The sequence below is a fragment of the Micromonospora sp. NBRC 110037 genome (assembly GCF_001652995.1).
In the GTDB taxonomy this organism is placed as follows: Bacteria; Actinomycetota; Actinomycetes; order Mycobacteriales; family Micromonosporaceae; genus Micromonospora; species Micromonospora chalcea.
Genome location: NZ_BBVA01000010.1, coordinates 179,259 through 236,410 on the forward strand (window position 1 = coordinate 179,259; position 57,152 = coordinate 236,410).

A 57,152-nucleotide genomic window follows, 5' to 3' on the forward strand; every position below is an offset into this window, starting at 1 on the left:
GGGGTGGGCGGGGGCGATACGACTGACACGCCGAGAGCGTAGACGGGCGACGCCAGCGCTCCGCTTCCCGCGGTGGCGCTTCGGGTCGACCACCATCCGTGACGGGTAGAACGTTACGTTCTACACTTGCCTGATGGAGCAGATCGCCGTCCGGGAGCTGAACCAGCACACCAGCCGGGTGCTGGCGCGGGTGCGCGCCGGTGAGACGGTCGAGGTGACCGATCGGGGTGAGCCGATCGCCCGCCTGGTCCCGGTGCTGGCCGGCGACGCGCTTCTCGGCCGGTTGGTGGCCGAGGGCCGGGCCACGGCCCCGACCACGACCGGCCCGGTCCCGATGCCGCCGGTGCTCGGGGATCCCACGGTGGACGCCGCGGCCGCGCTGGTCGAGGCACGCGACGAGGAGCGTTGGTGATCTACCTCGACTCGGCGGCGGTCATCAAGATGCTGCGGCGGGAGGCGGAGACGCCGGATCTGCTCGGCTGGCTGAACGAGCGCGCCGGCACCGCGCTGGTGTCGTCGGCTCTCGTCGAGGTGGAGGTGCCGCGGGCGTTGCGTCGTGCCGCTCCACAGGCGCTGGTGGGTGTCCCCTCGGTGCTGGGACGTCTTTACCGGGTCGAGATCGACGCCACGGTCCGTGCGACGGCGGGCGCGTATCCGGAGCCGATGCTGCGCAGCCTGGACGCCGTCCACCTCGCCACCGCCGAGGTCCTGGCCCGGCAGGCGGCGGCCGAGTTCGTCGCGTTCGTCACGTACGACAAGCGGCTGCTGGAGGCGGCCAGGGCGATCGGGCTGCCGGTGGCCAGTCCGGGGATGCCCTGACCGGGTGGGTCTCTCGTCACCGGGTGAGGAGTGGCGTTTCCCGCCGTCGGGCCCGCGACGTACGCTCGGGAGTGTGACGGCGAACCGGGAGATCGACGACATCCTGCAACGCGGCGCGGACGGCGGGCGCATCACGCCCGAGGAGGCGCTGCTGCTCTACACCGACGCGCCCTTCCACGCGCTGGGCGAGGCGGCCGACGCGGTACGGCGGCGCCGCTACCCGGACAACATCGTCACGTACCTGATCGACCGCAACATCAACTACACGAACGTCTGCGTGACGGCGTGCAAGTTCTGCGCGTTCTACCGGGCCCCCAAGCACAAGGAGGGCTGGACCCACCCGACCGAGGAGATCCTGCGCCGCTGCGGCGAGGCGGTCGAGTTGGGCGCCACCCAGGTCATGCTCCAGGGCGGCCACCACCCGGACTACGGCGTGGAGTACTACGAGGAGCTGTTCTCCTCGGTCAAGAAGGCGTACCCGCAGCTCGCGATCCACTCGATCGGCCCGAGCGAGATCCTGCACATGGCGAAGGTCTCCGGCGTGAGCCTGGACGAGGCCATCGCCCGGATCAAGGCCGCCGGCCTGGACTCGATCGCCGGCGCCGGCGCCGAGATGCTGCCGGACCGGCCGCGCAAGGCGATCGCGCCGCTGAAGGAGTCCGGCGCCCGCTGGCTGGAGGTCATGGAGCTGGCCCACCGGCAGGGCCTGGAGTCGACCGCCACCATGATGATGGGCACCGGCGAGACCAACGCCGAGCGCATCGAGCACCTGCGGATGATCCGCGACGTGCAGGACCGCACCGGCGGCTTCCGGGCCTTCATCCCGTGGACGTACCAGCCGGAGAACAACCACCTGAAGGGCCGCACCCAGGCGACCACGCTGGAATACCTGCGGCTGGTCGCGGTGGCCCGGCTGTTCTTCGAGACGGTGCCGCACCTGCAGGCGTCCTGGCTGACCACCGGTAAGGACGTCGGGCAGCTCGCGTTGCACATGGGCGTGGACGACCTCGGCTCGATCATGCTGGAGGAGAACGTCATCTCCTCCGCCGGGGCCCGGCACCGCTCCAACCTGCACGAGCTGATCGGCATGATCCGGTCGGCCGACCGGATCCCCGCCCAGCGGGACACGCTCTACAACCGGCTCGCGGTGCACCACACGCCCGCCGACGACCCGAGCGACGACCGCGTGGTCTCGCACTTCTCGTCGATCGCTCTGCCCGGCGGCGGGGCCGGGAAGTCGCTGCCGCTGGTCGAGGTCAACTGACCTCGTTCCCCCGTTCGGCCGGTCGGCTCCCGTCGTGCGGCCGGAGCTCCGCCCGTTTCCGGTGAAGCTTCCGCCAGGGGTCTTCACCTGCGTGATCACCGGCGGCTAGCCTGCCCGCGCGACACCACCGATCCGGGCCGCGAGCAGGCAGGTAACAGGTCGGCGGCGACCCGGGTGAGCACCGCCCGGCAAGCCGGCGACGCCATTACGCTGGCGGCGTCCGTCGGGGACCGTCGTCCTCCATCGGCCCATGAGGGCCGTTCACATAACGCACCGCGGCAGGGGCGGGATGGGTGACCATCCCGCCCCTGCCGTCTGTCGAATCGATGGGAATTCCCACCGTACGACGCTGGCGCGGCGATGCGTCGCTCCGGTACCGTCCCTTCGTTCCGTGCGTTGATCGGCACGTCCCTACCCCCGGGGGAACCATGACCTTCCGCTACCGGTCCACGCTGGCGCGCGCCGGCGTGGTGGCCCTGCTCTCCACCGCCGGCCTCGGCGCGGTCGCCGGCCCGGCGTACGCCGCCGACAAGGCCGACCTCCAGCTCATCCCGCTCAGCTACCAGCTCGCCAAGGGCGTCAGCGAAGCCAAGGCCAAGCCGTTCAAGTTCCAGGTGAACAACGCCGCCGGGACCGTCGACGCGAAGGGCGTCCGGGTCACCGTCGAGACGAAGGACCTCAAGCCCGGCAAGGTCGGCGTGCTGGCGCCGAAGGGCTGCGACATCCGCGGCACCGCCTTCTCCTGCCTGCTGGGCGACGTGCCCGCCGGGACCACCGAGGACTTCGGCATCCCGCTGTTCTCCACCGGCGGCAAGGGCGGGGCGGGCACGCTGACGGTGTCGATCAGCGCGGCCAACGGCGCCGGCGTGCTGGACACGGTCGAGCACGACATCACCGTCACCGACCCCGGCTACGACCTCACCACCTGGGTCCAGGACGTGTACGCCGACGTGGTCGTCGACGGCGACGACGCCGGTGAGGCGAACCTGCGCCCGGTCCGGCCGGGCCAGACCGCGCCGCTGGACTGGGCCGTGTTCAACGACGGAAGCGAGAACGCCACGGGCGTCGCGTACGGCATCACGCTGCCGGCCGGTGTCACCTTCGCCGAGCTGCCCGAGGGCTGCGTCGAGCAGGACCTGGGCGGCTTCGCCAACGCGTACTGCGAGGACCTGGGCGCGGTGCTCAAGCCCGGCCAGTACTACACCGCCGACGTGCGGGTGAAGGTCGGCGCGGACGTGACCGAGAAGCTGCTCCGGCCGGGCTTCGTCTGGGCCGCCGGGCTGGAGGCGGCCTCCGGCACGCCGGAGGAGCAGCCGAAGGCCGCCACCTCGGCGCAGCGTCGCGCGTTCTCCGAGGCCGACGACGGCGACAACACCGCCCAGTTCGACGTCTTCGTCGACCAGAGCCCGCAGTCGACCCCGAGCCCGACGCCGAGCGCTGAGCCGACCTCGACGCCGACCGCCCAGCCGACCCCGACCGGCAGCGTGACCGCGGTGCCGACGCCGACCTCCGGTGGTGGCGCGGGTGGCGGCACCGGCGGCGGTGGCCTGCCGGTGACCGGTATGCAGGTCGGCCTGATCGGCGGGATCGGCGCTGCGGTGGTCGCCGCCGGTGTGGCGCTGATGATGCTGTCCCGGCGCCGCAAGGTGGTGCTCGTCACGCCGGGCGAGGAGCGCACCGAGGACTGACACCGTCACCGTGGACACGGAGAGGGCGGGGTGGGCGACCACCCCGCCCTCTCGCGTACCCGGGGCGGGGCGGAAGGGGCGCGGCTGGCAGAGTGGAGGGGTGAGCCGTACCCCGCAGGGCCAGCGCGCCAGCCTGGACAAGCAGCCGCACGAGGTAGCCGCGATGTTCGACGGTGTCGCGGCCCGCTACGACCTGACCAACACCGTGCTCTCCTTCGGGCAGGACCGGTCCTGGCGGCGGGCCACCCGGGCGGCGCTCGGGTTGGCACCGGGCGAGCGGGTGCTCGACGTGGGCGCCGGCACCGGTGTCTCGACCGAGGAGCTGGCCCATTCCGGGGCGTACGCGGTCGGCGCCGACCTGTCGCTGGGCATGCTGTACGCGGGCAAGCGCACCCGCCCGTCGGTGCCGCTGCTGGCCGGGGACGCGCTCCGGCTGCCGTTCGCCGACGCCAGCTTCGACGCGGTGACCATCTCCTTCGCGTTGCGCAACGTCAACGACACCGACGCGGCGCTGCGCGAGCTGGCCCGGGTGACCCGGCCGGGCGGGCGGCTGGTGGTCTGCGAGTTCAGCACCCCGGTCAACCCGGCGTTCCGCACCGTCTACCTGTCGTACCTGATGCGGTCGTTGCCGGCCGTGGCGCGTGCGGTGTCCAGCAACCCCGACGCCTACGTCTATCTGGCGGAGTCGATCCGGGCCTGGCCGGACCAGCCGGCGCTGGCCGCGCGGATCGGCGCGGCCGGCTGGGGCCGGGTGGCGTGGCGCAACCTGACCGGGGGCGTGGTGGCCCTGCATCGGGCCGTCCGAAACTGACCGGCCGACCAGGCGCTAGCCGGTCATTTCGTGAATATCCGGTTCTGGTCTACTTTGTCCCCGTAGGCTCGCCTGCATGACGGGACCAGACCAGGCCGCCACCGACGACGACGCCGCCGAGCTGATCGCCCAGCTCCGCGAGTTGGCCGGCGCGGATCCCGCTGATGTCCGGCAGGTCGTCGCCGAGGTGCTGGCGGCGCTCGACCGTGCGGCAGGTGGCGCGTTGCGTGACCACCTGCCCGAGGCGATCCGGCTCGACGCCGGGCTCGGACCGGCCGCGCCGGCTCGCCCCTGACCGGTTTCGGCCCGCCTACCGGCCCGTTTCCGCGAAGTTAGGCCCCCCTCAACGCGTCCTGGTGTAACAGCGGTCATAGACTCCATCCGGATGGGCTTGTGAAGCATTTCACGAGCATGCGGGAGGAGGCGCGGATGACCGCGGTGGAGAACGACGCCGACGTCATCGTCGTGGGCGCCGGTCCCGGAGGATCGGCCACGGCGTACCACCTGGCGCGGCACGGCGTACGCGTGCTGCTGCTGGAGAAGACGGAGTTTCCCCGGGAGAAGGTCTGCGGCGACGGGCTCACGCCCCGGGCCGTGCGCCAGCTCATCCGGATGGGCGTGGACACCTCGCCCGAGGCCGGCTGGCTGCACAACAAGGGCCTGCGGGTGATCGGCGGCGGGGTGCGCCTGGAGCTGGACTGGCCCGACCTGGCGAGCTTCCCCAACTACGGCCTCGTGCGGACCCGGCTCGACTTCGACGACCTGCTCGCGCAGCGGGCCGTCGCCGCCGGGGCGAAGCTGCGCACCAGCGTCAACGTCCTCGGCCCGGTGCTCGGTGCCGACGACCGGGTGATCGGCGTGCAGGCCGAGGTCGGCCCGGACAAGGAGCCCGCCACCTTCCACGCGCCGCTCGTGGTCGCCGCCGACGGCGTCTCCGGCCGCTTCCCGCTCGCCCTCGGGCTGGCCAAGCGGGAGGACCGCCCGATCGGCGTGGCGGTCCGCCGCTACTACCGCTCGCCCGCCAAGCACGACGACGACTACCTGGAGTCGTGGCTGGAGCTGCGGGCCAAGGGCAGCGACGCGCTGCTGCCCGGCTACGGCTGGATCTTCGGCCTCGGCGACGGCCGGGTGAACGTCGGCCTCGGCGTGCTGAACTCGTCCTCCGCGTTCGGCAAGACGAACTACCGCAAGCTGCTCACCGACTGGCTCGCGAACACCCCCGAGGAGTGGGGGATGACCGACGAGTCCAACGCGGAGGGTCCCACCCTCGGGGCCGCGCTGCCGATGGGCTTCAACCGGGTCCCGCACTACACCCGCGGGGTCCTGCTGGTCGGCGACTCCGGCGGCATGGTCAACCCGTTCAACGGCGAGGGCATCGCGTACGCGATGGAGTCCGGCGAGATGGCCGCGGAGGTCATGGTGCAGGCGCTGGCCCGCCCGGCCGGCGCGGAACGGGAGCGGGCGCTGATGGCGTACCCGCAGGAGCTGAAGGCCCGCTTCGGCGGCTACTACCGGCTCGGCGGCGTGTTCGTGAAGCTCATCGGCCGCCCCGAGATCATGCGGATGGCGACCAAGCACGGCATGCCGCACCCGATGCTCATGCGCTTCGTGCTCAAGCTGCTGGCCAACCTGACCGACCCGCGCGGCGGGGACGCGATGGACCGGGTCATCAACGCGATGACGAAGGTGGCCCCGGCCGTGTAGAAGACGACCGACCACGAGCCGGACAGAGATCGACCCCCCGACGACCGAGGTCTCAGGGACGTGAATAGTGTGATTTTGGCCAACCACCGAGGTCAGGGAAGGACGAGCAGGGGACAACGATGACGCTCTCTCCTTACGCACCCATCATCGGGCTGTTCGCCCTCGCTGCGGCGTTCGCGCTGTTCTCCGTGGCCGCTGCCCGACTCGCCGGCCCGCGGCGTCTGAACAAGGCCAAGCTCGAGGCGTACGAGTGTGGCATCGAGCCGAGCCCGCAGCCGGTCGGCGGCGGCCGGTTCCCGATCAAGTTCTACCTGACGGCGATGCTCTTCATCGTCTTCGACATCGAGATCATCTTCCTCTACCCCTGGGCGGTCTCCTTCGACGCTCTGCCGATCTTCGGCTTCGTGGAGATGGTCCTGTTCATCGTCGCGGTCTTCGTCGCCTACGCCTATGTCTGGCGTCGCGGCGGCCTGGACTGGGACTGAGGAGGTAGCAGATGGGCATCGAGGAGAAACTCCCCTCCGGCGTCCTGCTCACCAGCGTCGAGAAGCTGGTCAACTGGACGCGGAAGACCTCGGTCTGGGGCGCGACGTTCGGTCTGGCCTGCTGCGCCATCGAGATGATGGCGGCGGGCGGCCCGCACTACGACATGGGCCGCTGGGGCATGGAGGTCTTCCGGGCCTCGCCCCGCCAGGCGGACCTGATGATCGTGGCCGGCCGGGTGAGCCAGAAGATGGCCCCGGTGCTGCGCCAGATCTACGACCAGATGGCCGAGCCCCGCTGGGTCATCTCGATGGGCGTCTGCGCCAGCAGCGGCGGCATGTTCAACAACTACGCCATCGTGCAGGGCGTCGACCACGTCGTCCCGGTCGACATGTACCTGCCCGGCTGCCCGCCCCGGCCGGAGATGCTCATCGACGCCGTGCTCAAGCTGCGCGAGAAGATCATGCACGAGCCGCTGGGCCCGAACGGCCGCAAGATGCTGGAGGCCCGCCAGGCGCGCGGTGACGTGCCGGTCGTGCCGTACGGCTCGATGCCCTCGTCGTACCGCAGTGACAAGGCCCGCCGTGCCGAGTGGACGAAGGCCGTCCGCGAGGGGCGCGAGGAGCAGCTGCGGATCGAGAACTGGATGAAGGCGCAGAACCACCTTCAGGCGTCGCATAGGGGCCCGAAATGAGCAACGACAAGACCAACGACGGCGGGGTGCCGGTGCCGACCACGCCGGTCGGGGCCAGCTCCACCGCTCCGGCCGAGTACCCGCCGGCCAGCCCGGCCGGCCGGGGGATGTTCGGCAACCAGGGCACCGGTGACGTCTCCGGCTACGGCGGGCTGGTCCGCCAGCGCAAGCCGATCGAGGAGGCGACCCGCCCGTACGGGAGCTACTTCGACGAGGTGCGGGACGCGCTGGAGGAGGCGTACCCGGACTTCAACGACGCGATCGAGAAGGTCGTGGTCGACCGGGGCGAACTGACGCTGCACGTACGCCCGGAGCGCATCGCCGAGGTCTGCCAGGTGATGCGCGACGACCTGTCGCTGCGCTTCGAGCTGCTCTCGTCGCTGTCCGGCGTGGACTACCTGGGCGCGGAACGGCGCCTGCACGTGGTCTACCAGCTGACCTCGATGACCTACCGCCGCATCGTCCGGCTGGAGGTGGCGGTCTCCGCCGAGCAGCCGCACGTACCGAGCGTCACCGCCGTCTACCCGACCGCCGACTGGCAGGAGCGGGAGACGTACGACATGTTCGGCGTCGTCTTCGACGGCCACCCCGCCCTGACCCGGATCCTCATGCCGGACGACTGGGAGGGTCACCCGCAGCGCAAGGACTACCCGCTCGGCGGCGTACCGGTCGAGTACAAGGGTGCGGAAATCCCGCCGCCGGACCGTAGGAGGTCGTACCAGTGACCACGTCTAACTACGCGACCGAGCGCGAGACCACCGAGGGCAAGGTCTTCACCGTCACCGGCGGGGACTGGGACGAGGTCGTCTCCGGCACGGACCCGATCAACGACGAGCGGATCGTCGTCAACATGGGCCCGCAGCACCCGTCCACCCACGGCGTGCTCCGGCTGGTCCTTGAGCTGGAGGGCGAGACGGTCCGCGAGGCCCGCTCGGTCGTCGGCTACCTGCACACCGGCATCGAGAAGAACCTGGAGTACCGCAACTGGGTCCAGGGCTCGACGTTTGTGACCCGGATGGACTACCTCTCCCCGCTGTTCAACGAGACGGCGTACGCGCTCGCGGTGGAGAAGCTGCTCGGGATCACCGACGACATCACCGAGCGCGCGAACACCATCCGCGTGCTGATGATGGAGCTGAACCGGATCTCGTCGCACCTGGTCTGGCTGGCGACCACCGCCATGGAGCTGGGCGCGATCAACATGATGCTGTACGGCTTCCGCGAGCGGGAGTACGTCCTCGACATCTTCGAGACCATCACCGGCCTGCGGATGAACCACGCGTACGTGCGGCCGGGCGGCGTGGCGCAGGACGTGCCGGACGACGCGATCCGCAAGATCCGCGACTTCCTCCAGCTGATGCCGAAGCGGCTCAAGGAGTACGAGAACCTGCTCTCCGGTCAGCCGATCTGGCTGGAGCGGACGCAGAACGTGGCGGTCCTCGACGTGACCGGCTGCATGGCGCTCGGCGTCACCGGCCCGGTGCTGCGCTCCGCCGGCCTCGCCTGGGACCTGCGCAAGACCATGCCGTACTGCGGCTACGAGACGTACGAGTTCGACGTGCCGACCCACACCGACGGTGACGTGTGGGGCCGCTACCTGGTCCGGGTCGCGGAGATCCGGGAGTCGCTGAAGCTCGTCGAGCAGGCGCTGGACCGCTTGAAGCCGGGCCCGGTGATGGTCTCCGACAAGAAGATCGCCTGGCCGGCGCAGCTCGCCATCGGCGTCGACGGCATGGGCAACTCCCTGGAGCACGTCGCGAAGATCATGGGTCAGTCGATGGAGTCGCTGATCCACCACTTCAAGCTCGTCACCGAGGGCTTCCGGGTCCCGCCGGGCCAGGTGTACGTCGCCGTCGAGTCGCCCCGTGGCGAACTCGGCGTGCACGCGGTGTCCGACGGCGGCACCCGGCCCTACCGGGTGCACTACCGGGAGCCGAGCTTCGTCAACCTCCAGGCCCTCCCGGCGATGGCCGAGGGCGGCCTGATCGCCGACGTGATCGCCGGCGGCGCCTCGCTGGACCCCGTGATGGGTGGTTGTGACCGATGAGCACGTTCACTGAAGAGACCCGGCTCCGGGCGCGGGAGATCATCGCCCGGTACCCGGCCGACCGGTCCCGCTCGGCGCTGCTGCCGCTGCTGCACCTGGTCCAGTCCGAGGAGGGGTACGTCTCCCCGGCCGGTGTCGAGTTCTGCGCCGAGGTGCTCGGGCTGAACAAGGCCCAGGTCGGCGCCGTCGCCACCTTCTACACCATGTACAAGCGCAAGCCCACCGGTGAATACCTGGTCAGCGTCTGCACCAACACCATGTGCGACGTGCTCGGCGGGCAGAAGGTCTACGACGCCCTGGCCGAGCACCTCGGCGTCGGGCACGAGGAGACCACCGCCGACGGGAAGATCACCCTGGAGCACGCCGAGTGCCTGGCGGCGTGCGACTACGGCCCGGTCATGACCGTGAACTACGACTTCTTCGACAACGTGGAGCCGCAGGGCGCGCTCGACGTGGTCGAAGAGCTGCGGGCCGGCGGCCGGCCGATGCCGACCCGGGGCGCGCGCCTGTGCACGCTCAAGGAGATGGCGGTCCAGCTCGCCGGTTTCGCCGACGAGCGCGACGGCGCGGTGGCCGACGGCGGGCCGGGCGAGCCCAGCCTGCGCGGCCTGCGCCTGGCCGAGCAGCACGGCGTCTCGGTGCCGGGCTTCGACCCGAAGACCCCGATCCGCAGCAAGGCCGAGGCCGACCGGGCCGCCGCCGAGGCGAAGGCGAAGGCCGAGGCCGCGAAGCCGGCCCCCGCGCCCGAGCCGGCCAAGGCCGCCGAGCAGGCCTTGCCGGAGGCGGCCACCGGCAGCACCGCGCCGGACGTGAAGGCGCCGGACGCCAAGTCGCCGCAGGTGCGTACCGCCGAGACCCGGCAGCCGGACGCGGCCACCGCCGTACCGGACGCGCCGGGCACCAAGATCCCGGTGGACGGCCCGCCGCCGGTGCCGCGCGACGCGCAGGCGGCGGAGGCGGCCGGCACGGCGGCGAACCCGCCGGCCGGCGACGGCAAGCCCGCCGGCGACGCGGCCGGCGCGCAGGAGCGCAACCTCAAGGAAGCGGAGGCCGGTACGGGCGCGGACGGCGCCGACCCGGCGGACGCCAACGGATCGGGGGTCCGCAAGTGACCACGCCTCGGCCGGAGACGCTGGCCAAGCTCACGCCGGTGCTCACCAAGCGCTGGCTGTCGCCGGACGCCTGGCGGATCGGCACCTACGAGAACCTGGACGGCTACGCCGCCCTGCGCAAGGCGCTCAAGGCGCACCCGGACGACCTGATCCAGCTGGTCAAGGACTCCGGGCTGCGCGGCCGTGGCGGCGCGGGCTTCCCGACCGGCCTGAAGTGGGGCTTCATCCCGCAGGGCGACGGCAAGCCGCACTACCTGGTGGTGAACGCCGACGAGGGCGAGCCGGGCACCTGCAAGGACCTGCCGCTGATGACCTACGACCCGCACTCGCTGGTCGAGGGCGTCATCATCGCCTCGTACGCGATCCGGGCCAACCGGGCGTACATCTACATCCGCGGTGAGGCCGTGCACGCCGCGCGGCGGCTGCGCAGCGCGGTCGCCGAGGCGTACGCCAAGGGCTACCTCGGCCGGAACATCCTCGGCTCCGGGTTCGACCTGGACCTGGTGGTGCACTCCGGCGCCGGGGCGTACATCTGCGGTGAGGAGACCGCGCTGCTGGACTCGCTGGAGGGCTTCCGCGGCCAGCCCCGGCTGCGCCCGCCGTTCCCGGCGACCCACGGCCTGTACGCCAGCCCGACCGTTGTCAACAACGTCGGCACCATCGCCAGCGTGCCGTACATCGTGCTCGGTGGCGCGGACTGGTGGAAGACGATGGGCACGGAGAAGTCGTCCGGCCCGATGATCTACTCGCTGTCCGGCCGGATCGCGAACCCGGGCCAGTACGAGTGCTCGATGGGCATCACGCTGCGCGAGCTGATCGAGCTGGCCGGCGGGATGAAGCCGGGGCACAACCTGAAGTTCTGGACCCCGGGTGGCTCGTCGACGCCGCTGCTGACCGCCGAGCACCTGGACGTGCCGCTGGACTTCGAGGGGGTGGCGGGGGCCGGCTCGATCCTGGGCACCACCGCCACGCAGATCTTCTCCGACCAGGACTGCCCGGTGTACGCGACCTACCGGTGGCTGGAGTTCTACCACCACGAGTCGTGCGGCAAGTGCACCCCGTGCCGGGAGGGCAACTACTGGATGGTCCGGGTCTACCGGCGCATCCTGTCCGGCCAGGGCACCCACGAGGACCTGGACACCCTGCTCGACACCTGCGACAACATCCTCGGCCGCTCGTTCTGCGGTCTGGGTGACGGCGCGACCAGCTCGGTCACCTCGTCGCTGAAGTACTTCAAGCAGGACTACCTCGACTACATCGAGGGACGTACCGCTCCGAAGCTGTCGGAGAAGACCCTGGTAGGGGCGCACTGATGACCGACGTAGCCAAGCAGACCGAGACCGTCACGCTGACCATCGACGGCGTCGAGGTCACCGCCCCCAAGGGGGCGCTGCTGATCCGGGTCGCCGAGCAGCTGGGCACCGAGATCCCCCGCTTCTGCGACCACCCGCTGCTGGCCCCGGCCGGCGCCTGCCGGCAGTGCCTGGTGGAGGTGGAGGGCCAGCGCAAGCCGGTCGCCTCCTGCACCCAGACCGTCGCCGACGGCATGGTGGTGCGGACCCAGCTCACCTCCCCGGTCGCCAAGAAGGCCCAGGAGGGGGTGATGGAGCTGCTGCTCCTCAACCACCCCCTGGACTGCCCGATGTGTGACAAGGGCGGCGAGTGCCCGCTGCAGAACCAGGCGATGTCCACCGGCCGGACGGACTCGCGGTTCCACGAGCACAAGCGGGAGTACCCGAAGCCGCTGCCGATCAGCACCCAGGTGCTGCTCGACCGCGAGCGCTGTGTGCTCTGCCAGCGGTGCACCCGGTTCTCCGAGGAGATCGCCGGGGACAAGTTCATCGACCTGATGGGCCGCTCCTCGCACGAGGAGATCAACATCTACCGGGACGAGGAGTACGGCGAGGAGGGCGACGAGGGGGACGTCCCGTTCAACTCGTACTTCTCCGGCAACACCGTGCAGATCTGCCCGGTGGGCGCGCTGACCGGCGCGCAGTACCGGTTCCGGGCCCGCCCGTTCGACCTGGTCTCCACGCCGAGCGTCTGCGAGCACTGCTCGGCCGGTTGCGCCCAGCGCACCGACTGGCGGCGCGGCAAGGTGCTGCGCCGGCTGGCCGGCGACGACCCGGCGGTGAACGAGGAGTGGAACTGCGACAAGGGCCGCTGGGGCTTCCAGTACACCCGCGCGTTCGACCGGATCAGCACCCCGATGGTGCGCGACGAGAAGACCGGTGAGCTGCGCGAGGCGTCCTGGAGCGAGGCGCTGACCCGGGCCGCCGAGGGGCTGCGCGAGGCCCGTGACGGCGCGACCGGCACGGCGGTGCTGACCGGCGGTCGGCTCACCGTCGAGGACGCCTACGCGTACGCGAAGTTCGCCCGGATCGCACTGCACACGAACGACATCGACTTCCGGGCCCGCCCGGTCTCCCGCGAGGAGGCCGACTTCCTGGCCAGCAGCGTCGCCGGGGTCACCGACGTGACCTACACGGACGTGGAGAACGCGCCCGCCGTGGTGCTGGTCGGCTTGGAGCCGGAGGAGGAGTGCCCGATCCTCTTCCTGCGGCTGCGCAAGGCGTACCTGAAGAAGAAGCTCACGGTGTACGCGATCGCGCCGTTCGCGACGCGCGGCCTGGAGAAGCTCGGGGCGAAGCTCGCCCGGGTGGTGCCGGGCGAGGAGGCCGGCGTGCTGGCCGAGCACGCCACCGTGGCGGAGGCGCTGGGTAAGCCCGGCGCGATCCTGATCGTCGGCGAGCGGCTGGCCGAGGTGCCGGGCGGGCTGTCGGCGGCGGCGGACGTCGCCCGGCGTACCGGTGCCCGGCTGGTCTGGGTGCCGCGGCGCGCGGGTGACCGCGGCGCTGTCGACGCGGGCTGCCTGCCCAACCTGCTCCCCGGCGGCCGTGTGGTCACCGAGCCGGCCGCCCGCGCGGAGCTCGGCGAGGCGTGGGACATCCCGGCCGGGGTGATCCCGAGCCAGGCCGGCCGCGACACCGACGGCATCCTCACCGCCGCCGCGAACGGTCAGCTCGGTGCCCTGGTGGTGGCCGGTGTCGACCCGGCCGACCTGGCCGACCCGCGCCTGGCCGAGAAGGCCCTGGACGCGGTGCCGTTCCTGGTCAGCCTGGAACTGCGGATGAGCGCTGTGTCGCGCCGGGCCGACGTGGTCCTGCCGGTCGCGCCGGTGGTCGAGAAGGCCGGCAGCTTCCTGGACTGGGAGGGCCGGCTGCGCACGTTCGAGAAGGTGCTGGACACCGGCGCGATGACCGACGCCCGGATCCTGGACGCGATCGCCGCGCAGCTCGACGTGCGGCTGGGCACCGGCGACGTGCCGAGCATCCGCCGCGAGCTGGGCACGCTGCCGCGTACCCGGGTCGAGCGGCCGTCGGCGCCCTCGGTCGAGCCGGCCGCCGTCCGGCAGCCGGGCGCGGGCGAGGCCGTGCTGTCCACCTGGCACCAGCTCATCGACCTGGGCAGCCTCACCGACGGCGACGAGCACCTCGCCGGCACCGCCCGCCCGCCGGTGGTCCGGCTGGGCAAGGGCACCGCCGAGTCCCTCGGCGTGGCCGACGGCGACGCGGTCACCGTCGGCACCGACCGTGGCGCGGTCACGCTGCCGGCGGCGATCACCGAGATGCCGGACGGCGTCGTCTGGCTGCCGACCAACTCGCCCGGCTCCACCGTGCGGCGCAGCCTCGGCGCGACGTCCGGTTCGCTGGTGAAGGTCTCCGTCGGCGCCGCCGGCGGTTCGGCCGTCCCGGCGGGGCGGGTCGCGGCGGACGCCGCGGACCGGCCGGGCCCGCTGCTGAACACCGGGAGTGCACAGTGAGCGCGCGCAGGCAACGAGCGGAGCGAGTACGCCTCGCGGTCGCGAACGAAAGGTCGGTGCAGTGAATCTCTACCTCGCGGCGCAGGACCCGACGCTTGCCGACTTCGGCAAGGACCCGTGGTGGCTGGTCCTCGGCAAGATCCTCTTCGCGTTCGTCGTCGCCGTGGCGGCCACGCTGCTGGGCGTCTGGTTCGAGCGCCGGGTCGTGGGCCGGATGGCGGTGCGGCCCGGCCCCAACCAGGCCGGACCGTTCGGTCTGCTCCAGACGCTCGCCGACGGCGTGAAGCTGGCCTTCAAGGAGGACATCCTCCCGCGCAAGGCCGACAAGGTGGTCTACTTCTTCGCCCCGGTGATCTCCGTGGTCTGCGCGGTCACCGCGCTGTCGGTGATCCCGTTCGGGCCGATGGTGAGCATCTTCGGGCACCGCACGCCGCTGCAGGTCACCGACGTGTCGGTGGCGGTGCTGGTGGTGCTGGCCTTCTCCTCGCTGGCCGTGTACGGCATCGTGCTCGGCGGCTGGGCCAGCGGCTCCACCTACCCGCTGCTCGGTGGTCTGCGCTCCGCCGCCCAGTTGGTGTCCTACGAGGTCACCATGGGCCTGAGCGTGGTCGCGGTCTTCATGACCGCCGGCACCATGTCGACCAGCGGGATCGTCGCCGCGCAGGGCGACGGCACCCGGCTGAGCATCGGCGGCTTCGACCTCGCCGCGCCCGGCTGGTACGCGATCCTGCTGCTGCCCAGCTTCATCATGTTCTTCATCGCCATCGTCGGTGAGACCAACCGGGCGCCGTTCGACCTGCCCGAGGCGGAGTCGGAGCTGGTGGCTGGCTTCCAGACCGAGTACAGCTCGCTGAAGTTCGCGCTGTTCATGCTCAGCGAGTACGTCGCGATGGTGACCATGTCGGCGTTCACCGTGACGCTGTTCCTCGGCGGCTGGCACGCGCCGTGGCCGATCACGATCTGGTCGGGCGCCAACGAGGGCTGGTGGCCGATGCTGTGGTTCTTCGGCAAGGTCATCCTGCTGGTGTTCGTCTTCGTCTGGCTGCGCGGCACGCTGCCCCGGCTCCGCTACGACCAGTTCATGCGCTTCGGCTGGAAGGTGCTGCTGCCGCTGAACCTGGTCTGGATCATGGTGCTCGCCGGGCTGCGCTCGATCGAGGACTGGCAGGCCCGGGACCGGCTGCTCGTCACCGCCGTCGGCGCGGGCGTGCTGCTGCTGGTCACGCTCTTCTGGCCGAGCCGGAAGAAGGAGCTGAAGCCGTCGCCCCAGGAGCAGGCGGACAGCCGGCCGTACGGCAGCTTCCCGCTGCCGCCGATGGATCTTCAGGTTCCGCCGAGCCCGCGTACCAAGCGCGTGCTCGCCGAGCGGGAGCCGGCCAACGTGGTCGCCGGCCCGGACTCCAGGGAGGTGTGACGTGGGCGCGATCACCGGAACGTTCAAGGGCTTCGGTGTCACCTTCTCGCACATGTTCAAGAAGGTCGTCACCACCGACTACCCGTTCAAGCCGCCGGTCTCGGCGCCGCGCTACCACGGGCGGCACATCCTCAACCGGCACCCGGACGGGCTGGAGAAGTGCATCGGCTGCGAGCTGTGCGCCTGGGCCTGCCCGGCCGACGCGATCTACGTGGAGGGTGGCGACAACACCGAGGAGCAGCGCTTCTCCCCGGGTGAGCGGTACGCCAGCATCTACCAGATCAACTACGCCCGGTGCATCTTCTGCGGGCTCTGCATCGAGGCCTGCCCGACCCGTTCGCTCACCATGAGCAACGAGTACGAGCTGGCCCGGGACAACCGGCAGGACCTGATCTTCACCAAGGAGCAGCTGCTCGCGCCGCTGCTCGAAGGCATGGAGCAGCCGCCGCACCCGATGCGGCTGGGCGACAGCGAGAAGGACTACTACGTCGGCGCGCTGACCAACCCGGGCACCTCGGCCGGTGCCGAGCGCTCGCCGATGGGCCCCGGCCGGTACCAGGTGGAGGAGCACCCCGGCGTGACCTTCCCCGGCGCCGAGCAGGCCGAGCAGCGGTCCGCCGCCGCGGCGGGCAAGGGAGGCAAGGCATGACCTCGGCAACGGTGCTCGCCGCTGCGGGCCAGGTGTCCGGGGGTGAGGAGGTCACCTTCTGGATCCTCGCCCCGCTGGCCCTGCTCGGGGCGGTCGGCATGGTGTGGGCCCGCAACGCGGTGCACTCCGCGCTCTGGCTCGTGCTGACCATGCTCTGCCTGGGCGTGTTCTACGTGCTCCAGGCGGGGCCGTTCATCGGCATGGTGCAGATCATCGTCTACACCGGCGCGATCATGATGCTGTTCCTGTTCGTGCTGATGCTCGTCGGCCGGGACGCCTCCGACTCGCTCATCGAGACGCTGCGCGGCCAGCGGGTCGCCGCCGTCGTCCTCGGGCTCGGCTTCGCCGGCCTGGTGGGCAGCGGCCTGTACCGCGCGCTCGACGGCGTGCCGGCGGCCGGGCTCGACGAGGCGAACGCCGAGGGCAACGTGCAGGGCATCGCCCGGCTGCTGTTCACCAAGTACGTCTTCGCCTTCGAGCTGACCTCGGCGCTGCTGATCACCGCCGCGGTGGGCGCGATGGTGCTGGCGCACGTCGAGCGGCGCAAGGCGGACCGGATGGACCAGATCGCCACCATGAAGGCGCGGTTCCGCCCCGGCAACTACCCCGGCCCGAAGCCCGGCCCGGGTGTCTACGCCACCTCCTCCTCGGTGGCCACCCCGGCCCGCCTGCCCGACGGCCGGCTGACCGACCGCAGCATCCCGGAGATCCTGCCGGTGCGCGAGCTGACGGCCGAGGAGACCGCACCGAAGGGGACGGACAAATGACCCCGGACTACTACCTGATCCTCGCGGCGGTGCTGTTCACCATCGGCGCCGTCGGCGTGCTGGTCCGGCGCAACGCGATCGTGCTGTTCATGTGCATCGAGCTGATGCTCAACGCGGCCAACCTGACCCTGGTCACGTTCAGCCGGATCAACGGCGACCTGAACGGCCAGATCATGGCGTTCTTCGTGATGGTGGTCGCGGCGGCCGAGGTCGTGGTCGGTCTCGCGATCATCATGGCGATCTTCCGTACCCGGCGCTCGGCGAGCGTCGACGACGCCAACCTGCTGAAGTACTGAGGGGCTCGTGGTGGAACAGATTCTGACGATCGCCCAGTCTGAGCCAGCCGAGGCCGTCACCTTCGCCACGGCGGACGGGATGCTGGGCTCGGTCTGGCTGCTGGTGGCGATCCCGCTGGTCAGCGCGGCGATCCTGCTGCTGCTCGGCAAGCGGGCCGACCGCTGGGGCCACTGGCTCGGCGTGGGCGCCATCGGCGCCGCCTTCCTGCTCGGTCTCACCTACTTCTTCCAGCTTCGCGGCCTGGAGAACAAGCAGGTCGAGCTGAGCCTCTGGGACTTCATGGCGGTCGGCAACCTGAGGGTGGACTTCGGTCTGCTCTTCGACCCGCTGGCCGCGGTCTTCGTCCTGCTGATCACCGGGGTGGGTTTCCTGATCCACCTCTACGCCGTGGAGTACATGGCGCACGACGCGGGCCGGCGACTGTTCTTCGCGTACTTCAACCTGTTCGTCGCCGCGATGTTGCTGCTGGTGCTCGGCAACAACTACGTGATGCTCTACTTCGGCTGGGAGGGCGTCGGTCTGGCGTCGTACCTGCTGATCTCCTTCTGGTACGGCCGGCCGAGCGCGGCCACCGCCGGCAAGAAGGCGTTCCTGATGAACCGGGTCGGGGACGCCGGCCTGGCCATCGGCATCTTCATCATGTTCGCCATGCTCGGCACCACCCAGTACGACGAGGTGTTCAACGGGGTCGGCTCGATGACCTCGACCACGGTGCTGGTGCTCGGCCTGCTCCTGCTGCTCGGCGCGGCCGGCAAGTCCGGCCAGTTCCCGCTGCAGGCGTGGTTGCCGGACGCGATGGAGGGCCCGACCCCGGTGTCCGCGCTCATCCACGCGGCCACCATGGTCACCGCGGGCGTCTACCTGATCGCCCGCTCCAACGCGATCTTCTCGGCCAACGAGACGCTCCAGCTCGTGGTGGTCAGCGTCGGCGCGCTCACGCTGCTGATGGGCTGCATCATCGGCGCGGCCAAGGACGACATCAAGCGGGTGCTGGCCTGGTCGACGGTCAGCCAGATCGGCTACATGTTCCTCGGCGTCGGGCTCGGCGGCGGCGCGTACGCGCTGGCCATCGTGCACCTGCTGGCGCACGGCTTCTTCAAGGCCAACATGTTCCTCGGCGCCGGCTCGGTCATGCACGGCATGAACGACCAGGTGGACATCCGCCGCTTCGGCGGGCTGTCGAAGTACATGAAGGTCACCTGGCTGACGTTCATGATGGGCTGGCTCGCCATCATCGGCATGTTCCCGTTCTCCGGCTACTTCTCCAAGGAGCCGATCATCGTGGCCGCGTTCGAGCGGGAGGGCTGGACGGCCTGGCTGTTCGGCATGGCCGCGCTGCTCGGCGCCGGGCTCACCGCGTTCTACATGACGCGGCTGTTCGTGCTCACGTTCCACGGCCCGAAGCGCTGGACCGAGGACATCGAGCACCCGCACGAGTCGCCGAAGCTGATGACGATCCCGCTGATCCTGCTGGCGATCGGCTCGGTCGGCGCGGGCTTCCTGCTCGCCACCTCCGTGCCGGACTGGCTCACCGCCACCAACGGGCTCGGCGGCGAGAGCGGGGAGCACGCGCCGGTGCTGGCGCACTGGCTGCTCACCGCGCTGTCGCTGCTGGTCACCGTGCTGGGCGCCGGGCTGGCCTGGTTCCTGTTCCGGGGCGGTACGGCCACCGAGCCGCAGCCGGCCGGCGTGGTGGTCACCGCCGCGCGCCGGAACCTCTACACGGACGCCTTCAACGAGGCGGTCTTCGAGAAGCCGGGCATCTTCCTCACCCGGGCGCTGGTGTTCCTCGACAACCGGGGCGTGGACGGGCTGGTCAACGGCCTGGCCGCCGCCGTGGGCGGGGGCTCGGGCCGGCTCCGGCGGCTGCAGACCGGCTTCGTGCGGTCGTACGCGACCTCGATCCTGACCGGCGCGCTCCTCGTGGTCGCGGCGTTCCTGGCGGTGCAGGCGGGGTGGCTGGCGTGATCGACCTCAACGCGGCCGCCCCCGCCGGCGGGCCACGCAGTCACGACGGAGGTAAGGCCGAATAATGTCCAACTTCCCGTTCCTCTCGGTGCTGACCGTGGCGCCGCTGGTCGGCGCCCTGGTGGTGGCGCTGCTGCCACGCAGCCGTCCGGACCTGGCCAAGCTGGTGGCGTTCGGCTGGTCGCTGCTGGTGCTGGTGCTCTCGGTGGTGATGTGGTTCGCCTTCTCCGCCGGCGGTGACCGGTTCCAGTTCCGCGAGTCGTACCCGTGGATCCCGAACTGGGGCGTGAGCTTCACCTTCGAGGTGGACGGCATCGCGCTGGTCATGCTGATGCTGATCGCGATCCTGGTGCCGCTGGTGATCCTGGCGTCCTGGCACGACGCCGAGGCGTCGAAGCGCTCGGTGCCCGCCTACTTCGCGCTGCTGCTCGTCCTCGAGTGCACGATGATCGGCGTCTTCGCCGCCGCCGACGTCTTCCTGTTCTACGTGTTCTTCGAGGTCATGCTGGTGCCGATGTACTTCCTGATCGGCAGCTACGGCGGCCACCAGCGGCAGTACGCGGCGGTGAAGTTCTTCCTCTACTCGCTGGTCGGCGGTCTGTTCATGCTGGCCGCGGTGATCGGCCTCTGGGTGGTCGGCGGGAAGACCTTCGACTGGCAGGCGCTGAGCCAGGCGGAGTTCGCCACCGACACGGCCCGCTGGCTGTTCCTCGGCTTCTTCGTCGCCTTCGCGATCAAGGCGCCGTTCTTCCCGTTCCACACCTGGCTGCCGGACGCCGGTGGCGCGGCCCCGGCCGGTGCCGCCGCGCTGCTGGTCGGCGTGCTGGACAAGGTCGGAACGTTCGGCATCCTGCGCTACTGCCTCCCGCTGTTCCCGGAGGCGTCGCGGTGGTTCGCGCCGTGGGCGCTGGCGCTGGGTGTCATCGGCATCATCTACGCCGCGCTGCTGGCGGTCGGCCAGAACGACCTGAAGCGGCTGGTGTCGTACACCTCGATCGCGCACTTCGGGTTCATCGGCATCGGCATCTTCGCCTTCACCACCCAGGCCGGCACCGGCGCGGTGCTCTACATGCTCAACCACGGCCTGGCCACCGGCCTGCTGTTCCTGGTGGTCGGCATGCTGATCGCCCGGCGCGGCTCGGCCCTGATCAGCGACTTCGGCGGCGCAGGCAAGCTCGTGCCGGTGCTGGCCGGCGTGCTGTTCTTCGCCGGTCTGGCCTCGCTGGCGCTGCCCGGCACGGCGCCGTTCGTCTCCGAGTTCCTGGTGCTGATCGGCACGTTCACCGTCAACAAGCCGGTCGCGGTGATCGCCACGCTCGGCATCATCCTGGCGGCGGCGTACGTGCTGTGGATGGTGCAGCGCACCACGCAGGGCACGCTGAACCCGGCGCTGACCGAGGTCGAGGGCATGCGCCGGGACCTCACGCTGCGCGAGAAGGTCGTCGTCGCGCCGCTGATCGCGCTGATCGTGCTGCTCGGCTTCTACCCGAAGCCGGTCACCGATGTCATCAACCCCGCCGTCCAGGCGACCATGCAGGACGTCGGCAAGTCCGATCCCGCCCCTGAGGTCGGCAGCGTCCAGGAGGCCGCGAAGTGAGTGAACTGAAGCTGCCGTCGATCGACTACGCGGCGCTCGCTCCGATCCTGATCATGCTGGGCGCGGCCCTGGTCGGGATCCTGGTCGAGGCGTTCGTGCCGCGTCGGCTGCGCAACGCGGTGCAGCTCGGGCTCGCCCTGGTGGCGATGCTCGCGGCGATCGTGATGGTGATCCTGAACGCGGACGCCCGGCTGATCACCATCGGCGGGGCCATCGCGGTCGACGGGCCCACGCTGTTCCTCCAGGGCGCGATCCTGGTCCTGGCCGTCATGGCGCTGCTGCTCGTCGGCGAGCGCACGGTGGAGCGGGGCGGCGCGTTCGTGGCGCACGCCGCGGTCACCGCCGAGTCGGCCGAGGACCGCCGGCAGGCCGAGGGCGTCGGTGGCGCCACCGAGGTCTACCCGCTGATGTCGTTCGCGATCGCCGGCATGCTGATCTTCGTGGCGGCGAACGACCTGCTGACCATGTTCATCGCGCTCGAGGTCTTCTCGCTGCCGCTCTACCTGCTCTGCGCGCTGGCCCGCCGCCGGCGTCTGCTGAGCCAGGAGGCGGCGCTGAAGTACTTCATGCTCGGCGCGTACGCCTCGGCGTTCTTCCTGTTCGGTGTCGCCCTGATCTACGGCTTCACCTCCGGCATCCCGGGCCGTGGGGCCGGCGTCGACTTTGCCACCGTGCACGCGGCGGTCACCGACTCCTCGTCCAGCCCGGTGCTGCTCTTCGCCGGCATGGCGCTGCTCGCCATCGGCCTGCTGTTCAAGGCCGCCGCCGCGCCGTTCCACGTCTGGACGCCGGACGTCTACCAGGGCGCGCCGACCCCGGTCACCGGCTTCATGGCCGCCTGCACCAAGGTCGCCGCGTTCGGCGCGCTGCTGCGCGTCTTCCACGTGGCGTTCGCCGGGGCGTCCTGGGACTTCACCCCGGTGCTCGGCGCGATCGCGGTGCTGACCATGCTGGTCGGCGCGGTGCTCGCGGTCACCCAGACCGACATCAAGCGCCTGCTGGCGTACTCGTCCATCGCGAACGCCGGCTACCTGCTGGTCGGTGTGCTGGCGCCGAGCCGCGAAGGGCTCTCCGGCACGATGTTCTACCTGGCCGCGTACGGCTTCTCGGTGCTCGCCGCGTTCGCCGTGGTGACGCTGGTGCGCGACGCCGACGGGGAGGCCACCCACCTGTCCCGCTGGGCCGGGCTGGGCCGCCGCTCGCCGTTCTTCGCGGCGATCTTCACGTTCATCCTGCTGGCCTTCGCCGGCATCCCGCTGACCAGCGGCTTCACCAGCAAGTTCGCGGTCTTCGGCCCGGCCCTGGAGGCGAACCAGGCGTGGCTGGTGATCGCCGGTGTGCTGACCAGCATGGTGCTGGCCTTCCCGTACCTGCGGGTCGTGGTGATGATGTGGCTGTCCGAGCCGGGCGAGTCCACCCCGACGGTGACCGTGCCGGGCGCGCTCACCTCGGCGGCGCTGGTCATCGGCGTGGTGGCCACGCTGGCGCTGGGTGTGGTCCCCGGTCCGCTGCTCGACCTGACCACCGGTGCTGCCGAATTCGTCAGATGACCGACGTGATCCCACCGGGGGCCGGTACGCCGTGGCGTGCCGGCCCTCGGCCCGTATCCCCCTCGACGAGCAGGTCGAACGGGTGTGGCATGGTTGAGGACGTGGCGAATCCGGCTGGCGAGCGTTCAGGTCAGTTCGGCGCGCTCGGCCTGCACCTCGCGGACCCGCGCGTCGAAGCCTCGGTGCTGGGCGTGCTCGACCGGGTCGAGACGAGCCTGCGGGCGAGCGTGGCGAGCGCTGACCCGCTGGTGACCGAGGCGTCCCGGCACCTGGTCGAGGCCGGCGGCAAGCGGTTCCGCCCGCTGCTGGTGGCGCTGAGCGCCCAGTTCGGCGACCCGGAGGCCGCGCAGGTCGTCCCGGCCGCCGTGGTGATGGAACTCACCCACCTGGCGACGCTCTACCACGACGACGTGATGGACGAGGCCGCCGTGCGGCGGGGCGCGCCGAGCGCCAACTCCCGCTGGACCAACTCGGTGGCCATCCTGGTCGGCGACTACCTCTTCGCCCGGGCCGCGGACATCGCCGCCGAACTGGGCACGGAGGCGGTACGCCTGCAGGCGCGCACGTTCGCTCGGCTGGTGCACGGCCAGATCGCCGAGACGGTCGGCCCACGCGACGACGACCCGGTCGCGCACTACCTGCACGTGATCGCCGAGAAGACCGGTTCGCTGATCGCCACGTCGGCCCGCTTCGGCGGCATGTTCGGCGGCGCATCGCCCGAGCACATCGAGGCGCTCGCCGGGTACGGCGAGATCATCGGCGTCGCGTTCCAGCTCTCCGACGACCTGCTGGACATCTCCAGCGAGTCGATCCAGTCCGGCAAGACGCCCGGCACCGACCTGCGCGAGGGCGTGCCCACCCTGCCGGTGCTCTACGCGCTGGCCTCGGACGACGCGGACGCGGCGAGCGTACGGCTGCGGGAGATCCTGGCCACCGGCCCGCTGGTGGACGACGCGCTGCACGCCGAGGCGCTCGGCCTGCTGCGGGAGTCCCCGGCGCTCAAGCGGGCGCGGGAGACGGTGCGCAGCTACGCCGAGGACGCGCGGGCCCGGCTGGCCCCGCTGCCCGAGAGCCCGGCGCGCCGCGCGCTGGAGTCCCTCTGCGACTACATCGCCGACCGCACCAGCTGACCCCCGCACCCAGGGCGAGGGCGGTCAGCCGAGCGCGGGGGCGCGGCGGAGCAGGCGGGCGCCGAGCAGCATCAGCACGGCGGCCACGAGCATGGCTGCCGCCGCCGTCAGCCACATCGCCGGGTAGCCGGCCGCGCCGGCCAGCGCGCCCAGGCCGAGCGGGCCCAGGCAGCCGCCCGCGTACACGCCGGTCTGGGTGATCGAGGTGGCGGCGGCCGGGGCCTGCGGGTGCAGCCGGACCACCGCGAAGTTCATCAGCCCGGGCCAGGCCCAGCCGAGCCCGAAGCCGAGCACCACGCCCGCGACCAGCGGCGCGGAGCCGGCCACCGCGAGCAGGATCAGGCCGACCGACCCGGTCAGCAGCATCCCGGCGATCAGCCCGACGTGCCCGTCGGCCCGCCGGTCGGCGAGCCAGCCGACGCCCACCCGGGCCAGCACGCACACCGCGCTGCCGAGCGTGAGCGTCAGGCCGGCCAGGCCGGGGGAGAGACCCCGCGTCGCCGCCGAGTCGACCAGGAACGTGCCCAGCGCGTTCGCCGCGGCCGCCGCCAGCGTCGCGGCCAGCCCGATCACCACGAGCGGGGCGGTGCCGCCGTAGCGGCCCCCGGAGGCGGCCCGGGCGTGCCGGTCCCGTCCGGTCCGGGGTACGGCCGGCAGCGCGGCCAGCGCCGCCCCGGCGGCGACCACGAAGGCCCAGCGCCAGCCGGCGGTGAGCGCGACGGTGGGGACCGCCACGCCGGCCAGCAGCGTCGCGACCGGGATGGCGGCCTGCTTCACGCCGAACGAGAGCCCCTGCCGGTGGGCGGGCACGTGCTCGGCGAGCGCGGCGTTGCTGGCGAGCTGTCCGAGGGCGTTGGCGGCGGCGCTGAGCGCCAGCAGCGTCACCAGCATCGGGTACGACCGGGCCAGCCCGGCCACGGCCAGCAGGGAGGCGGCGGAGAGCAGGATGCCGGCGCGGGCGACGGTGGCCGGGCCGTACCGCTCGACCAGGGCCCCGGAGGGCACCGAGGCGAGCGCGCTCACGCCGAAGTAGATCGAGACGGCCAGGCCCAGGCCGGCCGGGCTGAACCGGAGTTCGTCGCCGAGCTGCACGGCGAGCCCGCCGACGAGGAAGACGGGCAGGACGCACACGATCGTGGTGACGGTGGCGCCGGCGCCCGCCCGGACCGCCCGCCGGGCCGACGCGGGCGCGTCTTGCGAAACTGTTTCAGTCATTGCGAGCACACCCTACGCCCGCACGTTTTGGCTGCTCATCGTGTCCGTCGACCTACCGTCTGTGTCCGGTGATCTGGCATCCTCCATCCGAACAGGCATTTCGCACTCGGCCGGTTTTTCATATGGTGTAAGTCCCCGGCGGCGGAGGTGGTTGTGCGCGACCCCTTGGCGGAACCCTCGGACCTGATCCGCAGCGTGTCCCGCGCGCTTCGAGTGCTCGAGTCGGTCGGCCGTGCGCCGAGAGGGCTCACCGTGAAGCAGATCGCCCGGCGTTGCGAGTTGACAGTCGCCACGACCTACCACCTGGTGCGCACGCTCGCGTACGAGGGCTATGTGATCCGGCGCGAGGACGGGACGTACATCGTGGGGTTGGAGGTGGCCGACCGCTACCGCGAGCTGGTCACCGCGTTCCGCGGGCCGCCCGCGGTCGGCGAGGCGCTGCGCCGCGCGGCGTCGGACACCGGCTGGAGCCACTACCTCGGCCGTTTCATCGGCGGGCAGGTGGCGGTGACCGCCTCCGCCGAGGGGCCGCGCTCGCCCTTCCTGGAAGACCTGGTGCCGGGCTTCGACGAGGGCGCCCACGCCACCGCGCTCGGCAAGAGCCTGCTCGCCACGCTCACCACCGAACAGCGCTTCCGCTACCTGCGCGAGTACGGCATGCGCCCGTTCACCACCGCCACCCTCACCACCGTGGAGGCGTTCGAGGCCGACCTGGCCGCCGGTGACCGGCGCGGCATGCAACTGGAACTCGGGCAGTTCCGGCAGGGCGTGGCGTGCGCGGCGGTGCTCGTCGCCCCGGACAAGGACATCGAGCGCCGGGTGGTGCTGGCGTGCGCGCTGCCGGCCGGCGAGATGATGACGTCGGCCCGGGTGGTCCGCGCGAAGCTGCTCACCGCCGCCAGGTCGATCGCCGACGGCATCGCCTCCGAGAACTGACGAAGGGCCGCCGACCTGGTGGGTCGACGGCCCCTCGCGGAGCGGACCAGCGCCGGACCGCTCCCGGGGCGGGTCAGCTGCCGACCGGGCCGCCGTCGAGGCGCCAGGTGACCACCACGCCGGGCTTGGCGAAGTCGCCGTCCGGCCAGGTGGAGGCCGGGTTCTCCACCGACGCGCCGGTCACCTCGCCCGGGTGCTGCACCGCCACGAAGACCGAGCGGTTGTCACCGGTGATGAACGGGCCGCAGGTCTCCGCGCCGAGCGGCACGGTGAGGAACTGCTTCAGGTGACCTCGCTCCGGGCCCTCCACGGCGGTGGCGAACAGGCCGTCGTTGCTGCCCAGCGCGTTGCCGTCGGTCGAGATCCACAGGTTGCCGGTGGCGTCGAAGGCGACGTTGTCCGGGCAGGAGATCGGCGAGACCCTGGTCTTGTCGTACCCGGCGAAGTACGTCGAGGCGTCGGCCGGGTCGCCGCAGACGATCGGCAGCGACCAGGCGAAGGTCTCGGCCGTGTTGTCGCCGCGGTCCTCGACCAGCTCCAGGATCTGCCCGTGCCGGTTGCTGTTGCGCGGGTTCGCCTCGTCGGCCGGGGCCTTGCCCGCCTTGCCGCGGTCGCTGTTGTTCGTCAGCGCCACGTACACCTTGCCGGTGAGCAGGCTCGGCTCGACGTCCTCGGGGCGGTCCATCTTCGTCGCGCCGACCTTGTCCCCGGCCAGCCGGGTGAACGTGAGCACGTCGGCGGCGGTCATGCCGTCGACGTACGAGCGGTTGCCGCTGACCAGCTTGATCCAGCGCCCCCGGCCGCCGAAACCGCCGTCGGCCGGGAGCTTGCCGGAACCGTCGATCTCGGCGGCCGGGCTGTCCCCCTCGATCCTGGCGACGTAGAGCGTGCCCGACTCCAGCAGCGTCAGGTTGTGCCGCCGGGCCACCGAGGACTTGCCCGGCATGAACTTCTTGTCCGACACGAACTTGTAGAGGTAGTCGAAGCGCTCGTCGTCGCCCATGTACGCGACCACGCGGCCGTCGCGCGCCACGATGACGTTCGCGCCCTCGTGCTTGAACCGGCCCAGCGCGGTGTGCTTGCGCGGCTTGGACTGCGGGTCGAACGGGTCGATCTCGACGACCCAGCCGAACCGGTTCGCCTCGTTGGGGTGCCGGGCCAGGTCGAAGCGCTCGTCCGCCCGGTCCCACTTGCGGCTGCCGCTCGGGTAGCGCACGTCGGTCGGGATGCCGTAGCGGGTCAACTTCGCCTTCTGCTCCTCGGCCACCGCGTCGCCGCCGACGAAGTACTGGTTGAAGTTCTCCTCGCCGGAGAGCACAGTGCCCCACGGGGTGACGCCGCCGGCGCAGTTGTTGAGCGTGCCGACGACGGTCCGGCCCTTCGGGTCGGCGGCGGTACGCAGCCACGCCGACCCGGCCGCCGGGCCGGTCATCTCGAACTTCGTCGCCAGCGCCGTGACCCGGCGGTTGTACTCGCGCCGACCGCGCCGGACCGGCTGCCACTGCCCGGTGTTCTCCACCCGCTCCAGCTCGACCACTGACATGCCGTGCGCGGCCATCGCCACCCGCACCTGCTCCACGGTCAGCGCGTCCTGGCTGGTGAAGCCGGGGAACATGAGGTCCTCGTTTGTGTACTCGTGGTTCACCACGAGCAGCGCGCGCCGACGGTCGATCGGCAGCACGCCGACGAAGTCGTTGTTGTAGCCGAACTGCTTGGACTGGGCGGCGGCGGTCTGCCGGCCCAGGTTGAACGCGGGCGCGCCGGGCACGACCTCGTCACCCCAGCGGATCACCACCGAGTGGTCGTACCCGTTCGGCACGACGAGCGTGTCGAGCTTGTTCGGCGGGATCGGCTTGAACGTCAGCGCGCCGCTGCCGGGACGACCCGCGCCGGTGGCGGCCACCCCGCCCTCGCCGGGCACCGGCGGAGCGGCGGGGGCGGCGGCCGCCGGGGACCCGGCCAGCGCGCCCGCCGCGGCGCCGCCGAAGCCGAGCACCAGCGCGCCGACCGCGCCGGCCCGGACCACGCCGCGCCGGGAGATCTCGGTGTCGACCACGTCCCCGAAGTACGGGTTGTCGGTCGGGTTGGGCACCGGGTGGTCGCAGGCGTTGCCGCACCGGTACAGACAGGTCATCGCGTCGCGGCTGCCGTGGCGGGTGCCACCGAGCAGCGGAAGCAGGCGAGGCCGGTCGCTCATGAGGTGGAGCCTCCAGATCGGACGAGGGGGAAGGCGCACGGGCGAGGGAGCCCGCGCTCACCCGCCGGACGCTGCCAGGGCGCCGTGAGCGGCGGTCGGCCCGCAGCTGAACCGGACGTGAACAGCTCCGTCGTGACCTGCGGCTGAACCGTTCGGCGACACGGCACGTATGGAAGGGCGTACACATCGCCGGTCTCCCCGCCGCCGGAAGCGAGGTACCGCCATCAGCGACCACGACGCCCAACTGCTGCGCGCGCTGCACGACGAGCATGCCGACGCGCTGTACGCGCACGCCCTGCGGCTGGTCAACGGCGATCGGCCCCGCGCCGAGGACCTGGTGCAGGAGACGCTGCTGCGCGCCTGGCGGCACCCCGAGTCGCTGGACCCGCGACGCGGTTCGGTACGCGCCTGGCTGTTCACCACGGCGCGGAACCTGGCCATCGACGCCTGGCGGCGGCGCTCGGCCCGGGTCGGCGAGGTGTACACGGACGAACTGCCGGAGACCGCCGAGACGGTCGACGAGACGGAGCGCGCGGTGGAGGCGTGGACCGTGGCCGAGGCGCTCAACCGGCTCAGCCCGACCCATCGGGAAGTGCTCGTCGAGTGCTTCTACCAGGGGCGTTCGGTGGCGGAGGCGGCGGCGCGGCTGGGCGTACCGCCCGGCACGGTGAAGTCGCGTACCCACTACGCGCTGCGCTCACTACGGTTGGCGCTGGCCGAGATGGGGGTGACCGGATGACACGCTGCGAGTTCGCGCACGACGACGGGGCGTACGTGCTCGGTGCCCTCGCCCCGGCGGACCGGGTCGCCTACGAGCGGCACCTGGCCGGCTGCGCCCAGTGCCGGGAGGCGGTGGCCGAGATCGCAGTGCTGCCCGGCCTGCTGGGCCGGCTCGACCCGGCCGGCCTGGAGCAGTTCCTGGAGGTCGGACCGGAGACGTCGCGGGTGCCCGCGCTGCTCGACGCCGCGCGGGAGCGCAAGCGCCGCGAGCGGTCCCGCTCCCGCCGCCGGTACGCGCTGACCGCGCTCGCCGCCGCCGCGCTCGCGGTGCTGGCCGGCGTCGGGGTGGCGCTGGTCCAGCCGTCGGCCGAGCCGTCCACGCCGCAGGTGGCGTTGACCTCCATGCGGCCGGTGGCCGGGACGGTGCCGGTGCACGCCGAGGTGGGGCTGACCGAGACGCCGTGGGGCACCGAGGTCACCATGCACTGCGGCTACGACAGGCGGGCCGGGCACCGGGAGGCGTACACGTTCCGGCTGGTGGCGCACGGCCCGGACGGCGCGACGGAGCAGATCGGCTCCTGGCTCGCCGCCCCCGGCGACGACCTGCGGTTCTCCGGGGTAACCCGGTTCACCAAGGGTGAACTGGTCCGCCTGGAACTCCTCCGAGGCGCCAATTCCCCCGTCCTGGCCTACGACTTCCGCTGACCGCCGTCCCCTCCCCGTTGATCTTGCAGTTGCGGCCCTCGGCGCGGGTGATTGGTCCCTTTCGCCGGGGCGGTAAGTGCAAGATCAGCGGGACGGGGTGGGTGCGGCGGCCGGGGTGGGGGTGCGGGTGGCCTGGCGGGTGCGGTGGGAGTGGCGCAGGGCGTCGGCGGTGAAGACCATCAGGGCCAGCCACACCAGCGCGAAGCCGGCCAGCCGGACCGCGGGCATCGGCTCGTGGAAGATCAGCACGCCGCAGCCGAGCTGGAGGATCGGGGCCAGATATTGCAGCATGCCGACAGTGGACAGCGGCAGCCGGTTCGCCGCCCCGGCGAACAGCAGCAGCGGGATCGCGGTGGCAGCGCCGGCCAGCACCAGCAGCGCGGTGTGCCCGGCCGAGACGTGCCCGAACGTCGAGTCGCCGCGCGCCGACAGCCAGCCCAGGTACGCCAGCGCGGGCAGCGCCAGCACCGCCGACTCCACGAACAGCCCTTCCGTGGCGGGCAGCGCGAGGCGCTTCTTGACCAGGCCGTACCCGGCGAAGCTGAACGCCAGGGTGAGCGCCAGCCAGGGCAGCCGGCCGTAGTCGACGGCGAGCACCGCCACCGCGAGCCCGCCGACGCCGAGCGCCGCCCACTGCGCCGGGCGCAGCCGTTCGCGCAGCAGGAAGACGCCGAACAGCACCGACACCAGCGGGTTGATGAAGTACCCGAGCGCCGTCTCCACCACCCGGCCGGAGTTCACGCCGTAGATGTACGTGCCCCAGTTGACGGCGATCAGCGCGGCGGCGAGCCCGATGCCGGCGAGCGCCCGCGGCCGCCCGGCCAGCCTGCGCAGGAAACCGGCGTGCCGCGTGGCGGCCAGCAGCAACGCCACGAACGCCACCGACCAGAGGATCCGGTGCGCGAGGATCTCCATCGGCCCGGCCGGGCGCAGCAGCTTCAGGTAGATCGGGAAGAAACCCCAGATCAGGTACGCGCCGACGCCGTACAGGTAGCCGAGCCGGAGCTGGTTCACCGCTCCACCGTAAGTGGTGGATCTGTCTGCTGATCCTTATCGGTGACCGGCGTCACCCGCTGATCCAGCTCCATCCACCGATCCGGCGCGACCGGGCGGAAGCCGAGCTTCGCGTAGACCCCGTGCGCGTCGAGCGTCGCCAGCAGGATCCGGCGTACGCCCAGCTCGGCCAAGTGGTCGCGGACCGCGCCGGCCAGCCAGGTGCCCAGCCCGCGACCGCGCTCGGCCGGGTCGACGTAGACGTCGCAGAGCCAGGCGAACGTGGCCCGGTCGGTGACCACCCGGGCGACAGCGACCTGCCGGCCGTCACCGGGGCGGTAGACGCCGAAGCCGATCGAGCCGGCGAACGAGCGCGCGACCGTCTCCCGCTCCCGCCCCCGCGCCCAGTAGGCGTCGCCGGCGAGCCAGGCGTGCACCCGGTCCAGGTCGATCCGGTCCGGGTCGGTGCTGATCTGGTAGCCGTCCGCGCGGGTCACAGTGAACACCCGCCGACGCTAGCGCCGACACCCGGGCCGCTCGCCAGCCAATTCCCTCCTGGTGGACCCGGCCGGTCGCCGTCGCGCCCGGCCGGGACCGGGGGTGTCAGTCGCGGTCGAGGACGGCGCCCAGGATCCAGGTGACGATGCCGACGAACAGCGCGCCCAGCACCGCCTCCGGCCAGAACCCGTCCACGTGGAAGGGCAACCCGGCCTCACCGGCGATCCAACTGGTGAGCAGGAAGAGCAGGCCGTTCACCACGAGCGCGATCAAACCGAGGGTGAGCAGGTAGAAGCCGCAACCCACGGTCTTGATGATCGGCTGGAGCACCGCGTTGACCACTCCGAAGATCACCGCGACGAGAACCAGCGTGATCACCGTCTCGGTGGCCGACCCGGAGTCCAGCGATATGCCGGGGATGAGCAGCGTGGCGAGCCAGAACGCCACTGCCGTCGAGCCCACACGAATCAGAAGACCCTTCAGGAAATCCATGGCCGGGATCGTGCCACGGACGTACCACCAGGGAAAGCAGCGTGACGCCCCCCGCGCGCCTCAGCGTCGCACCGGGCGACCGACCAGTTGCGACTCCACAGGCGTCGGTGAGAGCAGCGCCCACCGCAGGGCCCGCCGGTTGACCACCGCCACCATGTCGTCGCGGATGCGGGTCAACCAGTCGGCGGATCCGCCGAGCCCGAGCGCCGCTCCGGCCAGCGCCGCCTCGTCCGGGTCGAGTGGCTGCAGGATCGCCAGGTCGGCGCGGGCCAGCGTCGCCGTGTCGGCCGCGGTCAGCTCGTCGCGGACCACGAGCACGGACTGCCAGGCCGCGTCCGTCCCGGCCTCCGGCGGCACCGGGCCGACGTCGACCACCACCAGCAGCGGGCACAGCGGTGAGGCGGGCGCGCCGCCGGGCGGACGCCCCGGCGGAAGCAGCGGTACGCCGCCACCGAGCGTCCCGACGCCGCGGACGAACGGCTCCCAGGCCCGGGGACGGCCGGTCTGCACCGCCACCCGGGCGCCCAGCGCCAGCGCCCGCAGCACGAGCAGTTGAGCGGCCGGCACACCGCCGATCAGCAGCACCCGTGTCGGGGCGGGCCGGAACAGGCGCACGGTGAGCGCGGCGCCGTGGCGGTTGGCGCCCACCATCAGACCGGCGGTGGCCGGGGGCAGTTCCAGTGCGGGCGGCGGCGACCCGGACCCACCGGTCACCCCGAGCGGCAGCGTGGCGGCGAGCCCGGCCAGGTGCTCCCCGTCGAGCCGGCGCAGCTCCCCGCCGACGTCACCGGCGACGCGCCGAAGCGTCCGATCCACCGCCGACAACTCGTCCGCGCTGCCGGCGGCGACCCGCACCGCCAGCTCGGCCGGGGCCGGATTCGTCCCGGCGCGGGGTCCGACCGTCAGCGCGACGGTGGTGGCGGTGGCGGGCACCGCGAGCAGCCGGGTGACCAGCCCCGGGGAGGGCTCGCCCCGCGGATCGGGCCACCGGCGCAGTCGCCAGGTGGCCTGCGCCAGCCCGCCCACGGTGAGCAGCGGCCACGTCTCCCGGACCGGGGCGCCGGGCTCGTGATGGGCCAGCTCTGCGATCACCCGCAGCGCCGCGTCCCCGCCGAGCGGCCGGGCGGTGAGCGGCCCGAGCCGGCGGACGATCCGCCGCAGCGTGCCGGAGAGCGCCCGCAGCAACTCCTCGTCCGGCCAGCCGTCCGCCCGCAACACCTGGACGGCCAGGACCGCGCGCGTCCGCCCCGGCACCCGGCCGTCGGTGAGCTGCCGGTAGGACGTCCCGGCGGGACCGCCCGCGACGGCCGGCACGGGCGCGGGGGAGGACGAGAAGACGAGCTGCAACCGGACCGCTGGGGCGTCCGGGCCGCTCGGCGGGAGCAGGTCGGACGGTACGGGCAGCCGGCGCGCGTGGTCACCGAGCAGGTCGTCCGGGTCGCCGAGTTCCAGCAGCGCGGTCAGGCCGGCGGCGTCGTGCAGCACCGCGGCCGGACCGCCGGCCAGCTCGGTGGAGCCGGCCACCGCCCCCGGCCGGACCAGTTCCAGCAGCGCCGCCGGATCGGCGGCCGACGGCAGGGCGCGGCGCCGGGTCAGGTACGCGACGGCGGTGACGAGCCATTCGTGCAGCCAGCGGCCGCGTACCCGGATCCACGCGGCCGGCAGCATGAGCGCGGCGGTGAGCAGCGCGGCGGCGGTCGCCACGAAACCCCGCCCGGCGGCGGCCACCAGCACGGCCGCCGCGACCTGTGTCGCCACGACCTGACCGGCCCGCTGCCGCGCGCCCGGCCGCCGTGTCCACAGTGGCGCGGACGCGGCCGGCCGGGTCGTTGTCGTCGCGGCCACCGCACCTCCTCGCCCGGGTCCCGCTGTGACGTCACCGTGGCACATCGTAATGGCCGAGTTGTCCACAGGGGAGCCCGAGGGGGTAGCAGAACCGGAGTGGGGCGGCTACCGTCAGCGACGAAATCGTCGAGTCGCGTGTCCGCCGCCGCCTGGTCTTCCCCTCCACCGGCCCGGGCGCCCCCGGCGAGTCCACGGTGGTCACCGGGGTGACCAGCCACGACCGAGGAGACGAGGTGACGTCCGGGATGTCCCAGACCCAGGCAGAAGCCGCGGTGATGCAGCAGACCGCCGCGAAGTTCGAGCAGGTCGACCAGTCGCTGCAGACCATGCTCAGCGGCCTGATGGCCGAGCTGGAGGTGCTGCAGCAGGCCTGGCGGGGCGCCGGAGGGCGCTCGTTCGCGCAGGTCAAGCAGCAGTGGGCGCAGGACCAGGCGGCCCTGCAGCGGGCGCTGCGGGAGACCGCCACCGCGATCCGCACCGCCGGCCGGCAGTACGACCTGTCCGACACCGAGGCCGCCGGCCGGGTGGCGGGCACCAACCGCGGCATCCAGCTGCCGCTCTGACAACCGGAAGGATCGAACTCATGGAGCACGGTGTGCTGGTCGTCAACTTCGCCGCCCTGCAACAGGCCGGCGCCGACATCCAACGGGCGCTGTCCACCCTGGAGAGCCAGCTCGGCCAGTTGGAACGCGACGCCGCCCCGCTGGTGGCGAGCTGGAACGGCGCCGCCCGCGAGGCGTACGAGGTGCGGCAGTCCCGGTGGCGGGCCGCCTCGCAGGACCTGCAGGCGATGCTGCGCGACATCAAGCTCGCGGTGGAGGATTCCGCGGCCGACTACCTCGACACCGAGAAGCGCAACACCAACCTGTTCCAGTGAAGCGTCCCGTGCGGCCCGGGTCTGCCGATCCGGGCCGCACGGCGGTTCAGGCCGGGTCGGCCGCCCGCCAGCGGCGCCGTGCTCCGCGCGGCAGCACCAGGGCGAGCGCCGCCACGAGTGCCACGGTCCCGCCCACGACGGCGGCGGTCAGCAGCGCCCGGTCCCGGGCCGTCCCGCGGCGAGCCTCGCGGGCCAGCGCGGCCGGATCCGGCCGGTCGGCGGGCAGCGCGGCGCCCGGCCGGGGCCGGGAGTCCACCACGCCCGCCGACTCGGTCACCGCCCGGTACGGGTTGAGCACCCCCGCTCCGTAGCCGGTCTCCCGTCCCGGGGCCGGGTCGGCGGCGGCCACGATCCGGGCGGCCACCTCGTCCGCGCTCAGCCGGGGCCGGTACTGACGCAGCAGCGCCGCGGTGCCGGCCACGAACGGAGTGGCGTAGCTGGTGCCCTCCGCCCGGTGGTGTCCCTGGCGGGGCGCCGCCATCAGCACCTCGCTGCCCGGGGCGACCACGTCGACGTACGGGCCGGTCTGGGAGAACGCCGAGCGGGTGCCGTCCGGGCCGATCGCGCCCACCCCCAGCACGCCGTCGTACGCGGCCGGGTAGGGCCGGGGATCGCCGTTGTCGTGCAGGTTCCCGGCGGCGGCCACCACCACCACGTCCTGTCGCAGCGCGTACGCGACGGCGGCGCGCACGTCGGGGTCGTCCGCGTACAGCACGACCGACAGGTTGAGCACGTCGGCGTCGTGGTCCACCGCCCACCGGATCGCCCGGGCGAAACCGGCCGCGTCGACGGTACGCCCCGACTCCCGCCCCTCGACCACCTGCTGCTCGCTCACCCGTACCGGCAGGATGCGCGCGTCCGGCGCGAGGCCGCGGAACGCGACGCCGGGCTGCGGGGCGGCGGCGACGATGCTCGCGACACCGGTGCCGTGCCCGGCGCAGTCCCGGGTGCCGTCCCCGCCCGGGTCGAGGAAGTCGGCGCCGGACAGGACGCGCCCGGCGAGCTGCGGATGGGACCGGTCCACGCCCGAGTCGATCACCGCGACCACGACTCCGGCGCCGGTGGCGAGCGGGGCGAGCCGGTCCGGGGCGTACCGCTGCTGCGGCCACGGCTGTTGCGCGACCGGCCGCGCCGGGGCGGGTGGCGAGGCGCAGCCGGCCGGCGCGCGAGCCGCCGCGGGGGCGACCGGAGACCCGACGGCGAGGAGCGTCGCCAGGGCGGCCACGGCCGGGTGCGCGACAGGCCGATACATCGACGACCTCCGTAACGTGTCGGCTCCGGGACGGGATGTTATCGCCTCGTGGACATCGGGGCGGACCGTCGATGGCCAGAAGTCCTGATCTTGCTGCCACCTTGTAGGTTGTAGGCGATGCCTGTGGCCTGTTCGCGGAAGGAGAGGTGGCCGTGACCGGATGGGAGCCGGCCACCGAGGCCGAGGTGGCGATGCGGGACGCGCTGCGCGCCCAGGACCAGCAGCAGTACTTTCGGGTGCTGACGCGCGTCGATCTGTTTCTGCCGGTCGCGGGCGGCCCGGCCGGCGGATGGGGCACCTGGACCTCCGGCGGCCGCACGCACGTGCTCGCCTTCACCTCCGCCGCCGCGCTGCGGGCCAGCCTGGGGGAGAACGCCGGCACGGCCCGCCGTGTCCCCTACCCGGAACTGGCGGACGGCTGGCCCAACCCGGAGTGGTGGCTGGCGGTCAACCCCGGGCTGCCGATCGAGGGCTACCTGCCCGCCTGGTACGTCGCTCAGCTCTCCCGGGGCGACGTCCGGCTGCCGGGGCGGACCATGGGCGCTCGGGCCCGGCTGGAGCGGGTGGAGGGCGCGGCCCGGAGCGCTCGCAACGGCGTACCCGATTCCGCGCCTCGCCCGTCCGCCGTACCCGTCCCGCCGGCCGCCGTCCCGCCCCCTGTCGTTCCGGCTCCCGCGGTTCCGCCCGCAGCCGTTCCGCCTCCCGCGGTGCCGCCTCCGGCGGTGCCGGGCGACCGGGGCGGACGGCGGACTGCGGACGACGAGCCGCCGACGGTGCCGGTACGCGGCGGTTCGGTGCTGGGGCGGCGGCTGCCGACCGTGCCGCCCCGCCGCCGGGAGCCGGACCGGGACAGCCCGGGCCGCGCCGACCCGGGCGACGAACCGGGTACGGACGCCCTGGACGGCTGGCTCACCGACCTGCGCCGCCGCCCCGACGAGCCGGACCCCTTCGCCGCCGAGCCCGCGTCGACCGACGAGCCGCCGCCGACCCCCACGCCACCGCCACCGTCGCGGTCCTTCTTCGAGCCCGCCTCCGGTCGCTCGGCCCGGCGCCCGTCACCGCTGGACGCGCCACGGCGGGCCGCCGACCGGGCCACCCCGCCGACCCGGTTCGCCGGTGGCCAGCCGTTTCCGCGTCGCCGTCCGCTGAACGAGCCGGTACGGGAGGACCCCACCCAGGCGTTCGCGGCGCAGGCGGACGAGCCGCCTCCGGCGCTCCGGACCGACGAGGCGACCCAGGCGTTCCGGCCGAGCCGCCCACCCGAGGACGCCATCGGGACGCTGCCCCGGCGTCACTCCGGCCCTGCCACCCCCGCGACGGACACGTGGGCCGACCCGGTCGGCCCCGACCGGGAGGCCCCGCCCTGGAACGCTGCCGAGGACCCGACGGAGGCGCTGTCGCCCTCGATGGCCGAGCCGGTGTCGAGCCCGCCCGCGCCGCGCCGGGACTTCACCCCCATCGTCATCGAGGGCACGGTCATCGAGGCCCGCGACCTGACCGAGCCCGATCAGCCCTGGTCCGCGCAGTACGCCGACCCGGTGCGTGCCGTGCCGGCCGATCACGCGGCGGCACCCTGGGCCGGTGACCCGACCGCGCCGCTCCCGGCCGACCCGCTGCTGACGACCGGCGACGAGACGATGAACCTCACCGAGGCCGCCCACACCGTTGCGCCGGCCGAGACGGCGCCGTTCGACCGGGCCGGGCGGCTCGACGATCCGACGGTGTCGTTCACCTCGACGGCCGAACCCACGGTTTCCCTGTTCGAGGCGCACACGCCGGCTGCCGAGCCGACCACCTCGCTGTTCGCGCCGACGCCGCCCGAGCAGACGGCGGCCCTGTTCGCGCCGGCCACCGCCGGGGAACAGGCCACCGTGTCGCTCTTCGAGCCGGCCGCCGACGCCGAGCCGGCCACGCAGCCGGCCACCGAGGCCGAACCGGCGGCCTTCGACGACTCCGTCACCACGTCGCTGTTCGCGCCGGGTGAGCCGACCGTCGCGCTGTCCACCCCGCACGAGACGCCGGACACCTCGGCGCCGCCCGCGCCCGTGGCGGAGCCGGCGCCGATCGACGGCGACCCGGTGAGCGCCGCCGCTCCGGCCGACTTCGTGCCGGCGAACAACGTGGAGGAGGAGTTGCTGGCCGCCGCGGGCAGCGGGAGCACCGACGGCTTCCTCACCACCCTGCTGCTGGCCCGGGTGCTGCTGCCGGCCGCGCCCGACTCGGCCGCGGGCAGCCGGCCGGGTGAGCCGGGGTTCGTCTGGCACACCGAGCCGGTGGACGGCGAGACGTCCGTCTCGGTCTACACCTCCCCGGAACGCCTCGCCGAGCACGCCGGAGACGCGGTCGAGACGGTACGGGTCAAGTTCGTCCAGCTCATTCGCAAGTGGCCGGACGTGTCCTGGTCGTTCCGGGTGAACCCGGACAGCCCGGTCGGCGCGACGTACCCGGGGGAGCAGGTTCTCGCGCTCGCCAACTGGGCGGCCGAGGTGGGCCTCGGCGACGACCCGGAGCCGGCCGCCGCGCAGCAGCCGGCGGAACGACAGCGCCCGGAGGCGCCGACGATCGCCGCGAACCAGCCGGTGACCATGCAGAAGGCGATCGCGGCGAGCCAGCTCGCGTACTACCTGGAGCGTGGCTACGACCGGGTCTCCGGCTTCGTGCACCGGGCCGGGGAACTGGCGCACCTGAACAGCCCGGCGGAGCTGTACCGGGCGCTCGGGCTCGGCCACCCGGGTTCGCCGTTCTCCCCGGACGACGAGGAGATCTACCTGCTGCGCTGGCCGGCCTACCGGCCGAGCCTCTACCGGATCCCCTACGGCGGGCCGAACGAGGCCGCGATGCGGGCGATGGAGGGCTGGGTGATCGAGCGGCCGCCGTTCCGCGGCAACGGCTTCGCTCCCGGGGAGAGCAGCGACGTGATCGCCGAGTTCAAGGTGGACAGCGCCCGCCTGCCGCACGGCGCCGAGCTGTGGCGGCTCGGCGCGGACGGCGCCACGCGGCTGGTCGCGGTCCTGGACACCGACGCGCTGGTCTGGCGGAAGGCGGACGAGGCGTGACCCGCGACGGCTACGTGGCCCGCTGGCGGGGGCGGGAGTACCAGGCCAGCCCCGACTGCGACGACATCCGCCTCTACCAGCCCGGCCCGGAGGAGGGGTTCACCGAGGTACGCCCCGGCCGGTACGTCCGGGTGGTGCCGGCGGCCGAGGTCGACGATCTCGCGTACGTGCGGACCACCTGCACCTGGCAGGGACAGCCGTTCATCGTGCTGGCCGAGCACGAGGGCTGGCTGCGGCTGGAGTACACGGGTGGGCGCTGGCCGGTGGCCGAGGCGATGGGGCTGGAGGCGTTCGACTTCGGCGTCTACCAGGGCTGGGCGCCCGCGACCGAGGTGGCCGACCTGGGCGAGCAGCGGGTCTGAGTCAGGACTTCGCCCAGCGCAGGACCTCGCCGAGCACCAGGTCACGGGCCTCCACGTGGGGGAAGTGCCCCACGTCGTCGAGCAGCCGCCACTCGTACGGCGCGCTGACGTAGCGGCCGGAGCCCTGGGCGGTACGGGGAAGCGACGCGCGGTCCAGCGCGCCGTGCAGTTGCAGGGTCGGCGTGACGAGCGGCTTCTGCATCAGCTTCACGAAGCGGTAGCCGTGCAGCCGCAGCACCGAGCGGAACGCCCAGCGGTAGCCCTCCATCGCGCAGAACGCGGCCTGCGGGATCTGCATCGCGACCCGGCAGCAGTGGGCGTAGGCGGCGAAGTCGGGGCTGTCCGCCCAGCGCGGGCCGCCCCACCGGCGCAGGATCTCCTCCACCTCGGCGGCGTCGTCCCGGGTCAGGACGTGCTCGTAGCGGGGAAGCTGGAACTTGAGCGTCGCGGTGGCCGAGGCGAACTGGCCGCGCGGGTCGGCGAAGATGGCGGCCCGCAGCCGCAGCGGGTGCGGCGCGCCGAGCACCACGAGCCGCCGGACCAGGGTCGGGTGGAAGGAGGCGGCGGTCCAGGCGATGAGCCCGCCCGCGCCGGTGCCGACCACCGTGGCCGATCGCTCGCCGAGTGCGCGGATCAGGCCGGCGACGTCGGCGGCGAGCGTGTAGCCGTCGTACCCCCGGGGTGGTTTGTCGCTCGCGCCGTAGCCGCGCAGGTCGACGGCGACCGCCCGGAAGCCCGCGTCCGCGACCGCCGGCAGCATCTCGTGCCAGGCGTACCAGTACTCGGGGAAGCCGTGGAGGAAGAGCACCATCGGACCGGCGCCCGCCTCGACGACGTGGAACCGGCTGCCGTTGGCACCGACGAACCGGTGCGTCCACGGCCCCTCGGGCAGGACGCAGGACTCGTCGACGGGTCCGCCGCGCTGGTCGGTCATGGGGCACAGCCTAGGGCCGCCGATCGCGCATCGGGCTCGCAGGTGACCAGGATCAGGGATTTCTCCGGGAGGTGACCCATGTGGCCCGGCGACCGCTTGCGGGGTCAGGATTCGGCGACGCGCATGGGGATGCCGGGCCCGCAGTCCACCGAGCGGTCCCGCGCGGTGAGCCGCAGTGAGACGAAGTCGCCCTTGCGCAACTCCCCGGCGTCCGGGCCGTACACGGCGTACTCCGTGCCGTTCTCGTCCATCAGGCCGTAGCAGGGTCCGGCGCCGCCCCGGGTGATCCATCCGGCGACGACGCCGGCCGGGCGGTTGTCGGTCGGCTTCCTCGGCGGGCCGGCGGGACGCCGCAGCGTCGGCAGTTCGGTGGCGGACAGTGGCGTGGGCCGGTCGGCGGGCGTGCCGGCGCCGCTCGCGGCCGGCTGGTGGTCGTCGGACACGGATCCTCCGTCTCGGCCGCGCCGTCGATCAGCGCCATCGTGGGGCGGCCGGCAGCGTGGGGCGGGTGTCGAACGGATGGGACGCGGGCGGGGTACGCCGGGTTCCCGGAAAGGGCGATGCCCGGGCGGTGAGCCCGCCCGGGCATCGCGTGGCGCGTCGATCAGTGGATCAGGAGAAGCGGACCTTCAGCGAGGTGCCGTTCTGCTCCAGGACCTTGATCTTGGTGCCGGTGGCCGGGAGCTTGACGCCGTGGTTCGGCAGCTCCGGGTACCAGTACTGCTTGGTGTCGTCGAACAGCGGCTGCGCGTCCTGACCGCGGATGTACTGCGGCTGGCTGTTGATGTGCAGCGTGAACGAGTCGGCCTTCTTCAGGCTGAACGGCGCGTCGTAGACCTGGACACGGGCCCGCCAGGGCTGGCCGGTCAGGTTGTAGATCGGCCGCGGGTGCGCGTCGATGATCATGTTCCGACCCTCACCCGGGTGCGCGAACGTGTCGTTGTCCGCGAACCGCAGGTTCCAGTAGGAGATCAGCAGACCCTCCTGGTACGCGTAGTGGTCCACGTAGTCCGGGCGGGTGTTCGCGTAGCCGAAGAAGTACGGGCCGGTCTTGAGGTACTTGTCGTACGAGACGTACGACCGGTGACCGGCGATGTAGTAGTTGTCGAACTTACGGGTGTAGGTCTCCTCGACGATGCTGAAGCCGCTGAGGGTCCAGCCGTTGGCACCGGCCTCGGCGCCGTCGGTGAGGAGGGTCTGACCGTCGGCGGTCACGGTGATCGCGTCACCGTAGAAGCCGCCCTCGGACACGCCGCCGTCCGTCTGGTAGCGGAGCCGGAACTGCACGACCTTGCCGGCGACCGCGTCCATCGGGATGTTGACGTCGACCCACTGGTCGTTGCTGGAGCCGTCCAGGGCGTAGCGCCCGGGGGAGATCTCCTTCAGCGGGGTGCCGTTGGCCGTACCGGGCAGCGAGGTCCAGGTCTGGCCACCGTCGGTGGACGCCTCGAAGAACAGGTAGTCGTAGTCCGCCTCGATGCTGTAGCGACCCTTCATCGACAGCGCGGCGCTGGTCTTCCCGGTGAGGTCGACAGTGCGCGTCATCGTGTTGTTCAGGTCGTCGTCGTTGCCCGAGAAGAACTGCTTCGTACCCTCGAACGGCTTGCCGTTCTGGAACGTGTACTCCCGCTGCGGCAGCACCACCACGGCGCCCTGGGCCTTGTTGGAGTTGTACTCCTGCGGCCCGAGTTCCAGGGTGCGCTTCTGGCCGGCCACGATCACCTCGTAGTCGAGCCAGCCGAGCTGGAGCTTGTTCCAGGCGCCGAGGTCGCCACCGCGCTCGCCGATGCCGCCGTCGTTCTTGGCGCCGAGCCGGCTCTGGGCCATCAGGGTCCAGTGCTCGTTGTTGTTGTCCCCACCGCTGACCACGTTGTAGTCGTCCGGCAGACCGAGGTCGTGGCCGTACTCGTGGTAGAAGACGCTCCGGCCACCGTTCTCCGGCTGGATCGTGTAGTCACCGATCCAGACGCCGGTGTTGCCGATCTGGGTGCCGCCGGCCGGGAAGTTCTCCGGGCCGGTGTTGCCCTGGTCGCTGGCGAAGGCGTACCACCGGTGGCTCCAGATGGCGTCCTCACCCTGGTACGGGTCACCGTCGGCCTCGTCGCCGCCGGCGTGGACGATCTGGAAGTGGTCGATGTAGCCGTCCGGCTCGTTGAAGTCGCCGTCGCCGTCGAAGTCGTACCGGTCCCACTGGTCCATCGCCTTGACGTCCGCGGCGATCTCCGCGTCGGAACGGCCCTGCGCCTTCTGGTCGGCGACCCACTGGTTGGCGGCGTCGCGGACCAGGGCCCAGGTGTTGGTGCAGACGTTCGAGGCACACGGGTAGCCGCCGGAGCGGCCGTAGCGAGCCTCGTTGTACCGCACCTTCACCCAGTTGGTGACCTCGCCGTCGACGCTGTACCGACCCGAGGACTGGGCCTCGTAGTACTGCTTCAGCGACTCGTCGCCCGGGTTGGTGCCGAAGTACAGCTGCCGGTAGTAGTCGGCGCTGTAGTCCGCCTGCCAGACCGTGGAGTTGTCCACCGCGCGGTTGGGCTGGGGGATCTGGTTGCGGAGCGGACCGTCGAACCGGGTCGGGCCCGGGGTGTCCGGGTCGGTGTCCTGGTCCGGGTAGTTCGGGTGCCGCTCGTCGCCGAACTCCGCGAGGATGACGAAGATCCTGTCGGTCCGCTCGCGGGAGAGTTCGACGTACTGGTCCTTGGTCGGACCCTTGCCGGCCTTGGTGCTCTTGGCTGCCTTGCCCGCCGCGGGACCGGCGGCGGCCCGCTCGCCGACCTTGACGACCGTGCTGCCGTTGATCTTCTGGGCCTTCGCCCTGCCGGACAGGACCTCGCTGAGGCCTTCCTGGCGCAGCGCGCGCCGCTTCTCCTCGAGCGGGTTGGGCAGGTCGTGCTCAGCCTGCGCAGGCTCGGCCACCGACGGAGCGGCGGCCGGCAGCTTCGGCGTCGGCGCGGCGCTGGCGGCCGTGCCTGCCACCAGCCCCGTCGCGGTCAGCGAAAGCCCGAGCAGACCCACTGCGACTTTGCGCACGTGGTACCTCCGGTGTGAGGGAACCGGCCCAACTGGGGGTACGGGCCGGTGGAACGGTCCACTGGTGGGACCAAGGGTGAACATAGACACTGCTGCGACTGGTGGGAAGACGCGTGCGTCGATTTGTTGCAACTTTTTGTTGAGAACGCTTTTCACCGTCACACACCTGCCCGTCACCGAGCCGTTGACCAGCGACGATGCGCGGAGCGGCGATTGCAGAGACATGCATGGATTAATGGGTTACGCGGAAGGGCCGGGAGCGTGAGCGCTCCCGGCCCTTCCCCCATCGAGCTAGATCAGATCATTTTTCGGTCATTCCGGTTCCGCTTTGACCGCGCCCGTTTCAGGGACGCGGCGGGACCACGTACACCTGGGCGTACGAGTTGTCCTTGGCGGCCCGCTTGATGATGATCGAGACGCCGTACTGGACGCCCGCGTCACCCGGGTTGCCGGTGCCGAGCACGATCGCCCCGCCACCCAGCGTCGAACCGTAGTAGTCGGTCGCCGGAGTGCCGTCCGGGTTCACCACCCGGGTCGTGTACTGCTGGTTGCCCCGCGACGGGACGACCACCGAGGCGTCGTTGTCCCGCGCGTACGCGGCGCCGTCACGGATCTCGATGCCCGGGTACCAGCCCTTGGCGTCGGTGAAGCCCTTCACCGGCGCCTGCGGGCCGAACTTCGTGCAGTACTCGCTGTACGGCTCGTCCGCCGCCTCCAGGCACTCCTTGAACGGGTACGTGGGCTTGAGGCCGAACGCGGCGTTGGAGGACTGCGGCCGGCTGGGCAGGTTCTTCAGCACCGACGGGTCCTTCTCGGCCGCGGTGCCCTTGCGGCGCAGCGGGTCGTTGTGCGAGTCGACGATCAGCAGACCGCCCTTGGCGCCGTAGCTGGGCAGCGCGGTCATCTGCGCGGTGACGTGGTTGACGTCGCCGAGCTGGGTGTCCCGGTACCAGACCAGCATGCCCGGCGCGTTGTACGCGATCCGGTCGACCTTCCACGCCTCGTGCGAGTAGACGGTGTCGTAGGTGTACTTCAGGCCGTTGTCGAAGCCGTCGAAGTTACGCCACTCGGCCAGGTAGTAGTGCGACTTGACCTGGGTGCCCGAGTCGATGTACCAACCCGCGCCGCTGGTGTCGGTGAAGGTGCCGCCGGTCTGGGTCCAGCCCGCCGCGCCGCTCTCGACGTCGTCGCTCCAGGTGGTGGCGCCGCCGCCGGTCACCGAGAAGTCGTCGGCGAACCAGCCGCGCTCGACGAACGCCTCGTCGGTGGCGTACCGCAGCCGCACCTGCACGGTCTGCCCGGCGAACGACGACAGGTCGACGTAGTCGTGCCGCCAGCCGCCGGTGCTGCCGCTCAGGCCGTACTTCTTGTTGCCGAAGTCGACCATCCGGCCGTTCGGGTCGGCGTAGCCGTCGTTTGTGGAGACCAGCGCGCCGCCCTCGGCGTACACCTTCTGCTCGTTCCAGGTGGCGCCGCCGTCGGTGGAGACCTCGACGAAGCCGAAGTCCCAGTCCGCCTCGATGACGTAGTTGTTCCACATCCAGAACTTCGCGTCGGCGGCGTTCGGGACGGTCACCGTGCGGCTGAGCTTGACGTCGGCCCAGTTCTGGTCCGCGCCGGAGTACCACATGTTGCCGCCGCTGTGCGGCGTCGCCAGTGAGATCACCTTGTCCGGCAGGTCGATCTTGATGCCGTCCTCGGTGCCGACCGGCGTACGCGACGTCTGCCCGAGCTTGACCAGTTTGGACCGGTCACCCGGCCCGAACGTCTTCGGCTCGGCCCAGCCCAGCACCCACTTGTCCCACAGGCCCATGTGGGTGGGCAGCGCCTGGAAGATCTCGCCGGAGTGCGAGCCGGACGCCATCAGGTCCCAGAAGTCCACGTCCGAGTCGGCGTTGCCGGAGGTGTCGTAGAGGTCCGGCAGGCCCAGGTCGTGGCCGAACTCGTGGGCGAAGACGCCGACGCCGGCGTCCTCCGGCTGCACGATGTAGTTCGACACCTTCAGGTTGGTGCCGGGGATCGTGTAGCCGCCGGCCACCGTCGAGGAGTGCGCCCAGACCGAGTAGATGCCGATGTCGCCGCCGCCACGGGACTTGCCCTGGTTGGCGTGCACCAGCACCAGGTGGTCGATCACGCCGTCCGGCTCGTGGTAGTTGCCGTCGCCGTCGCGGTCGCTCTGGTCCTCGATGTCGTAGTCGGCCCACGGGAAGTTCGGGTCGGCCGCGGCCAGCGCGTCGATCGCGTCGGTGGCGAGGCGGCCGGCGCCCTGCGGGTTGTCCGGGTGGCCGTTCATCGACTGCTCACGCCCGGCGACCCAGTTGCCGTTCTCGTCCTGGAAACAGCGCGACGCGGCGTACCAGCCCTCCGAGTGCGGCACCGTGATCCACGGGGTGGCCTGCCCGTCCACCGTGTACGCGCCCTTGGACATCTCCAGGTACATGTTGTGCATGGTCCGCCCGGCGAGGCTGATGCCCGGCTTGCCGTCCGGCCCCTTGAGGTCCTTGCGGACCCGCTCGGTGATGCCCTTCTTGCTGTAGAGCATCTTGTCGTAGTGGGCCGGCGAGAAGTCCGGCACCCACATCGAGTTGTTGTCCTTGTGCGGCAGCGTGGCCGGGTTCGGGATGGTGTTGTGCCGCGGCCCGTTCTGCACCGTGCCGGGAACGCAGGTGCGGTCCTCGAACACCGTCTTCGGGACCATCACGCCTGTGAAGTCGTCGTTGGCGTTGTCGTTGAACTCGACGAGCAGCGTCAGCAGCTTGGCGGTCTGCGTACTCTTGGCCTGCTTGATCTTGCGAGGGCTCTTGCCGGTCCGGATGGACTTGGCCTCCAGCTTGGCCAGCTCACGGGCCGCGATCGGGTTGCCCCCGGCGTACTTGCGGTCGTAGGCGCGGGCCTCGTCCGCGGGCGAGGTGAAGACGCCGTCACGGCCCTTGATCTCCTTGCCGCCGGTGTCCGGCTGCACCTCGGGCTCGGCGTAGTTGATGTAGTGCTCGTCCGCCCCGATCGTGACCGGTGCGGACCGGGACGGCTGGGCCGCCGCGCTGCCCGTCACGGTCAGCGACGTGGCCGCGAGCGCGATGACGGGCAGCGCGACGAGTAAGCGTCGCCGTGCCCTGTGCTGCGACATGGGGAGCATGCCACTCCGTTCGTAGGGAATGGTGGGGAACCGGCCGTCTCACTGACGCTCGTCGAAATCCGCCGGTGCGGCTGAACGTAACCGACAACAAGCGACATCGACAGTGGTGGAAAAGTGCTCTGGCCGATCAGGTCAGATCGGGTCCCCCGATCGACCGGCGCGGATCCCGGATACGACGAAGGGGGCGGACCGCGCCGCGGTCCGCCCCCTGGTCGGCTGTCGTCAGTCCTCGTCGGACTTGCCGCCACTCATCCCCGACGAGATCAACTCCATCACCGAGGAGTCCTGGAGCGTGGTCACGTCGCCGAGCGACCGGTTCTCCGCCACGTCCCGCAGCAACCGGCGCATGATCTTGCCGGAGCGGGTCTTCGGCAGCTCCGGCACCAGCATGATCTGCCGCGGCTTCGCGATCGGGCCGAGCGTCTTCGCCACGTGGTTGCGCAGCTCGGCGATGAGCTGCTCGCCCGCGTCGCCGGCGGTCTCCGCGGTGCCGCGCGGGATGGCGAACGCGACGATCGCCTGCCCGGTGGTCGGGTCGGTCGCGCCGACCACCGCCGCCTCCGCCACCGACGGGTGGCTGACCAGCGCCGACTCCACCTCCGTGGTGGAGATGTTGTGGCCGGACACCAGCATCACGTCGTCCACCCGGCCGAGCAGCCAGATGTGCCCGTCGTCGTCCTTCTTCGCGCCGTCACCGGCGAAGTAGACCCACTCGTCGCCGATGTTGGCGCCCGCGCCGAACCGCGACCAGTACGTCTCCAGGAAGCGGTTGTCGTCGCCCCACACCGTCCGCAGCATCGACGGCCACGGCTCCTTCAGCACCAGGTAACCGCCGCCGCCGTTCGGCACCGACTCACCCTGGTCGTCCACCACGTCGGCGACGATGCCGGGCAGCGGGCCCATCGCCGAGCCGGGCTTCGCCTCGGTCACACCGGGCAGCGGCGAGATCATGATGGCGCCGGTCTCGGTCTGCCACCAGGTGTCCACCACCGGCAGCTCACCGCGGCCGACGTGCTGCCGGTACCAGATCCACGCCTCCGGGTTGATCGGCTCACCGACGCTGCCGAGCAGACGCAGCGACGACAGGTCGTAGCCGGCCGGGATGTCCTCGCCCCACTTCATCATGGTGCGGATCAGCGTCGGCGCCGTGTACAGGATGGTCACCTTGTACTTGTCGACGATCTCCCAGAACCGGCCCTTGTGCGGCGTGTCCGGCGTGCCCTCGTACATGACCTGGGTGGCGCCGTTGGAGAGCGGGCCGTACACGATGTAGGAGTGCCCGGTCACCCAGCCGATGTCCGCGGTGCACCAGTAGACGTCCGACTCCGGCTTCAGGTCGAACACCGCGTGCGTGGTGTACGACGCCTGGGTCAGGTAGCCGCCGGTGGTGTGCAGGATGCCCTTCGGCCGGGCCGTCGTGCCGCTGGTGTAGAGGATGAACAGCGGGTGCTCGGCGTCGAACGGCTGCGCCTCGTGCTCCGTCGCCGCCGTCTCCACCGTCTCGTGCCACCAGTGGTCCCTGCCCGACCAGGCGACCTCCTCACCGGTACGCCGCACCACCAGCACGTGCTCCACCGACGGGCACTTCGCCACCGCCTCGTCCACGGTCGGCTTGAGCGCCGACGGCTTGCCCCGCCGGTACCCGCCGTCCGCGGTGATCACCACCTTGGCGCTGGCGTCCTGGATCCGGTTGGTGAGCGCGTCGGCGGAGAAGCCGCCGAACACCACGCTGTGCGTGGCGCCGATCCGGGCGCAGGCGAGCATCGCCACCGCGGCCTCCGGGATCATCGGCATGTAGATCGCCACCCGGTCACCGGCGGTCACGCCCAGCTCGGTCAGCGCGTTCGCCGCCTGGCAGGTGAGCCGGTGCAGGTCGGCGTAGGTGACGGTGCGGGTGTCGCCGGGCTCGCCCTCCCAGTGGATCGCCACCTTGTCGCCGAGGCCCGCCTCGACGTGCCGGTCCAGGCAGTTGTACGCCACGTTCAGCGTGCCCCCGGTGAACCACTTCGCGAACGGGGCGTTCGACCAGTCGAGCACCTGCTCCCACGGCTGGGCCCAGGCCAGCCGGCCGGCCTGACGCGCCCAGAAGGCCAGCCGGTCACCGGCCGCCTCCTCGTACGCCTCGGCGGTCACGTTGGCGTTCGCGGCGAGTTCAGCCGGCGGCGGGAACTGGCGCGTCTCGTTCAGCAAGTTGGCCAATGCCTCGCTCATGCGGTGACTCCTTCGTCGCGTGACCTGCGTCTCCTACTCCGGGGAAGGTTAGTCCCGCCGTACCCCGGTCGCGACCGCCCGGCCCCGCACCGCGCGCCCAGCGGCCCTCCCCTCGCGCCGAGGTGTAAGGAAGGGCCCCTTGTTAACGCCTCCGGTAGAGGAAGGGACCCTTATTAACAACCCCGGGCATGGGGGGAGCCCGGCGGTCGCTAGCGTGACGGGGTGACCACCGATCCGCTCGCCCCGCTGCTCGCGCTCGCCGACGTCGCCCCCGCCGTCGAGCAGGCCCGCGAGCGGGTCGACCTGGCCCACCGGCACCGCGCGCTGCGCCGCCAGGGCGGCCAGGTCGCCGCCGAGGTCAGCCTCCGCTCCGCCGTGGCCAGCGCCGCGCTGGAGGGCCGCGTCCACGACCGCGAGGAGGTACGCGCCGGCACCGTCACCGACCCGGTGATGCAGGGCGCGCTACGGGTGGCCGGAGCGCTGCCCGGGCTCAGCGATCTCTGGCCCAAGGCGCCCCGGCAGGTGCTGGCCCGGCTGCACGTGCTCGCCGCCCGCGACGTGGTGACCGAGGAGGAGTTGGGCCGGCCGGTCGCCGACCCGGTGGTCGCGGCCCGCCTCGACGGCCTGGCCGCCCTGGTCGCCGGCGGCACCAAGGTGCCACCGCTGGTGCTGGCCGCCGTCGTACACGGCGAGCTGCTGAACCTGCGCCCCTTCCCGGGCCCGTCCGGGGTGGTGGCCCGCGCCGCCGCCCGGCTGGTGCTGATCTCCACCGGGTTCGACCCCCGCGGGCTGGTCGCTGTCGACGTCGGTCACCGCGAGCGCGAACCGGAGTACGTGGGCGCGGCCGGCGCGTTCGCCACCGGCACGCCCGACGGCCTGCGCTCCTGGCTGCGGCACTACATGACGGCTGTCGAGGTCGGCGCCGACCAGATCACGCTCATCGGCGACGAGATCCTCGCCGCGTCCTGAGGTCGCGGGTGTCAGGCGGTCGGCGCGGCGGTGCGGGTGCGGCGGTGCCGGCCGTACCAGGCGATGCCGATGGCCACGCCGACTCCGACACCGAGCGCCGCGGCCGCGACCGGCACGGCCGGCCGCTCACGCAGGCGGCGGCCCAGCGGAATCGGGTGCCGGAACTCCAGCACCGGCCACGAGTTCTCCACCGCCAGCTTGCGCAGCGCCCGGTCCGGGTTGACCACCGTCGGGTGCCCCACGCACTCCAGCAGCGGCCGATCCGAGTACGAGTCGGAGTAAGCGTACGAGTCGCTGAGGTCGTAGTCGCGTTCCAGAGCCAGCTCGCTGACCGCCTCGACCTTGCTCGGACCGGCGGCGTAGAACTCGACCTCACCGCTGTAGCGGCCGTCCACCACACCCATCCGGGTGGCGATCACGTCGGTGATCCCGAGCAGCTCACCGATCGGCCGGACCATCTCGTCACCCGACGCGGAAACCAGCACCACGTCCCGGCCGGCGGCCTGGTGCTCCTCGATGAGGGCGGCCGCCTCGGCGTACACATAGGGGTTGATCAGTTCGTGCAGCGTCTCCGCGACGATCTGGCGGACCTGTTCCACCGGCCAGCCCTTGCAGAGGGTGGCCAGGTAGTCCCGGGTGCGGGCCATGGTCTGCTCGTCGGTGCCGCCCAGCCGGAACATCAACTGCGCGTACGCCGACTTGACCACGTCACGCCGAGTGATCAGCCCGTCCCGGTAGAACGGCCGACCGAATGCCAGTGCGCTTGACTTGGCGATGACGGTCTTGTCGAGATCGAAGAAAGCGGCGCTGCGGCCCACGGCGCGAAAGTCTAGCCCGACGGCGGCGCGGAGGCGTCCGCCCAGGGTCATGGAAGTGGATGAGCACCCGCAGGAGTGACGGCGGTCACATCTGATGTGCAAGAAATTAGCTTTGCGTGGACTGAACACCACTCGACGTATAAGGGTCGGCTGCGGCATGCTTGTCCTCGCGACGGGAGTTCACATTCCCGACGCCGCAGGCCTCGGCGGTTGCACCCCCCGTAACCGCTGAGTCGGTTCGGCTCGACCCCCCCGGAGCCGAACCACAAGACGACCCCCGTCTCCCCCCGACGGGGGTCGTCCCTTTGCGCTGCGAGCGCTCCGCCGCAGGTCACAGCCCCTCCTGGCGTCATCGAGCGCGCTTTCTCCGGGGTATGCCGTAGCCGAAGTCAGCAGATCGTCAGCAGGCACCACGAAGGCAGCCAGGACGCGGGCTGCGTAGTCGTCCTGAGGCGGGGTCGGCGACGGCCTCGGCGATGCGGGTGAGCCAATGCAGGTCGTTGGCCCGGGACTCCGGACTGGCCCCGGGCCTCAGGATGCTGCGAAGGAACTCGGCGGCATCGTCGAGGTGTCGCTCGCCGCGGTAGAAACTCAGCAACCTCTGATCCGGCTCGACCGGGCCGTAGCCCCGCCGGAAGAGCTCGGCCCGGCGCGCGTCGGCCGGGTGGTCGCCGAAGTCCCGGCTGTAGACGAACATCAGGTCCCGCTCGCGCGGCGCGAGCATCGGCGCGTCCCAGTCCACGACGTGTAGCGGACCGTCGCCGTCGGCGATCAGGTTGCCCGGGTGGATGTCGGCGTGGGCGATGACGTGCCGAGCGCGCGTGACACCGGACGCAAGCTCATCCACCGTGTCCGCCAATCGGTTCAGCGCGGTGCCGTACCGCTTCCAGAACGCGCCGAGGGCGTCGCTCGCCGCGGCCTGATCGCCGAGCGTTCGCAGCCGGTCGCCCGCGGTCGACCGGTAGGTCTCCACCGGCAGGACGGCGGCGAGTTCGGCGCTCGGCGTGACCTGGTGCAGCCGGCCCAGGAACTCGCCGTACCCGATCCACTGGCGGTCGGTTAGACCGCGAGCCCACAGACTGCCGCCCTCATGGAACGGGTAGAGCAGCAGCCGGTAGCCCTCGAAGCCGTGTACGGCGCCGCCGTCCGGCAGGTCGATCGGCGCGACGACCTGCCGGAGGCCTCGCGCGCGGAGGAATCCGGGCAGCGCGACGGCGGCCCCTGTGAACTCGCCGCGGCGCAGCTTCAGGAAGTACCGCGCACCGCCGGTCGTGTCCACCCGGTACGCCCAGGCGTTCCCGTCGAGCCCCACCGGCAGGAACACGAGGTCGGCGACGCTCAGGGCCCAGGCGGCGGCCACCTCGGCGGCCAGCAGCGGCTCGTCGACGCCAGGTCTGTCGATCACAGCCGGAGCGTCGCAGCCGGGGTCCCGGCCGGCAAGCGAGTTGTGGTCGGGTCAGCGAATCACCGCGCGCGAGGTGTGCCTGGCCGGCTCGAAACACACCAGCGCTCCGCCGCGCTCGTCGGTGACCACCCAGGGATGACCGACGTACGTCTGCTGCCGGTAGGACTGCCCAGGCTCGAGCAGCGCGTACCGCTGGCGCCGGCCCTCGTAGTTGAGCCAGTAGACGGCGACGCGCTCCCGCCGGGTGTTGACGAAGTCGATGAACGTCTCCGGTCCGCCGCCGTGTGAACGCAGCCTCCGTTCGTGTGTCGGCGACAGCGGTCTGAGCTCGTCGGGCCCGGCGACAGGCGGTTTCGAAGGTCTGGAACGGGAGGGCTTCGGCGACGCCGGCTGACTGGTCGGAGCGGCCGCCCGGCTCGGCTCGGCCGTCCGGGTGGGCAGGACGGAGCGGCTGGAGAGCGACACCGGCGGCGGCGACCAGTACGCCTCCGGTGGTTCCGCGGCCCCCTTGGACAGCGCCGGGGATGCCAGGATCGCCTGCCCCTCGATCGGCGGTGGAAGGTCGGGGCGGCGGGGCGTCGCGAAGGCGCTGACGATGCTGGCGAGCACCACTACCACGAGCCCGACCGCGATCGCGGCGAGCGCTGCCGGTGACGGATCGCGCAGCCAGGCCTCGCCGCTGGTCGGTCCGTCGGGCAGCGCGTGGCGCGGAGGTGGGGGAATCGCGAGGGGATGCGATGAATCGGTCATGGCCTCGAATCCGCAAAGCCGGTGCCGTCCATGGAGCGGCGAGGGGTCCCCGATTATCCGTTACTGATCATCCCCGTAGTCAATGGCTGACCGTGCGTTCGCTGCTCAACCCTCGCGCCACATAGCAGATCCACTCCTCCGCCGAGGTCTGTCCACATCGCATTCCGCCGTCCACAGGGGAGTCCGCATCTCCCGCACTCGGCTCATCGGCCGGGCAGGCTGCCGGGCACGTCCGAGTCCGACCGAGGGAGACAGCCATGCCGCCCCGCACTCCGCTCCCGCCGTACCGTCGCCTGCCTCTGCTCGTCACCTCCGACGGCGACCTTCTCGACGAGCTGTTGCGACTCGCGGCCGCCGGTGGCACCGAGGTCGAACTGGCCGCCGACCCGGCGGCCGCCCGGGCCCGCTGGGCGCCGGCGCCGCTGGTCCTCATCGGCGCCGACCAGGCGGCGGCCTGCCTGCGGGCACGCCTTCCCCGCCGCGCCCGCACGGTCCTGGTCGGTCGCTCCGGAGAACTCGATCCGGGTACGGAGTTGGCCGAGCTGATCGGCGCGGAGCACGTCGCGACACTGCCGGCGGCCGAGCCCTGGCTGATCGACCGGTTCGCCGAATGCGGGGCCGGCCCGGCGGGTCCGCCGTCGGGGCGGGTGGTGGCGGTGCTCGGCGGGCGGGGCGGCGCCGGGGCCAGCGTGCTCGCCGGCGGGCTCGCCGTCACCGCGGCCCGGTCACGCCTGCGCACGCTGCTTGTGGACGCCGACCCGCTCGGCGGAGGCCTCGATCTCGTACTCGGGTGGGAGCAGCTCGACGGGTTGCGCTGGCCTGAGCTGGCCGGCACGGACGGGCGCGTCGACCCGCCGTCGCTGGTCCGCGCGCTGCCCAGCCGAGGCGACCTGGTGGTGCTCTCCTGGGATCGCGGGGACCTGCGGCACCTGCCGGCCGAGGCGATGGCCGCCACTGTCGACGCCGGCCGTCGCGGGCGGGACCTGGTCGTGCTCGACCTGCCCCGGCACCTCGACGACGCGGCGGTGATCGCGCTCCAGGCCGCCGACCGTGCGCTGCTCGTCGTACCAGCCGAGCTGCGGGCGGCAGCCGCGGCGGCCCGGGTCGCCGCCCTCGCCGCGCCACACTGCGTCGACCTGTCGGTGATCGTGCGCGGCCCGGCGCCCGGCCGGCTCCGCGCGGCCGAGGTGTCCCGGGCGCTGGGCCTACCGCTCGCCGGCACGCTGCGGCCCGAGCCGGGGCTGTGCCGAGGACTGGAGCGGGGCGAGGCGCCGGGCGCGAGCGGCAAGGGCCCACTCGCCGTCCTGTGTCAGCGGCTCGTGGACGAGCTGGTCGGGTCGTCGGCGGCGGGTGCGGCATGACCGGGCCGGCCGACCCCGGGGAGCTGGCCGTCCGGGTCCGGCACCGGTTCGCCGCCGAGGCGACGCCGGTCACCCCGGCGGCGATCGTCTCGGCCGTACGCGCCGAACCGGCGACCGCGGTGCTCGGCGACACCACGTTGCTGCGGATCGCCGACCGGGTCCACGACGACCTGATCGGCGCCGGCCCGCTCGCGCCGCTGCTCGCCGACCCGCAGGTCACCGACGTGCTGGTGAACGGGGTACGGGTCTGGGTCGACAGGGGGCAGGGGCTGCGTCAGGTGGCGGTGCCGCTGGGCACGCTCGACGACGTACGCCGGTTGGCGCAGCGCCTCACCGCCGCTGCCGGACGCAGGCTGGACGACGCCGCGCCGTACGCCGACGCGCGGCTGCCCGACGGCACCCGGTTGCACGCCGTGCTGCCGCCGGTGGCGACCGACGGGCCGTACCTGTCGCTGCGTACCTTCCGGCAGCGGCCGTTCACCCTCGACGAGCTGGTGGATCGGGGCACGGTTGCCCGGCCGGTCGCCCCGCTGCTCGCCGCAGTGGTGGCCGGCCGCCTCGCGTACCTGGTCAGCGGCGGCACCGGCTCCGGCAAGACGACGCTGCTCAACACGCTGCTCGGGCTGGTGCCCGGCACCGAGCGGATCGTGCTGGTGGAGGACGCCGCCGAGCTGCGGCCGGTGCACCCGCACGTGATCGGGTTGCAGGCGCGCACCGCGAACGTCGAGGGCGCCGGGGCGGTAGGGCTCGGTGACCTGGTCCGGCAGGCACTGCGGATGCGGCCGGACCGGCTGGTCGTGGGCGAGTGCCGGGGCGCCGAGGTGGTGGACCTGCTCGCCGCGTTGAACACCGGCCACGACGGCGGGGCGGGGACGCTGCACGCGAACGCTCCGGCCGACGTCCCGGCCCGGCTGGAAGCGCTCGGGATGCTCGGCGGTCTGCCGCGCCTCGCACTGCACGCGCAGGTCGCCGCCGCGCTGCAGGTCGTCCTCCAGCTCCGCCGGACCGGCGAGGGACGGGTGCTGGACTCCATCGGCCTGCTGCTGCCCGACGGCCCCGACCGCGTGGTGACAGTGGTTCCGGCCTGGGTACGAGGACGGGGTCCCGGTCCGGCGGCCCGTGCGCTCGGCGCCCTGCTGCGGCAGCGGGGTGTGCCGGTGCCGCCGGTCCTCCGGGTGCCCGGGGCGGAACCGTCGTGACCGCGCAGCTCGGGCTGGTGGCGCTGCTTCTCGCGGTCGCGGCAGCGGCCGTCGCCTGGCCGGTACGCGCAGGTCGCGCCCGGCGACTGGCGGTTCTGGGCGGCGGCCCGGCCCAGCGGGCAGGCGGTTCGGGCCGTCCGCTCGACGCCGGGCCGCAGTCGTCCGGCCAGCCACCGGGCCGCGCTCGGGAACCACGTCGGCCCGGAGCCGGGCACCCGGCACATCAGTGGATCAAGCCCGGCCCTGCCGCAGACCGGGCAGGGCAGTGGACCGGCGTCGGGCCTGCTCGCGAGCCGGCGCAACGGGCAGGGGAGTGGGCCGGCCTCGGGCCTGCGTCCGCGCTGGCGCATCGGGCACGGCGGTGGGTCGGCCTCGGCCCGGGGACGCTCGCGGCGGACGGCGACCGGGCCGCCGGTCCGCCGGTCCTGTTCACGCCTCGACGCGCGCTACCCGTGGCGGCGCTGCTCGGCGCCGTGTCCGGGGCGCTGCTCGGCGGTCCGGTGGCGGCCCTGGCGCTGGCCACCTACGGCGTCCTCGCGGCCCGGGCGGTGCTGCGTCGGCGTACCCGAAGGGCGGCCGCGCTCGCGCACCGCCGCGACCTCGACCGGCTCGCCGCCGTCGCCGCCGACCTGCGGGCCGGGCTGCCGGCCGACCTGGACGACGGGCCGGGCCGGGTCGCGCGCCTGGCCCGGGCCGCCGGGAAGCTGGCTGACCGCACCGGAGCGCCCCTGGCCGACCTGCTGGAACGGATCGAGGCCGACGCCCGCGCCGCCGACCGGGGGCTCGCCGCTGCCGCCGCCCAGGCCGCCGGGGCCCGGGCGACCGCCTGGCTGCTCGCCGCGCTGCCCCTGGGCGGGATCGGCCTGGGCTACGGCATCGGGGTGGACCCGGTGGCGGTGCTCCTGCACACGCCGGTAGGTGGCGGCAGCGCGCTGGCGGCCGTCGCGTTGCAGGTCGGCGGGCTGCTCTGGGCGGAGCGGCTCGGCGTCACACCCGGGCGGGCCTCTTGATGTCCCGCCAGATGCTGGCCGCCGTGTGCCTCGGTGGCGCCGCGTCGCTCCTGCTCGTCGCCGTTCCGGCGGCCCGCCCGGCCCGGCGGTTGCGCCGGCTCGCCCCGGCGCCCCGGCGGCCCCGCCCGGCGTGGTGGCCGGATCGGGTACGGCTGGGCGCGGCGCTGGCCGGGCTGGCCGTGCCGGTGGTGGTCGGCGGCTGGACCGGTCTGTTCCTCGGGCTGCTGGCCGGTGTCGCCGCCGATCGCCTGCTCCGGCGGATCGAGCCGCGCGCCGTCCGGGAGCGACGGCTGCGGGAGACGGCCGATCTGCCGCTGGCCGCGGACCTGCTGGCCGCCGCGCTGCGGGCGGGCGCGCCGGTCGACCGTTCGGCGCTGGCGGTCGCCGAGGCGCTCGGCGGCCCACTCGCCGACCGGCTCGGCCGGGTGGGCCGCACGCTGGGCCTGGGCGGTACGGCAACCGAGGCATGGGCGCACCTGAGCTGCGTGGCCGGGGCCGAACCCGTGGTCGCGGCGGCGGTCCGGTCGTCGAACAGCGGTGCCGCGTTGGCTCGCGCGCTGACCCGGCTCGCCGACGACCTCCGCGCCGAACGGTCGACCGCCGCGGAGGCGGCCGCCCGGCGCGCGGGCGTGCTCATCGTGCTGCCGCTCGGGCTCTGCTTCCTGCCCGCCTTCATTCTCGCCGGTCTGGTGCCGGTGATCGTCGCTGTTCTCGGCGACGTGCTGTGAACCATCGAGAAGGGACGAACGACATGCGCAAACTCCTCACCCGCCTGCGGGGTGACGCCGGCATGAACACCGCCGAGTACGCCGTGGGCACGCTCGCCGCGGTCGCCTTCGCCGGCATCCTGTTGAAGGTGCTGACCTCCGGCAACGTGCAGTCCGCGCTGACCGCCGTCATCGACCGGGCCCTGAAGTGATCCGGCGCCGGTGGGCCGGCCGCTGGTTTCCCGCTCCGGCGCACCCGCTGGGCGTCCCGGCCGAAGCGGGCCCGATCCGCGGCGCTGCCGGCATCCGGGCCGGGGCGGTCGGGCGTGCCCTCGTCCGCCTGCTCCGCCGGGGACGTTCGTGGGCAGCGTGCGAGCGGGGCTCCTTCACCGCCGAACTGGCGGCCGGCCTGCCGGCGCTCATGCTGCTGCTCGTCGCGGGGCTGACGGCGGTGAACGCGGTCGGTACCCGGGTCGGCTGCGTCGACGCAGCCCGGGAGGCGGCGCTCGCTGCGGCCCGGGGCGAGTCCGGCGAGGTCGCCGGCCAGCGTTACGCCCCCGACGGCGCCGAGGTGTCGGTGACTGTGGCAGGCGACCGGGTCACGGCGACGGTTCGGGCGCCGGTCCGGACGTTCGGCGCGCTGCTGCCGCGACTGAG

At 72.4% G+C, this 57,152-nt stretch carries 52 protein-coding genes (2 of these 52 cut by a window edge); 36 read left to right on the forward strand and 16 right to left on the reverse strand.

The window, feature by feature from the left end; genetic code table 11:
- On the reverse strand, positions 1 to 29 hold the start of the coding sequence (locus A4R25_RS26230) for a hypothetical protein (protein ID WP_231915638.1). Its footprint begins 622 nt before the window's first position; 29 of the gene's 651 nt are visible here — the first part of the coding sequence; it begins with the start codon at positions 27 to 29; the stop codon falls past the left edge of the window.
- Between the two features lie 104 nt (positions 30 to 133).
- On the opposite strand from A4R25_RS26230, the gene A4R25_RS26235 reads away from it, so the two are divergent.
- From A4R25_RS26235 to A4R25_RS26340, 22 genes are all read left to right on the forward strand, one after another.
- Positions 134 to 412, forward strand: coding sequence for a type II toxin-antitoxin system Phd/YefM family antitoxin (locus A4R25_RS26235; protein ID WP_013283593.1), 279 nt, complete (start codon positions 134 to 136; stop codon positions 410 to 412).
- Complete coding sequence (locus A4R25_RS26240; protein WP_043327321.1) at positions 409 to 819, forward strand: type II toxin-antitoxin system VapC family toxin; 411 nt, start codon at positions 409 to 411, stop codon at positions 817 to 819. The genes A4R25_RS26235 and A4R25_RS26240 overlap by 4 nt, the downstream gene beginning before the upstream one ends.
- Positions 820 to 892: 73 nt before the next feature.
- Positions 893 to 2,083, forward strand: coding sequence for a cyclic dehypoxanthinyl futalosine synthase (gene mqnC, locus A4R25_RS26245; RefSeq protein ID WP_030500766.1), 1,191 nt, complete (start codon positions 893 to 895; stop codon positions 2,081 to 2,083).
- Positions 2,084 to 2,511: 428 nt separating this feature from the next.
- On the forward strand, positions 2,512 to 3,771 hold the full coding sequence (locus tag A4R25_RS26250; RefSeq protein ID WP_064448430.1) for a cell wall anchor protein: 1,260 nt from the start codon (positions 2,512 to 2,514) through the stop codon (positions 3,769 to 3,771).
- Between the two features lie 100 nt (positions 3,772 to 3,871).
- On the forward strand, positions 3,872 to 4,582 hold the full coding sequence (locus A4R25_RS26255; RefSeq protein ID WP_064448431.1) for a demethylmenaquinone methyltransferase: 711 nt from the start codon (positions 3,872 to 3,874) through the stop codon (positions 4,580 to 4,582).
- A 76-nt stretch (positions 4,583 to 4,658) separates the two neighbouring features.
- Entirely contained in the window at positions 4,659 to 4,877 is a 219-nt protein-coding gene (locus A4R25_RS26260) for a hypothetical protein (protein WP_030500769.1), read from the forward strand.
- Between the two features lie 134 nt (positions 4,878 to 5,011).
- Complete coding sequence (locus A4R25_RS26265) at positions 5,012 to 6,286, forward strand: geranylgeranyl reductase family protein (protein WP_043330724.1); 1,275 nt, start codon at positions 5,012 to 5,014, stop codon at positions 6,284 to 6,286.
- Positions 6,287 to 6,405: 119 nt separating this feature from the next.
- Entirely contained in the window at positions 6,406 to 6,771 is a 366-nt protein-coding gene (locus A4R25_RS26270; protein WP_013283601.1) for an NADH-quinone oxidoreductase subunit A, read from the forward strand.
- 11 nt (positions 6,772 to 6,782) lie between these two features.
- The gene (locus A4R25_RS26275; RefSeq protein ID WP_013283602.1) at positions 6,783 to 7,463 is read left to right on the forward strand and encodes an NADH-quinone oxidoreductase subunit B family protein; all 681 of its coding nucleotides are present in this window, start codon (positions 6,783 to 6,785) and stop codon (positions 7,461 to 7,463) included.
- Complete coding sequence (locus tag A4R25_RS26280) at positions 7,460 to 8,188, forward strand: NADH-quinone oxidoreductase subunit C (protein WP_043327315.1); 729 nt, start codon at positions 7,460 to 7,462, stop codon at positions 8,186 to 8,188. The genes A4R25_RS26275 and A4R25_RS26280 overlap by 4 nt, the downstream gene beginning before the upstream one ends.
- Positions 8,185 to 9,510 (forward strand): NADH-quinone oxidoreductase subunit D, encoded by a 1,326-nt coding sequence (locus A4R25_RS26285; protein WP_043327313.1) that lies wholly within the window; start codon positions 8,185 to 8,187, stop codon positions 9,508 to 9,510. The genes A4R25_RS26280 and A4R25_RS26285 overlap by 4 nt, the downstream gene beginning before the upstream one ends.
- Positions 9,507 to 10,622, forward strand: a complete 1,116-nt coding sequence (nuoE, locus tag A4R25_RS26290) for an NADH-quinone oxidoreductase subunit NuoE (RefSeq protein ID WP_064448432.1) — start codon at positions 9,507 to 9,509, stop codon at positions 10,620 to 10,622. The genes A4R25_RS26285 and nuoE overlap by 4 nt, the downstream gene beginning before the upstream one ends.
- Positions 10,619 to 11,935 carry an NADH-quinone oxidoreductase subunit NuoF gene (gene nuoF / locus A4R25_RS26295; RefSeq protein ID WP_043327309.1) on the forward strand — a complete coding sequence of 439 codons (1,317 nt, stop codon included), beginning with the start codon at positions 10,619 to 10,621 and terminating at the stop codon, positions 11,933 to 11,935. Before nuoE ends, nuoF begins: the two co-directional genes overlap by 4 nt.
- Entirely contained in the window at positions 11,935 to 14,445 is a 2,511-nt protein-coding gene (locus A4R25_RS26300; RefSeq protein ID WP_043327307.1) for an NADH-quinone oxidoreductase subunit G, read from the forward strand. The genes nuoF and A4R25_RS26300 overlap by 1 nt, the downstream gene beginning before the upstream one ends.
- Positions 14,446 to 14,506: 61 nt before the next feature.
- The gene (gene nuoH / locus A4R25_RS26305; protein WP_030500777.1) at positions 14,507 to 15,859 is read left to right on the forward strand and encodes an NADH-quinone oxidoreductase subunit NuoH; all 1,353 of its coding nucleotides are present in this window, start codon (positions 14,507 to 14,509) and stop codon (positions 15,857 to 15,859) included.
- Position 15,860: 1 nt separating this feature from the next.
- Positions 15,861 to 16,508, forward strand: coding sequence for an NADH-quinone oxidoreductase subunit NuoI (nuoI, locus tag A4R25_RS26310; protein WP_030500778.1), 648 nt, complete (start codon positions 15,861 to 15,863; stop codon positions 16,506 to 16,508).
- Entirely contained in the window at positions 16,505 to 17,275 is a 771-nt protein-coding gene (locus A4R25_RS26315) for an NADH-quinone oxidoreductase subunit J (protein WP_043327303.1), read from the forward strand. The genes nuoI and A4R25_RS26315 overlap by 4 nt, the downstream gene beginning before the upstream one ends.
- Complete coding sequence (gene nuoK / locus A4R25_RS26320; protein ID WP_013283611.1) at positions 17,272 to 17,571, forward strand: NADH-quinone oxidoreductase subunit NuoK; 300 nt, start codon at positions 17,272 to 17,274, stop codon at positions 17,569 to 17,571. Before A4R25_RS26315 ends, nuoK begins: the two co-directional genes overlap by 4 nt.
- A gap of 7 nt (positions 17,572 to 17,578) precedes the next feature.
- Positions 17,579 to 19,540: an NADH-quinone oxidoreductase subunit L gene (gene nuoL, locus A4R25_RS26325; RefSeq protein WP_064448433.1), complete on the forward strand. Its 1,962-nt coding sequence runs from the start codon at positions 17,579 to 17,581 to the stop codon at positions 19,538 to 19,540.
- Between the two features lie 64 nt (positions 19,541 to 19,604).
- Positions 19,605 to 21,137, forward strand: a complete 1,533-nt coding sequence (locus tag A4R25_RS26330) for an NADH-quinone oxidoreductase subunit M (protein ID WP_064448434.1) — start codon at positions 19,605 to 19,607, stop codon at positions 21,135 to 21,137.
- Positions 21,134 to 22,687, forward strand: a complete 1,554-nt coding sequence (gene nuoN / locus A4R25_RS26335; protein ID WP_043327299.1) for an NADH-quinone oxidoreductase subunit NuoN — start codon at positions 21,134 to 21,136, stop codon at positions 22,685 to 22,687. Before A4R25_RS26330 ends, nuoN begins: the two co-directional genes overlap by 4 nt.
- Before the next feature lie 89 nt (positions 22,688 to 22,776).
- Complete coding sequence (locus tag A4R25_RS26340; RefSeq protein WP_043327297.1) at positions 22,777 to 23,817, forward strand: polyprenyl synthetase family protein; 1,041 nt, start codon at positions 22,777 to 22,779, stop codon at positions 23,815 to 23,817.
- A gap of 24 nt (positions 23,818 to 23,841) precedes the next feature.
- On the opposite strand, the gene A4R25_RS26345 is transcribed toward A4R25_RS26340, so the two are convergent.
- Positions 23,842 to 25,032: an MFS transporter gene (locus A4R25_RS26345; RefSeq protein ID WP_064448435.1), complete on the reverse strand. Its 1,191-nt coding sequence runs from the start codon at positions 25,030 to 25,032 to the stop codon at positions 23,842 to 23,844.
- Positions 25,033 to 25,185: 153 nt separating this feature from the next.
- On the opposite strand from A4R25_RS26345, the gene A4R25_RS26350 reads away from it, so the two are divergent.
- Positions 25,186 to 25,968, forward strand: coding sequence for an IclR family transcriptional regulator (locus tag A4R25_RS26350; protein WP_030503712.1), 783 nt, complete (start codon positions 25,186 to 25,188; stop codon positions 25,966 to 25,968).
- A gap of 73 nt (positions 25,969 to 26,041) precedes the next feature.
- Here A4R25_RS26350 and A4R25_RS26355 read toward each other — a convergent pair whose 3' ends face one another.
- Positions 26,042 to 28,165, reverse strand: coding sequence for a PhoX family phosphatase (locus A4R25_RS26355; RefSeq protein WP_064448436.1), 2,124 nt, complete (start codon positions 28,163 to 28,165; stop codon positions 26,042 to 26,044).
- 169 nt (positions 28,166 to 28,334) lie between these two features.
- Here A4R25_RS26355 and A4R25_RS26360 point away from each other — a divergent pair, with 169 nt between their 5' ends.
- Positions 28,335 to 28,904, forward strand: a complete 570-nt coding sequence (locus tag A4R25_RS26360) for a sigma-70 family RNA polymerase sigma factor (RefSeq protein ID WP_036343884.1) — start codon at positions 28,335 to 28,337, stop codon at positions 28,902 to 28,904.
- Positions 28,901 to 29,590, forward strand: coding sequence for an anti-sigma factor (locus tag A4R25_RS26365; RefSeq protein WP_064448437.1), 690 nt, complete (start codon positions 28,901 to 28,903; stop codon positions 29,588 to 29,590). Before A4R25_RS26360 ends, A4R25_RS26365 begins: the two co-directional genes overlap by 4 nt.
- 84 nt (positions 29,591 to 29,674) lie before the next feature.
- Here A4R25_RS26365 and rarD read toward each other — a convergent pair whose 3' ends face one another.
- From rarD to eccE, 4 genes are all read right to left on the reverse strand, one after another.
- Positions 29,675 to 30,604, reverse strand: a complete 930-nt coding sequence (gene rarD, locus A4R25_RS26370; protein ID WP_064448438.1) for an EamA family transporter RarD — start codon at positions 30,602 to 30,604, stop codon at positions 29,675 to 29,677.
- Positions 30,601 to 31,089 (reverse strand): GNAT family N-acetyltransferase, encoded by a 489-nt coding sequence (locus tag A4R25_RS26375; RefSeq protein ID WP_064448439.1) that lies wholly within the window; start codon positions 31,087 to 31,089, stop codon positions 30,601 to 30,603. The genes rarD and A4R25_RS26375 overlap by 4 nt, the downstream gene beginning before the upstream one ends.
- Positions 31,090 to 31,186: 97 nt before the next feature.
- Positions 31,187 to 31,573: a phage holin family protein gene (locus A4R25_RS26380; RefSeq protein WP_030503717.1), complete on the reverse strand. Its 387-nt coding sequence runs from the start codon at positions 31,571 to 31,573 to the stop codon at positions 31,187 to 31,189.
- Positions 31,574 to 31,633: 60 nt separating this feature from the next.
- Complete coding sequence (eccE, locus tag A4R25_RS26385; RefSeq protein WP_064448440.1) at positions 31,634 to 33,418, reverse strand: type VII secretion protein EccE; 1,785 nt, start codon at positions 33,416 to 33,418, stop codon at positions 31,634 to 31,636.
- 245 nt (positions 33,419 to 33,663) lie between these two features.
- On the opposite strand from eccE, the gene A4R25_RS26390 reads away from it, so the two are divergent.
- Both A4R25_RS26390 and A4R25_RS26395 read left to right on the forward strand, forming a co-directional pair.
- The gene (locus A4R25_RS26390) at positions 33,664 to 33,981 is read left to right on the forward strand and encodes a WXG100 family type VII secretion target (RefSeq protein ID WP_030503719.1); all 318 of its coding nucleotides are present in this window, start codon (positions 33,664 to 33,666) and stop codon (positions 33,979 to 33,981) included.
- A gap of 20 nt (positions 33,982 to 34,001) precedes the next feature.
- Entirely contained in the window at positions 34,002 to 34,295 is a 294-nt protein-coding gene (locus tag A4R25_RS26395) for a WXG100 family type VII secretion target (RefSeq protein WP_043327280.1), read from the forward strand.
- Between the two features lie 46 nt (positions 34,296 to 34,341).
- Here the strand turns inward: A4R25_RS26395 and mycP are convergent, their stop codons facing one another.
- Positions 34,342 to 35,547, reverse strand: coding sequence for a type VII secretion-associated serine protease mycosin (gene mycP / locus A4R25_RS26400; RefSeq protein WP_043327278.1), 1,206 nt, complete (start codon positions 35,545 to 35,547; stop codon positions 34,342 to 34,344).
- Positions 35,548 to 35,699: 152 nt separating this feature from the next.
- Between mycP and A4R25_RS26405 the strand changes: the two genes are divergently transcribed.
- Positions 35,700 to 38,603 (forward strand): SseB family protein, encoded by a 2,904-nt coding sequence (locus tag A4R25_RS26405; protein WP_064448477.1) that lies wholly within the window; start codon positions 35,700 to 35,702, stop codon positions 38,601 to 38,603.
- Positions 38,600 to 38,965 carry a hypothetical protein gene (locus tag A4R25_RS26410; protein WP_064448441.1) on the forward strand — a complete coding sequence of 122 codons (366 nt, stop codon included), beginning with the start codon at positions 38,600 to 38,602 and terminating at the stop codon, positions 38,963 to 38,965. Before A4R25_RS26405 ends, A4R25_RS26410 begins: the two co-directional genes overlap by 4 nt.
- A gap of 1 nt (position 38,966) precedes the next feature.
- Here the strand turns inward: A4R25_RS26410 and A4R25_RS26415 are convergent, their stop codons facing one another.
- From A4R25_RS26415 to acs, 5 genes are all read right to left on the reverse strand, one after another.
- Positions 38,967 to 39,899 (reverse strand): alpha/beta fold hydrolase, encoded by a 933-nt coding sequence (locus tag A4R25_RS26415; RefSeq protein WP_043327273.1) that lies wholly within the window; start codon positions 39,897 to 39,899, stop codon positions 38,967 to 38,969.
- Between the two features lie 104 nt (positions 39,900 to 40,003).
- Positions 40,004 to 40,342, reverse strand: a complete 339-nt coding sequence (locus A4R25_RS26420) for a hypothetical protein (protein ID WP_064448442.1) — start codon at positions 40,340 to 40,342, stop codon at positions 40,004 to 40,006.
- Positions 40,343 to 40,511: 169 nt separating this feature from the next.
- Complete coding sequence (locus A4R25_RS26425; RefSeq protein ID WP_043327268.1) at positions 40,512 to 42,914, reverse strand: immune inhibitor A domain-containing protein; 2,403 nt, start codon at positions 42,912 to 42,914, stop codon at positions 40,512 to 40,514.
- A gap of 358 nt (positions 42,915 to 43,272) precedes the next feature.
- Positions 43,273 to 46,056, reverse strand: a complete 2,784-nt coding sequence (locus A4R25_RS26430) for an immune inhibitor A domain-containing protein (RefSeq protein WP_231915639.1) — start codon at positions 46,054 to 46,056, stop codon at positions 43,273 to 43,275.
- A 231-nt stretch (positions 46,057 to 46,287) separates the two neighbouring features.
- Positions 46,288 to 48,276, reverse strand: coding sequence for an acetate--CoA ligase (gene acs / locus A4R25_RS26435; RefSeq protein WP_064448444.1), 1,989 nt, complete (start codon positions 48,274 to 48,276; stop codon positions 46,288 to 46,290).
- A gap of 222 nt (positions 48,277 to 48,498) precedes the next feature.
- Between acs and A4R25_RS26440 the strand changes: the two genes are divergently transcribed.
- Complete coding sequence (locus A4R25_RS26440; RefSeq protein WP_043327263.1) at positions 48,499 to 49,245, forward strand: oxidoreductase; 747 nt, start codon at positions 48,499 to 48,501, stop codon at positions 49,243 to 49,245.
- Between the two features lie 11 nt (positions 49,246 to 49,256).
- Here the strand turns inward: A4R25_RS26440 and A4R25_RS26445 are convergent, their stop codons facing one another.
- The 3 genes from A4R25_RS26445 to A4R25_RS26455 all read right to left on the reverse strand — a co-directional run bounded on the left by A4R25_RS26445 (position 49,257) and on the right by A4R25_RS26455 (position 52,218).
- Positions 49,257 to 50,063, reverse strand: coding sequence for an HAD family phosphatase (locus A4R25_RS26445; protein WP_064448445.1), 807 nt, complete (start codon positions 50,061 to 50,063; stop codon positions 49,257 to 49,259).
- Positions 50,064 to 50,463: 400 nt separating this feature from the next.
- Complete coding sequence (locus A4R25_RS26450; protein ID WP_064448446.1) at positions 50,464 to 51,468, reverse strand: phosphotransferase enzyme family protein; 1,005 nt, start codon at positions 51,466 to 51,468, stop codon at positions 50,464 to 50,466.
- 51 nt (positions 51,469 to 51,519) lie between these two features.
- The gene (locus A4R25_RS26455) at positions 51,520 to 52,218 is read right to left on the reverse strand and encodes a hypothetical protein (RefSeq protein WP_064448447.1); all 699 of its coding nucleotides are present in this window, start codon (positions 52,216 to 52,218) and stop codon (positions 51,520 to 51,522) included.
- Positions 52,219 to 52,475: 257 nt separating this feature from the next.
- Between A4R25_RS26455 and ssd the strand changes: the two genes are divergently transcribed.
- From ssd to A4R25_RS26480, 6 genes are all read left to right on the forward strand, one after another.
- Entirely contained in the window at positions 52,476 to 53,579 is a 1,104-nt protein-coding gene (ssd, locus tag A4R25_RS26460; RefSeq protein ID WP_064448448.1) for a septum site-determining protein Ssd, read from the forward strand.
- Entirely contained in the window at positions 53,576 to 54,778 is a 1,203-nt protein-coding gene (locus A4R25_RS26465) for a TadA family conjugal transfer-associated ATPase (protein WP_064448449.1), read from the forward strand. Before ssd ends, A4R25_RS26465 begins: the two co-directional genes overlap by 4 nt.
- Positions 54,775 to 55,788, forward strand: a complete 1,014-nt coding sequence (locus tag A4R25_RS31935; RefSeq protein WP_064448450.1) for a hypothetical protein — start codon at positions 54,775 to 54,777, stop codon at positions 55,786 to 55,788. The genes A4R25_RS26465 and A4R25_RS31935 overlap by 4 nt, the downstream gene beginning before the upstream one ends.
- 11 nt (positions 55,789 to 55,799) lie before the next feature.
- On the forward strand, positions 55,800 to 56,516 hold the full coding sequence (locus tag A4R25_RS26475) for a type II secretion system F family protein (RefSeq protein ID WP_369830106.1): 717 nt from the start codon (positions 55,800 to 55,802) through the stop codon (positions 56,514 to 56,516).
- A gap of 23 nt (positions 56,517 to 56,539) precedes the next feature.
- Complete coding sequence (locus A4R25_RS30395) at positions 56,540 to 56,707, forward strand: DUF4244 domain-containing protein (protein ID WP_013283643.1); 168 nt, start codon at positions 56,540 to 56,542, stop codon at positions 56,705 to 56,707.
- Positions 56,708 to 56,799: 92 nt separating this feature from the next.
- On the forward strand, positions 56,800 to 57,152 hold the 5' portion of the coding sequence (locus tag A4R25_RS26480; protein WP_369830107.1) for a TadE family type IV pilus minor pilin. 58 nt of this gene lie beyond the right edge of the window; 353 of the gene's 411 nt are visible here — the first part of the coding sequence; its start codon is at positions 56,800 to 56,802; its stop codon lies beyond the right edge, outside the window.

Excerpts from the sequence above, each read along its gene's own strand:
- A4R25_RS30395 (WP_013283643.1), top strand. The coding sequence starts at position 56,540 with ATGCGCAAACTCCTCACCCGCCTGCGGGGTGACGCCGGCATGAACACC.
- A4R25_RS26345 (WP_064448435.1), bottom strand. The coding sequence starts at position 25,032 with ATGACTGAAACAGTTTCGCAAGACGCGCCCGCGTCGGCCCGGCGGGCG.
- A4R25_RS26315 (WP_043327303.1), top strand. The coding sequence starts at position 16,505 with ATGACCTCGGCAACGGTGCTCGCCGCTGCGGGCCAGGTGTCCGGGGGT.
- A4R25_RS26270 (WP_013283601.1), top strand. The coding sequence starts at position 6,406 with ATGACGCTCTCTCCTTACGCACCCATCATCGGGCTGTTCGCCCTCGCT.
- A4R25_RS26360 (WP_036343884.1), top strand. The coding sequence starts at position 28,335 with ATGGAAGGGCGTACACATCGCCGGTCTCCCCGCCGCCGGAAGCGAGGT.
- A4R25_RS26365 (WP_064448437.1), top strand. The coding sequence starts at position 28,901 with ATGACACGCTGCGAGTTCGCGCACGACGACGGGGCGTACGTGCTCGGT.
- A4R25_RS26340 (WP_043327297.1), top strand. The coding sequence starts at position 22,777 with ATGGTTGAGGACGTGGCGAATCCGGCTGGCGAGCGTTCAGGTCAGTTC.
- ssd (WP_064448448.1), top strand. The coding sequence starts at position 52,476 with ATGCCGCCCCGCACTCCGCTCCCGCCGTACCGTCGCCTGCCTCTGCTC.
- acs (WP_064448444.1), bottom strand. The coding sequence starts at position 48,276 with ATGAGCGAGGCATTGGCCAACTTGCTGAACGAGACGCGCCAGTTCCCG.
- A4R25_RS26280 (WP_043327315.1), top strand. The coding sequence starts at position 7,460 with ATGAGCAACGACAAGACCAACGACGGCGGGGTGCCGGTGCCGACCACG.
- A4R25_RS26300 (WP_043327307.1), top strand. The coding sequence starts at position 11,935 with ATGACCGACGTAGCCAAGCAGACCGAGACCGTCACGCTGACCATCGAC.
- A4R25_RS26380 (WP_030503717.1), bottom strand. The coding sequence starts at position 31,573 with ATGGATTTCCTGAAGGGTCTTCTGATTCGTGTGGGCTCGACGGCAGTG.
- A4R25_RS26260 (WP_030500769.1), top strand. The coding sequence starts at position 4,659 with ATGACGGGACCAGACCAGGCCGCCACCGACGACGACGCCGCCGAGCTG.
- A4R25_RS26265 (WP_043330724.1), top strand. The coding sequence starts at position 5,012 with ATGACCGCGGTGGAGAACGACGCCGACGTCATCGTCGTGGGCGCCGGT.
- A4R25_RS26430 (WP_231915639.1), bottom strand. The coding sequence starts at position 46,056 with ATGTCGCAGCACAGGGCACGGCGACGCTTACTCGTCGCGCTGCCCGTC.
- A4R25_RS26250 (WP_064448430.1), top strand. The coding sequence starts at position 2,512 with ATGACCTTCCGCTACCGGTCCACGCTGGCGCGCGCCGGCGTGGTGGCC.
- A4R25_RS26355 (WP_064448436.1), bottom strand. The coding sequence starts at position 28,165 with ATGAGCGACCGGCCTCGCCTGCTTCCGCTGCTCGGTGGCACCCGCCAC.
- mycP (WP_043327278.1), bottom strand. The coding sequence starts at position 35,547 with ATGTATCGGCCTGTCGCGCACCCGGCCGTGGCCGCCCTGGCGACGCTC.
- A4R25_RS26455 (WP_064448447.1), bottom strand. The coding sequence starts at position 52,218 with ATGACCGATTCATCGCATCCCCTCGCGATTCCCCCACCTCCGCGCCAC.
- A4R25_RS26330 (WP_064448434.1), top strand. The coding sequence starts at position 19,605 with ATGTCCAACTTCCCGTTCCTCTCGGTGCTGACCGTGGCGCCGCTGGTC.
- nuoE (WP_064448432.1), top strand. The coding sequence starts at position 9,507 with ATGAGCACGTTCACTGAAGAGACCCGGCTCCGGGCGCGGGAGATCATC.
- A4R25_RS26390 (WP_030503719.1), top strand. The coding sequence starts at position 33,664 with ATGTCCCAGACCCAGGCAGAAGCCGCGGTGATGCAGCAGACCGCCGCG.
- nuoK (WP_013283611.1), top strand. The coding sequence starts at position 17,272 with ATGACCCCGGACTACTACCTGATCCTCGCGGCGGTGCTGTTCACCATC.
- A4R25_RS26475 (WP_369830106.1), top strand. The coding sequence starts at position 55,800 with ATGCTGGCCGCCGTGTGCCTCGGTGGCGCCGCGTCGCTCCTGCTCGTC.
- A4R25_RS26465 (WP_064448449.1), top strand. The coding sequence starts at position 53,576 with ATGACCGGGCCGGCCGACCCCGGGGAGCTGGCCGTCCGGGTCCGGCAC.
- A4R25_RS26415 (WP_043327273.1), bottom strand. The coding sequence starts at position 39,899 with ATGACCGACCAGCGCGGCGGACCCGTCGACGAGTCCTGCGTCCTGCCC.
- A4R25_RS26275 (WP_013283602.1), top strand. The coding sequence starts at position 6,783 with ATGGGCATCGAGGAGAAACTCCCCTCCGGCGTCCTGCTCACCAGCGTC.
- A4R25_RS26235 (WP_013283593.1), top strand. The coding sequence starts at position 134 with ATGGAGCAGATCGCCGTCCGGGAGCTGAACCAGCACACCAGCCGGGTG.
- A4R25_RS26395 (WP_043327280.1), top strand. The coding sequence starts at position 34,002 with ATGGAGCACGGTGTGCTGGTCGTCAACTTCGCCGCCCTGCAACAGGCC.